Raw genomic sequence first — 57,671 nt, 5'->3', positions numbered from 1 at the left:
GTTTTTTGTTGGGGCTTGTGGCAAAAAGTCGGGTGAGGAATATGTAAAGGGTGACAATCTTTTTAACAAAGGCTGGGAATTTGTTAAAGATGTTGATTTGCCGGTTGGCGAAATAGTTTCCAACGAAAAATTATTATGGGAAGGGGTTTCTTTGCCGCATTCTGCAAGTATTGAACCCTTGGTAATTAAAGGTGACCAGTGGCAGGGTGATTGTGTTTACAAAAAGAATTTCCGGATTCCCAAAAGCTTGTCGGGGAAACACTTGGGATTGCTTCTTGAAGGTGCTATGCAAGTGGCCGAAGTCTATTTAAACGGACAGCTTTTACATACTAACTTAGGTGGATACCTGCCGTTTTATGTGGAAATAAGCCAGGCGGTCAGGTTTGGGGGAGATAATACCCTGGTTGTGAAACTAAACAATGAGGATAATCCTCTTGTTGCGCCAGGAAAAGCCCTTGATGTATTGGATTTTAATATTTATAGTGGTATATACCGAAACGTATGGCTTACTGTAAAAGATCCTGTGCATATTACCCATGAACTGGAGGTTGATCACGAGGCTGCAGGTGGAGTGTTTGTTTCTTACAGCAATGTTTCTGATAAACATTCAGAAGTAAATGTAAAGGTTGATATCAGGAACCAAAATGCAACTAACGAAAAAGTAGGGGTTGAAGTAATTTTGCTTGATAACAATGAAGTAATAGCAAGCACTACTTCTGAAACAGCTTTGGCTACAGGAAACTCAACTGTGGTGATCAATACACAATTACAAGTAACCAATCCAAAGCTTTGGTCGCCTTCTTCTCCTTATTTATACACCTTGAATGTAAAGGTTAATAAGGGTGGCGAAGTGGTAGATTCCAGGGATTTAAGAGTGGGAATCAGAACCATAGAAATGACAGCTAAAGATGGTTTTGTGATAAACGGAAAGCCATTAAAGTTGCGCGGCACCAACAGGCATCAGGAATATCCTTATGTAGGTTACGCAATTTCAGATAATGCTAATTTTCGTGATGCCTGGAAAATAAAGGAGGCTGGTTTTAACTTTGTCAGGCTGTCACACTATCCGCAGAGTCAATCGTTTTTAAATGCTTGCGATGAATTGGGGATTTTAGTGATGGATGCTATACCGGGTTGGCAGTTTTTTGGAAATGATGAATTTCAGCAGAATGCTATCAAGGATATTAGAAAGATGGTGCGTGTTGACCGCAATCACCCGTCCATTATATTGTGGGAGGCTTCGTTAAATGAGTCTGCAATGAGTAAGGAATTTATGGAGGAAGCCCACAGGGTGTTGCATATGGAGTATCCGGGAGAGGAAGTGTATACTTGTGGGTGGATTGATTATGCGTATGATGTGTTTATTCCTGCACGTCAGCATGGTAAGCCGCCACATTATTGGAATCAATATAAAAAGGATAAACCTTTGTTTATTGCAGAATATGGAGACTGGGAATATTATGCCCAAAATGCAGGGTTCAACCAAAAGGCCTATCAGGATCTTTCCGATGAAGAGAGAAATTCTCGCCAGTTGAGAGGGTATGGACAGAAAAGGCTTGGTCAGCAAGCTCTTAACTATCAGGAGTCTCACAATAGCAACTTGCAGGGAAATGCCATAGGAGATGCCAATTGGTTGATGTTTGATTATAACAGGGGATATGCGCCGGATATTGAGTCTTCAGGTATCATGGACATCTTTCGCTTACCAAAGTTCGCCTATTATTTTTATAAAAGTCAGGCAGGTATTGGAGAATCAGTTATTGATGCGTTTTCAAAACCTATGATAGCAATAGCAAACTACTATAACGACCCTTCTTATCTTGATGTAAAAGTATACAGTAACTGCCAGGAAGTTGAGCTTTGGGTAAACGGAAAAAGTATTGGTAAACAAAAGCCGGATAGGGATGCAAACAGTACTCATATTAGCAATCCACCCTTTACCTTTAATCTCCCTGCATTTACACCGGGTGAGTTAGTTGCTAAAGGATATGTTAATGGTAAAGTTGTGGCAGAGGCCATTCAAAGAACACCAGGCCATGGCACAGGACTGAAATTATGGATTGATGAGAGTGGTAAGAAATTAGAAAGTGGTTGTAATGATATTGTTTTTGCTTATGCAGCTATAGTGGATTCGGAAGGAACCATATTGCCAATGGCTAAAAACAGCGTGAGTTTTTCCGTTAGCGGGGATGCTTCGCTTATTGGTGCAAACCCCATTAATGCAGAGGCAGGTATAGCCACCGTTTTGTTAAAGGCAGGTGAAAATCCGGGCGATATAACATTATCTGCTTCGTCGGAAGGATTGGAAAACGGTTTATTAAAAATCAGGGTTCAATAAAAACTAAATAAAGAAAATGATAGAGTGGGTGCTGTAGTTTAAATACTATGAAAATGAAAGTGTTGCTTTGGAAAAAGCAAGAATGTAAATCGGATCAGTATTGTTAAATTTTATAGTTAATTATTTTAATATGAAGAATAGTATAAAAATACGTTGGGCTTCATTAATCATGTTTTTGAGTATCAGTATGGGGCTGTTTGCCCAACAGACTCAAATAACCGGAGTTGTGGCAGATGCCCAATCAGGTGAGCCTATACCGGGTGTAACGGTAGTGGTAAAAGGTACTCAAAGAGGATTGATTACATCGGTTGACGGATCGTTTACCATTGAAGCAGCAAAGGGCGAAATTATTGTTTTTTCGTTTATTGGGTATGAACCTCAGGAAGTGACCGTAAGTCCTGATGCAAGCTATAACATCCTGTTAAAATCAGATGTGGTTAATATGGATGAGGTAGTGGTTGTTGGCTATGGAGAACAAAAGAAAGGAGATTTAACCGGATCGGTGGCCAATGTTTCTGCTAAAGATTTTAACCAGGGAAATATCAGTTCCCCGGCTCAATTAATTAATGGTAAAGTGTCCGGGGTTCAGATTACCAGTGGCAGTGGTTCTCCAACGGCAGGTAGTACCATCCGTATCAGGGGAGGGGCATCCTTAAATGCCAGCAACGATCCCTTGATTGTGCTTGATGGGGTACCTCTCGAAGCTGGCGGTATCAGTGGTAACAGTAACAACTTTTTGAGTTTGATTAACCCTAATGATATTGAAAGCATGACAGTACTAAAGGATGCTTCGTCTACTGCAATATACGGTTCGCGGGCTTCTAACGGAGTTATCATCATAACTACTAAAAAGGGATCCAAAGATAAAATCAGGGTCAATGTTAATTCAACAAACTCTGTTCAGGTTAAAACAAAGCTAGCGGATATGTTATCCACATCGCAATTTAAGCAGGTGGTTAATGCTGAAGGGAGTGATGCACAGGTGGCTTTGTTGGGTACAGCAAACAGCGACTGGAATGATGAGGTATTTCAGCTGGCCTTTGGTACTGATAACAATGTGAGTATATCAGGAGCATATAAAGATGTCCCATTCCGTTTTTCGGCAGGTTATTTTAACCAGGATGGGATTCTAAAAACGGATAATTCACAAAGGGCTACAACTAACCTAAGTGTTTCACCATCTTTTTTTAAGGATCACTTAAAGGTAAATGCTGGGGTAAAAACTTCGTTTAATAAAAACCGTTTTGCAGATACTGGTGCCATCTGGGGTGCTGCAACATATAACCCTACTATCCCTGTTTACTCCGGGAGTAGTGATTTTGGAGGCTATACTGAAGCTATAGACGGAGAGGGGAAACCGGTGACATCGGCAGTACTCAATCCTTTGGGACTGTTGAAGCAGTACTCTTCAAAAAGTGATGTGAACAGGATTATAGGAAATTTAGATGTTGATTATAAGCTTCCTTTTTTACCGGAATTAAAGTTGCATGCTACAATTGGCTATGATTATGCAGAGGGTGAAGGCGAGATCTATGTTCCGGCTTCAGCAGCTCAATACTTTTTAACTGACGGCCGTGATTATACTTATGGTCCGCAAAAAAAAGAAAACAGGTTGCTGACCACCTATTTGAACTATAAAAAGAATCTGAATGAAAATAACAGTGTTGATGTTACACTGGGGTATGATTATCAATATTGGAAAAATACCACATCTGCATACAATGAGTATAATACACTTGAAGTATCTCAAAGTTCTATAGCAGCTGATGACCAGCGTCATACCCTACTGTCATATTATGGAAGGTTGAACTATAACCTCCTGTCGCGTTACATGGTAACTGCTACTGTTCGTCAGGATGGAACATCAAGGTTTAACTCTGATAACCGTTGGGGAACTTTTCCTTCTGTGGCATTGGCATGGCGTCTTTCCGAAGAGTCCTGGCTTGCAGGTATCGATATACTTTCGAACCTGAAACTAAGGGCAAGCTTTGGTATAACCGGTCAGCAGGAGGGTATTGGAAACTATAATTATTTGCCGGTTTATACTATTAGTCAGGAAGGTGCACAATATATTTTTGGTAACACAGCGGTTAATACCTATCGCCCTGAAGCTTATGTGTCTGATTTAAAATGGGAGTCTACCGAGGCATTTAACTATGGCGTGGATTTTGGTTTCTTTAATAACCGTTTGTCGGGATCGGTTGAGTATTATACCAGAAAAACAAAAGATTTGCTGGCTACAGTTCCTTCGCCTGCCGGAACCAACTTCGATAAGCAGATATTAACCAATGTGGGTAATGTGGATAGTGAGGGTGTTGAACTGAGCCTTAATGCTACACCAATTGACAATACAAACTGGACATGGGATTTCAGTTTCAATGCCACATGGCAAAAACAAACCATTAAAAACTTGTCTATAATACCAGGTACCGAAATTACCAATACACCTGCCGGTCCAACAATAGATAGTTATTATTTCCAGGTGCTGACAGAAGGGTATTCTCCTTATATGTTTTATGTGTATCATCAGCTATATGATGAATCCGGAAGACCAATAGAAGGGGCTTATGCAGATGTTAATAATGATGGGGCGATCAATTCGGCAGATTTATATCGTTATCACTCACCTGCACCGGAGTATATTTTGGGTTTTAGTACATCTGTTCGTTATAAAGACTGGAGTTTGAGTACCAGCTTGCGTTCGTATATCGATAATTATGTGTATAACGGTATGGCAATGAATGCCGGTACTTTTGGAACCATGTCGTACAACGCCTATCAGTTAAATAATCTGCATAAAAGTTATCTTGAAACGGGTTTCCAAAGCCGACAGTATTTGTCTGATTATTATGTAGAGAATGCTAGTTTTATAAAGATGGACAACCTTTCATTGAGTTACAATTTTGGCAGGGTAAAGGATATGTTTAACCTGAATCTTACGGCAATGGTTCAAAATGTGTTTACCATTACCAACTATTCAGGCGTAGATCCGGAAATATCTAACGGGGTAGACCGTTCTTTCTATCCGCGTCCGAGAATCTTTTCTTTAAGTGTAGGTGTTGATTTTTAATAACAAACATGGTTTTAGTGATATGTCATAATTTGGAAATGCATTTATGCCATGATACTTTAATCTTTATACTAAAAAAAATGAAACAGATAATTTATATATACTTTGCTGCAGTAGTGTTATTGCTATCAGCATGTACCGATGATTTGGATCAGTTTCCAAATGTAGAAGAAACAGCTCAGTCAGTCTTTTCAAAACCGGAGAACTATGTTTCGGCATTGGCCAAATGTTATGCTTCTTTTGTAACGGCAGGTCAGGAAAAAGGAGGTGGAGATGCGGATTTGGCCAGCAATAATGGTTACGATTATATGCGATGCTACTTTAATGTTCAGGAGGCAGGAACCGATGAGTTGGGTTCAACATGGATAGAAGGTGACAATATTGGCAATTTAACCTTTTTAACCTGGGATGCCAATGACCCATGGGTAGCAGATATGTATTACAGGTGTTACTATTCCATTTCGTTATGTAATGAGTTTTTAAAGAATGCTACAGATGCAAGCATTTCAGGTTTTACACAGCAAGAGCAGGAAGAAATCAGGTTATACCGCGAAGAAGCCCGTTTTTTAAGGGCGATGGCTTACTATCATGCCATGGATTTATTTCATGATATTCCTTTTGCCGATGAGTCGGTAATAGGTAGCTCAAATTTGCCCGTGAAAAAGGAAGCACCTGCGATTTTTAACTTTCTGACAACAGAATTGAAAAGCTGTAGCGAAAACATGCTGGATATTGATGCATGTGAGTATGGCCGTGCACCAAGGGCAGCAGCCTGGATGCTTTTGTCACGTCTTTATTTAAATGCCGAAGTTTACGAAGTAGGTGCTAAATACGATTCTTGTATGGTGTACACCCAAAAAGTAATGGATGAGGGATATGTACTGGAATCGGAATATGCTCAATTATTTAATGCGGATAACCACTTAAGAGTAGGAAGGGGCAATGAAATTATTTTCCCGTTGGTGGTAGATGCCACTCATGTATTGTCATGGGGTGCAACAACGTACATGGTATGTGGTTCTGTAGATACAGATTATGGCCCATTGGCAGAAACAGTAGGTTGTGCCAGTGCCTGGAGTATGTTTCGGATCAGGGGTGAAGTGCCGGCATTGTTTGATATGGATAATGATGATCGTGCCATGTTTTATACCGATGGACAGAATCAATATATGGATAATGGGGTGGATGATAGAACGGGTGGATACTTTGTGCAAAAGTGGAGTAATTTAAATGATGCAGGGGAAGCTGCAACCAATACCACCAGTGACGGGGTGAACACCGATTACCCAATGTTCCGTTTGGCTGATGCTTATTTGATGTATGCCGAGGCTGCAGCCCGCAGCAATTCAAATATGGGTACAGCTTTGGGGTATGTAAATGAACTAAGGGGAAGTAGAAATGCAGCAACCGTGAATGAAAGTGAGCTGCTGGCCACGACTGATGGCATCCGGTATAAGTTTTTCCTTGATGAGAGAGCCCGGGAATTGTACTGGGAATGTGTGCGCCGTACTGATTTGGTACGTTTCGACTGTTTTACAGGAAACAAATACATATGGCAGTGGAAAGGTGGAGTAAAAGATGGTAAGGAGGTTGATGATAAATACAATATTTATCCTATCCCAAGTGCAGAACTTTCAGCCAACCCAAATCTATCGAATGATAATTATTAAAATCAGAACGTTATGAAGAAAATATTTCTATATATAGTTATCTGTCTTGCAGCCATTGTAACAGGTTGCGATAAGGATGGGGAATTTATTACAGTATCAGGTTTGGAGTCGTCAGCACTGGTTACAAGTGAATCGGGTATTGTTTTATCGAAAGAAAATAAAGATGCTCCCATGCTGGCATTCTCCTGGAATGAAAGTGAACTTGTTATCAGTAACGAGTCCATGAGTATCCCGGAAGATATACCTAATGTGATGATAGAAATATCGGATAAGGAGACCTTTGAAGATATCCAGTATATTGAACCGGAAACTCATATTTACTCTTTTACAGGGGGGCAATTAAATACATTGGCAAAGAATTTTGGTTTTACGCCCGGCGAAAGTACCCCTATGTACTTTAGGGTGAATACAGCCTATGGGGTAAATACAGAGCCTTATTATAGCAATGTGTTGGCTGTAAACATTACCAGTTATACCATTGATATGTCCAAAGGCTTTATCTTAAATGCGGATAAGGAAGAAACCGGGTTTGTACTATACTCACCTGATAGTGATGGTGAATATTTTGGATTCACAGGGACATCTGCCTGGGGAAATTGGTATATGCAGGAAGGCGACGGAACAACATGGGGTAATGATGGTGTAGATGGTTCTGCATTTTTATTGTCATCTGATGAAGCAACGATGTGGAACTTCTGGTATCCTGGATTAGGCGGGTGTTACTATACTACCTTGAGTACCTCAGGTAAGGAGTGGACGGCTACTTATATTCCTGCATTAAATATTAGCGGAGATGTTACCGGCGAAATGGTTTTCGATAAAACAGAAGTAAAGTGGTTTATATCGGTAACTACAACTGTGGATAATGCAACTGTTCAGGTGAGCTGTGACAATGCAAGCCTGTATAACCTATCCACATCAACAGATGATGATGCTGCCATAAGTAAGGAGTTAGGTTTTATTGCTGATGCAAGCGGGGCTTTAAGTTTTGATATGTCTGTTGCCTCGGCTACGGATATAGCCTTTGGAACAGCGGGCGATTACACGCTTACTTTCTACTTGGCTGATCCTGCCAATTGGTATTACGAAATAACGGAAGGAAAAACAGTGGTTGAAGACCCAATTAGCGAATTCTTATATTTACCGGGTGTTGATGATCTAACTTCGGGGGCATGGACTTTTGATAATTATTTAAGGTTGTTAAGTGAAGACGATTCTACTTTTGCCGGTATTGTTTCGGTGAATTCAGAATGGGGTTATACCATGTCGCTTGAAGAAGGTAACTGGGATAACCATTACAAACTGGGTGATTCAGAGGGGACTCTTTTAGTAAACGGAGAAAACAACATAACAGCTCCGGATGCAGGTATGTATTTAATTCAGGCCGATTTGAAAAATCTTACTTATTCTCATTCTGAGGTAACTGGCTTGTCGTATGCAGGTTTTAATGGTGACTGGGCAATGGTGGCTATGGATGCGTCTTCGGTTGAGGGTGTGTATACCAGTTCCGTTACCATAAATGCAGCTTCAGAGTGGGGTGCCAAACTCTATCTGAATGGAGAGTGGGATTATTTCTTTGGAGGAGCAGAGGGTAAATTGTATTTTGGTGGTGATGGTATTACCGATGATGCTAGTATTGCCGCAGGAAACTACGATATGGTTGCGGATGTTAAAAATCAAACTTACACCTTGTTGGGCGATGAGGTTTATATCGTAGGTATAAATGATGTATGGAATTTTACTTCGGTAGTATTGTCAAAAGTATCAACCGGTGTGTATAGCGGGTCTGTATCCATTAGTGCCGATTCTCCATATGGAATGGTTATTCACCTTGACCAGTCGTGGAACAGGTATTATGGTGGTTCGTTTAGTTCCATAGGTTATTTGGGTGAAAACATTAACGACGTTAAGGATCTGGCTTATGGAGCATATGATATAACAGTTGATTTTATTAATAATACCGTAGTATTTGAAGCACAATAAAGTTCATTGGTAGGACAGGGACTGTGTATACATTTTGCCAGGGAAGCTTATGTATGCACAGTCCATTTAATGTTGAACTTAGTTTATTACAAAAAGATAAGTATGAAAATTCAAAAAATATTATTTCTGATTTTCTTTTCCATTGTTATTATTTCGTGTAACGACAGTGACGATAAGGAGCCTATAAAAAAAGAAGAACCGCCAATAGAAGATATGAGTGGTTTTGCAAAAGGGGCGGATGTGAGTTGGTTGACTGAGATGGAAGCCGAAAATGTGCCGTTTTATAACAGTGCGGGTGAGGAAATGGAATGCATGAGCTTGTTAAAGAGTATGGGCATGAACTCAATCAGGCTGCGTGTTTGGGTAAATCCTGTGGATGGATGGTGCAATAAAACGGATTTGTTGGTCAAAGCCAAGCGGGCAAATGATTTAGGCATGAGGGTGATGGTAGATTTTCATTATAGTGATTCATGGGCTGATCCTGCAAAACAAAACAAGCCGGCTGCCTGGGAAGATCTTTCCTTTGATGACTTGTGCCTTGCAGTTGCGGAGCATACAACAGAAGTACTAACAGCCCTTAAAAACTGGGATATCACCCCGGAATGGGTTCAGGTAGGTAATGAAACAGGAAACGGAATGCTTTGGGATGATGGCAAAGCAGATACAAATATGGCTCAGTATGCTACTTTAAACAATTATGGCTATGATGCGGTTAAGGCAGTTTTTCCTGATGCTAAGGTTATTGTCCATATTCAGGAGGGAGATAAAAACAATAAGTTCCGTTGGATATTTGATGGATTAAAAAACAACGGAGGCAAGTGGGATGCAATTGGTATGTCGTTGTATCCGGAACCGGATACCTGGCAAACGATGAACGATAACTTAATTTCCAATGTTAACGATATGATATCGAGATATGGAAGCGATATTGTTATTTGCGAAGTTGGGATGAACTGGGATGAAGAGGACGATGCTTATGATTTTCTCTCAGATTTAATAAGCAGAACAGAAACTATTGATAAATGCCTTGGTGTTTTCTATTGGGAACCCCAGAGCTATGGAGGATGGAAGCAGTATACCAAAGGTGCTTTTGATGAGACCGGATATCCTACAAAAGCCATGGATGCATTTGAGTAGTAAATGATTTTGGTGTTATGACATAAAAAAATACAGCGGTAATATTATCGCTGTATTTTTTTTATGTGGCAACAAGCCAATTGAATAGGTGTAGTATTCAATTGGACTATATGTCTTTTGAACACTGGATTACATATTCTTCAAAGGCTTCTAAACTACCCAGTTTTTTATCCTTTTCAATGGTTGAAGTTACCCAATGATCGATATATTTTGTTGGTTTTGAAATAAACATTTGCTGTTTGCCATCATCCTTTTTATCAGAATAATTTTCGGGATTGATGATAATTGCTGCACCCACCTTAATTTTTTCAGCAGCAACATCTTCAGGGTGATATCCCCATGAAATCACATAGTTATCTTCTTTTTTTACCTCTTGGCCTTTGTGGTAGTTGATGCCGGTCACAAATTGTACCTCTTCATCAGTTAAGGCAAAGGCTTCTACTCTCATTTCCCTAATGCCCGAGAATGCAGTTACTCTGACTAAAATGTCTACTTCTTTCCCTTTGTAAGGAACATTTTCCGAAAGCATTTCCATTTGCGATATGCTTCCGCATTTTTTCACTTTGGCTGTACGCATCGAAATCGGTGCCAGGGGAACAACCTTTTCACCATCCCAAAGGCGAATGCCGCCTAATCCCATAGTTGAACCTGCTTTATAATAATCAGCTCCTAAACCTTTTTTTTGTTCTTTTTCAGTAGGATACCATTTGGCAGTTTTTAACTCAAGTCCTTTCTTTTGTTTGTTGTAAACATCAATGGCACAGGCTTTATTGTTAAAATACAATCGTAATGCCATCCATTCGTTTTCTATGGCAGGTCCATGATGGCCAACTTTCTGGTACAAATCACCTGATGCATCTTTTATTTCGTCTACATATACCGAATCGCTGCGATAAAATAAGCTGGCTTCTGTTTTGTTTTGAGATGACACCGATAGCGTGCCAAGCGTAATAATTGAAAGAAATAAAATAATCGACTTCATGTTTATAAGTTTTAGTACAGCAAATATATACATTTTCATCAAAATGTTTGCGCACACATCGTTAACAATCCATTCCGGCGGGGCCATGCTAGGGCCATATGATAATTGTATATAAAGGGTATGGCCCCTGAAGGGAAAGCCTCTCTATCTGTGGGGTGAGGCTGTGTTAAATTGGGACGGGCTATGTTTCTTGACTTATTTTATCAAAACACAACCGCCCAAAACCTTCTGCATGTCCCTAAATATCGGGTATTACCCCTAAATATCGGGGTTATTGCTTAAATATCGGCTTCATGAGTTATAAGCTTGCCACGAAAATCAAAATATTAGCATAAAACTCTATAAGATTAACTCTCTGGCTTATAAAATTGCCATTATTTTTTATAAGGATGTCATTATAACTTATAATATTGGCATTATTTTCTATAAGAATGTCATTTTAATTTAAAATATTGGCTTTATATATTATAAGAATAGCATTTTAACCCAAAATATTGGACTTAAAGTTTATAAGATCAGCCATATTTTTTAAAAGATTGCTACTGCACTTTACAATGTTGGTATAAAATATGATTACTGACCGACCAGTTTTATATGAAGGGAACAGGGATAAGGATTTCCCCTTTACAGCCTGGTATTCTCAAGGGGCGATCCGCGAGCTCCATAGCTACTCTACGGAGGCACTGCCCCTTGTTTGTATAGTTACAGGCAGAGCAATTTAGTACTATAAATAATCCCGTTTGATTCATACTGAACAAGATAGGTGCCTGGTTTGAACTGGTTGCAGTTTATTTCTGCAACTTTGGGATTTGTATTTTCTTTTTCCCAAATCATAATACCCGATAAGGTATAAATCCGGATGGTTCCCTTTGTGCTGTTTATATTATTTAAGTATAGGAAACATGAATTTTCTGCCGGATTAGGAGATACGCTAATGCCACTTCCTTTATATCCATCCTGGATACCCTCAGAATAGGAAGCCGTTGTATCATAATTAAGAACGATAACATTAAAGGAATTGGCTGATATAGTTTGCATCATCTGGTTTGCTGCAGTAATTATGGTTTCAACAGGTGCAATAGCCGATGGATCAGAAATGGTATTACGTTGTTCTGGTTCTCCGGTTAAGGAAATCATAGTACCAGTATTCAGTATATCTATTCCTTGTATATCAAAGGAAACATCATAATCCTGGTTGCCAGAATTCACTACTTTTATTATGATTTCTTTGGATGAGCTGTTTTTGACTATTGATGATGAAATGGGACCTTCCTGGTTTGGAATGGTGAAAAGGAAACTATCATTTAAATAGATATTGGCTACATTGTTGTTGATCTCTATTTTAATGTCATTCCAAATTCCGGTTTCTATCGAACCATTTACGGATACTAAGGTTGATTTACTGCCATTAACAGCTTTTTCAACGGCATGCCTGGTGTTATTCCATCCTCCCAGATTAAGCCAGTAATAATTATTTGAGTCAGCAAATCCAAATGGAATCAGAAACCCTTCGGCTCCGCTTGTTTTTTTTGCCCGCAAGGTATATGTATATGATTTACTTTCTATGGGTAACGAATAAATACTCCATGCTGGTTCATTAGCAGAGCTTTGAACATAGCTGCCGTTCGAAATAGAAAATGAACCACTAAGTGCAGACCAATTAGAAGCACTGGATGAAAAATCCATCTCCACTAATGTTTCATCGCCATTTATCACCTTAACATCATCAAATTGAGCCTGGGTATTCCAGGTGGCAACACCAATCTTACCAAAATAGGTAGATTCTAAAGGATTGCTATTTTCTTCATAGGTCAAATTACTCTCAAAATACATATCGCCGGTATAATGACTAAAAAGCTGTTGTATATAATAGTTGGCTGTTTTTATGACGTTTGAATGGTTAAACCTGATCAGGTCGGGATGCCATTGCTGGTGATTTTCGTTACATAGGAGAGGGGCATAGCAAGTGAATTGAACAACATCTGCATTGCGCTCTATCCCTGTCAGGAAAGAGGCTTCTGCAATAGCATTTTTCATCAGGTCATCCCAGGAAGCATACTCGCCCACAAATACTTTAGGTCCATTTCTGTCAAAATTATCATATCGGTGGTTGTTGTTCAGTAACCACTCCGGTTGAACATAAAAATGCTCGTCTACGGCACTTAACTGTTCCTGTGTACTAAATTGCCATAGCCCATCGTAATTGGTTCCTGAATGAGAAGTTCCTGATGTGCCGATAATCTTGATTTCGGGATGATATTTTTTAAGTGAGTCAGCAATCATTTTAAACCTAACCCTGAATTCCGGTATATCGTCTTCTTCGTTTCCCAGGCATAAATATTCCATGTTAAAGGGCTCCGGATGCCCCATTTCGGCTCGTTTACTTCCCCATGTTGTTGAGATATCCCCATTGGCAAATTCAACTAAATCTAAAGCATCTTCAACCCAGGGACCCATTTCAGAGATAGGGACAATTTCCCGGTTGCGGAATTGGCAGGATACACCTACCGGAATTACAGGTAGGGGGATGGCATCAATATCTTCACAGAACAAAAAATATTCGTAAAACCCTAAACCATATGTTTGATGATATCCCCATAAGTTCCAATTGGGTGCCCGTTCAGCCACATCCCCTATGGTTTCTTTCCAGCGGTAGGCGTTGCTAATACCCCTGCCATGCGATATGCACCCTCCCGGAAATCTTAGAAACCGGGGTTTCAGATCAGCAATGGCCTCTGCCAAATCTTTACGTAAACCGTTTTCCCTGTTTTTATATGTGTTTTGGGGAAATAAGGATACCATATCGATATAAATAGTTCCTGTACCATCGGTTTCGATTGAAAAAGTGGCCTTATCGGAGGTGTTAGTACATGTGATCTCTCCCGAATATTTTACCCAGTTGCTGCTAATGTTTTTAATGGTGTCTGTTCCAATAACTAACCCTACAGAGCTCTTTATTTTCACAACTACAGGGTTGTTAAAATCAGTCTGACTTCTCAGGTATACCGAGTATTTATAGGACTCACCGAGTGCGACAGGTAAGCCATCGAAACCACTGTTTTTAATTCCGGCCCTTGTTCCCTTGTTGGTAATGTTCAGAGCCAGGTATTTTGTATTGGAGCTGTTTAGTGGGTTTGTATTTTCAATTACCATTGAGGCCTCTGCTCCCCCTTCCTGCACCAGGGTCCATGCATGTAGTGGCTCCAGATCTACATAGCCCTCTACAAGGTAGTATTCAAATGAGCGGTTTTGTATAAGTTCGGCATAAAGGCCTCCGTCGGCAGCATAATTAATGTCCTCAAAAAATACTCCAATTAAATCAGGACTTATAGTTTTCCCTTGTTCAGTAATGTTGGTTTGAAGAGTTACTTGAGATAGAATACTAAAGTGTAGCAGTAATAATGCGGGAAGTAGATAGATTTTCATTTTAAATTGGTGTTATACGATCAACATTAACAGCAAAGCCGGACAGGTAATAAAAACTGATAGGTAGTAGTTTGTTCAGGTTAGGGTAAAGCTAAAAAAAATGCACTTGAATGTAATGTTTCAAGTGCATTTTTTAGTGTCTTATCAATAATTAAAAAAATTATTCGGCCTTAAATTTATAAATACAAACAGAATAATAATCTTCTCCCGGATTTAAAAGAGTTGAAGGAAACTCTGGTTGGTTAGGACTATCTGGGAAGTGCTGTGTTTCTAAACAAAGTGCTTCGCGATAGTTTAATTTTTTTCCATATTTGCCTTCGTACTCGCCAGTTATAAAATTACCACCATAAAACTGAATACCTGGTTCATTAGTTAAAACTTCCATAGTTCTTCCTGAAACCGGCTCAGTTAAAACAGCAGCTAAAGTTAAGCCTTCTTTTGCCTGGTTCAATACCCAGTTGTGGTCGTAACCACCACCCATCTTTAACTGTTCGTTGTCTTCATCAACACGGGCACCAATAGCAGTTGGTTTTTTAAAATCGAATGGAGTACCTTCAACTGAAGCAATCTCTCCTGTTGGGATTAAACCAGCATCAACAGGTGTGTATGCATCAGCGTTAAGCATCAAAACATGGTTGTTGATGGTACCGGAAGCTTCTCCTCCAAGGTTGAAGTAAGTATGATTGGTAAGGTTTACGTGAGTTGGCTTATCAGTAGATGCAAAATACTCTATTTTCAGTTCGTTGGCATCTGTTAATTCATAAACCACTTTTACGTCTAATTTACCAGGGTAACCTTCTTCTCCATCAACAGAAGTATAAGTTAATTCAAGCTTGTTTTCTCCTACAGGCTTTGCATCCCATACGCGATCGTGAAAACCAATGGTACCTCCGTGTAAAGAGTTTTCTCCGTTGTTGATGATTAATTTAGAAGTATCCCCATCAATAACAAATTGACCTTTACAAATACGGTTTCCATAGCGCCCGATTAATGCTCCATAGTAGCTTTCCGGATTGTTCAGGTATCCATCAATTTTATTATAACCAATACTTACGTCAGCAAATTCACCGTTTTTTCCAGGAACCCAAAGCGATACAACGCGTCCGCCATAGTTGGTGATTTCTGAAACTAAGCCATTTGTGTTTTTTAAGGTGAATAACTCAACTTTTTTACCGTCTACTTCTTTGGCAAAAGCTTCCTTGTTTAATAATTTGATATTTGAGCTGGGAGCAGTACAACTGAATGCAACAAAGCAGATGAAAATGTAATAATATAGATTTTTCATTGTCATAAAAGTTTTTGTTTCAATTAGTTTTATGTATGTGTATTAAACTTATTATGAATGTAAAAATAATAGTATTTTGTACTATAAAGCTATGTTTCTTACTTTTTTTTACTCCTTTTTTGCATCATCAGTTGTATTTCAGCACGATATAAAATTTACTTTATTTTGTTTTTTTACCCCATAGGGATACGCCACTATCTGATAAACCAGAATATATTAAAGTAACTTTTCGAGGATTGGCTTCCCAGTCTACTTCGCGTTCAACGCATAACTGGGTTGAGCCGATAGTTAATATGTTCTTATCTGAGTCAAATGACCAGTTGCCTGCTAATGCTCCGGATGCTTCGTTGCTTGAATTCAATATTAAAGAAACAGATTCTTGCTGAACAGCATATTGATAATTTAATGTAATATGTTCCCATGTACCAACCAAATCTTCTGCTTCAATTAGGTCATCTGGTGCGTTTGTATAACGTTCCGGCATAACAACAGGCCAGCCATCTTGTGTCCAGCGTATTTTGCGTACGTGCCCCATCATTATTGCATTACTTACATTAATTCCGGCAACATCTTTGGGCAAGCGTGCCTGTGAGGCATAAAACCAGTCGCCTGTTTCCTCGTTCTGGAAAACTGCATTGTGGGCAAATCCCACCCAGCCTGTGTGGTCGTTAAACTTATATGGGTGTGTAATCACAGGAAAACAGTCAGCTCCTTCGGTTACATTGGCTCCATCAATACCATAATATGGTCCCTCAATATTTGTGGCACGACAAACACGCGTATTGTATGGCACATCTAACCCATCATATGCCAAAAATAAGTAGTAATATCCCGTTTCTTCATTATACATGATTTCCGGTCCTTCTGATCCCTGCCAACGGCTCCAGTATCCACTTTTAACCCGGGTTGCTATGCGTTGCCCTTTGTCAGCAACTCCGCTGTATGTAAAAGGTTTTCCTGTAGTTGGGTCCAGTTCCACACAGGCAATGCCCGAATGCCATGAACCATATATCAAATATTGTTTCCCTTCTGGTGTTTCCTGAAATGTTGGGTCAATAGCATTAAAATAGAAATATCCGTTCCAGTCTGAATCGTAAGATGTTCTTGACCAGTCTGTGCCTTTGTCTGAAACGGAATGTACCACCATGCCTTTATCTTCCCATTGGTTGGATGCCAGGTCGGAGGTTTCCATTAATCCGATAAAAGCATGTTCTGACCATGTATTGTCAAAATTGGCTAAAGTATTAAATAGTCCATTTCCAATAAAATTGTCAACAACAATGCTATAATACATCCTGTATTTGTTACCGACTTTACGTACAACCGGAGCCCAGTGCCCATAGGATGGATTGGCAATAGGGTCCAGACCAACATCGGCTCTCAGGTTATTTAAGGTATCTTTAACCCATGCAGGAGTTTCAGACATGGCAAGGCCTCTGAATTCCCAGTTAACCAGGTCTTTTGATCTTCTATAAAGAAAATGGCCATGCCCGTCGTGAGCGTTTCCATAGGATGCGTCGGTGGTGTACATATAATAGTATGTTCCATCGAACACCACGCTTGGGTCATGCACATTGGCCAGGTTCCAATCGCCGCGATCTGCCCATGATGCTATAGGTGAATAGTCGTCGCTGTAGGTTGGGATTGTATGCTCTGTATTGGTGTTGGTATCGTCATCAGAATCATCTTTTGTGGTGATACCTGTAGGTTTTAAATCATCGTCGTTACACCCCACGAACGATAGAGCCATTATGCTGATAGTTAATATCAGTAAGTACCTTAATTTCATATCTAATATAATTTTTGTCAAAAACTTCCTTACCAGCATATATAATAATATACGCCGATAAGGAAGCATTTATTTAATACAAATTATCCTAATCTAAATCTACAACCGGGTGGATTGAATATTTTTCTCTAAAAGCAGGCCCGTTATCTTCATTCTTATTTGCCGAGTTACCCACTAAATTAGGGTTGGCATTAAGAGTGTTTTGAAATATTGGGAAATATTCATGCCCTTTGTAGTAGTACTTGAACGATGAATCATCAGCAGTTTCTTCAGTAAGCTCTTCTGTAGAGGCTGTACCGTCACGCTTGTAATATGCATGTTCAATCAACTGGTTAAGACGGCCATCATCATAAAAGAATCCCCAACGCAATAGGTCGATTCCGCGTCCGTTTTCACAGCCGAATTCTTTAGGGCGTTCAACATTGGCAATTTGTTCAAACAGGTGATCTGCTGTTGGAAAATCCTCAAGTTGAAGGTCTTCAAGAGCAACACGATTGCGTACAATATTGATGTAATCTATAGCAGTTTGTGTTGGGCCATTAATTTCATTTTCACATTCTGCAGCTCGAAGCAGTACATCGCTATAACGCATTAGGCGTAAGTTTACACCACAACGTAGTCCAACAGTAATAGAACTGTAGATGTTGTTTCTTGCATTGGTCCATTTTGCAATTGAGATACCTCCGTTATCCCCGTTTGATGTTGGGGTTTCAGTTATCTCTGTTTGATAAACAGTATTACTACGAGGGTCTCCGTTAGGATACGCTGCTGTTTTTAAGTCAGTATAGGTATTGTACTCGTCTTCGTAAGTCACTAAAGTCCAGTATAGGCGTGGATCAAGACGACCGTCTGTACAGTTCTCTTTTTTGAAAAGGTTATATAACCATGGTGAACCTGCAAGGTCGGCCCAGCTACCAAATTCGTGAGATGCGTAATTGCTTTCTACTGCTTGTCCCTGGCTGGCTTCTGAACTAATATTTACAGGAGTCCACTCGTCATCGGTACCACCTGTTCCATAATCCATAAACTGTACTTCAAAAAGGCTCTCTTTGTTATTCTCGTAGGCTGCACCTTCTCTGAAGTTGTCACCGTAATCGGCTGTAAGTTCATACTGACCATATTTACCTGCTATGATGTCTTTCAATACAGTATATGCCTCGCTAAATTTATGGCGGAACATTAATGCACGGGCTAAATATCCTGCAGCAGATCCACATGTGGCACGTCCTTTTGCCCATTCTCCACCTTCATCACGCGACGGCAACATGTTCATTGCTGCAGTAAGGTCAAGCTCAACCTGATCAAAAATCTCGTCTTGAGTATTGTTTGAAGCATACAGGGTGTTAAGACTACCATAGGTTGCATAGTCAGTAACCAAAGGTACTGTCTGGTAATAAGTAGCCAACTGGTGGTATGCCAATGCTCTTAGGAATAAAGCCTGTCCGGCTATCTCATTATATGAATCTTCAGACATCTGTACACCATCCACTTTTGACAATACAAAGTTGGTACGGTTTACTACATGGTAGCAGTCGCGATAAATCCACTCGTCACCAATACCGATGGTACCCGGTGAGTTAAGGTTATCGTATGTAATATACCATTGTTGCGAAGAGTTCCATACTTCATCGCCGCGAACAGCATCCATTGTATAACCCACACGTGCAAAAGTACCTTCAAGTCGGATACGGTTGTAACACGCAATAATCGCCTCTTGAAGCTCTGATTCAGAATCCCCGAAATCGTATGTGGTTTGACTGTTTGGGTCAACGACATCAAGCTGGTCGTTGCAGGCTGTTAAGCCTCCAACCAGTACCAGTATTGTTAAAATTTTATATATACTTTTCATGTTGATATCCTATTTATTATTAAACTATTAGAATGAGAAGTGAGCTCCGAACATGATGGTTCGTGGTGTTGGGTACGAAGCATAGTTGTAACCCGGGGTCAAAGTACCTCCGGCAAAGTCTACGTTGTAGCCTTTGTATTTTGAGAAGGTATATAAATTTTGACCTGATACATACAAACGTACATTGTTAACATAGCCAGCAAACCATTTGTCAGGGAAGTTATATCCCAATTCAACGTTAGCAATTTTAAGATATGATGCATTTTGAATAAAACGCTGGCTGAACATATCATTAGTGATTGAGCCGGTTGACTTATACTGTACGCGAGGTACATTGGAGTTTGGGTTGTCCGGTCTCCAGGCATCTAATAGATCAACACTTTTGTTAAGTGCTCCGTATGAACTGTGCAATGTAAGATCTACAAAATCTACTGCTTTAAAGCCTGCAGCTCCGGTTGTTGCCACACTTATGTCAAAACCGTTCCACTCAGCACGAGCATTTAGTCCATAAGTAAAATCTGGCAAACCGCTTCCTAAAATAGTCTGGTCTTCGTTAGTAATCTCACCATCGTTGTTAATGTCGGCGTAGGCTACATCGCCCGGTTGTGCTCCAAACTGGGTTACATATTCACCTTCGGAGTTTACGCGGTTGTCAATTTGTTCTTGCGATTGGAAAATGCCTTCGTAAACGTAGCCATAAAACTGACCCACTTCGCTTCCTACTTCAGTACGGCAATATCCATCAACACGGGGAGTGTTTAATACACCTAACTTGGTAACCTCATTTTTAATAGTTGATAAGTTAGCCGAAATATCATATTTGATAGCACGGTTATGATTACGATAAGAAACCAAAAACTCAAGACCTTTGTTTATCATGGTAGCCGCATTCATTCTAACATCGGCGTTGGTAGCTCCAGCCACAAGAGGAACAGGAACACCATAATGAAGATCTTCAGAAGTTGCCTCATAATAGTCAAAGTTGAATTCTAACTGATTATTGAACATCGCCAGGTCAAGACCAATATCGATGGTTTTCTTCTTTTCCCATCTAATATATTCGTTCACATAGTTTGATACTGCAGAACCGGTAACTTTGTTGTTCCCAAAGCTATAGGTATAGTCACCTCTCTGCATAATTCCCATATAGTCGTAGTAACCTAATCCCTGAATAGAACCTAGCTCTCCGTAACTTGCACGAAGTTTAAGAAGGTTAATAATAGAAGCGTCTACCGGGAAAAAGTTTTCGCGTTCGATACGCCATCCTGCCGAAACAGAAGGGAAAATATCCCAACGGTCTTCTGAAGATAAGCGGCTCGCTCCGTCACGACGTACGGTTGCTGAAAGAAGGTATTTATCATCAAAATTGTAGTTTACACGACCAATAAAAGACTCTAAACTACCCTCATATTCTGCTGAAGATGCATCTCTGTCGGCAGCATTACCTACTTGAAGGTAGTATGGTTCCGGCATGTTCACGCCTGATCCGTCAAGCCTGTGTTCACGGTTGCGTTCAAAAGTGTGACCAACAAGCACATTTACACTATTTCGTCCAAACTTACCATCGTAAGTAAGCGTGTTTTCAATTAGCGAGTTGCTGTAGCTGCGATAAGCTTGCGACAGGGTTTCGTTGCTTTTTGTCAGGTAGTTTGCTGTACTCTGAATAAAAGCAGGAACAAAAGTAAAGTCCTTGGCAATGGTTTTGCTATATGCCAGGTTAAGATTGTAATTTAACTTATGGTTCTTGCTTTTGCGGCCCACCATATCAAAAAGGTCAACATTTGCAGATCCGGAACCAACAATACGGTCAACTGTAGTGTTTCTTTCCAGCAGGTTGTTGGTAAGTAAAACGTTGGTTACACGCAAATCACCATGAACGTCGGTATAATAAGTACCATAACCGTATGAGTCATATTGGTATTCAGAAGCAGCAGCCAATTTATCGTCAAGTACCCAGGTTGATTCATCGTAAGCCCTGATAGTAGGAGGTAAAAGCAGTACAGAAGCCATTACCGGGAATTGTTGTCCATATAAACCTTGTACATACTCATTTGCATTACTCAATGCCATGTTGTCCTGATCGCTGTGGCTATATACAATGCTTGTTTTAAATTTGATAAACTTAACATCCATTGTATTGTTAATACGTGCAGTGTAACGGTCAAAGTTTGGACCGGCACCTTCCATGGTTCCTTTTTGACTATAGTAGTCAAGAGCTACGTTGTAAGTGTTGTTTTCACCACCTCCTGAGAAGTTGATGTTGTGATTATGGCGAACTCCAGTTTTAAAAGCTTCATCGTACCAGTTGGTATTGACCCATTTTTCAGGATCGTTAGGGTCAATATAGTTGGGACTTGTAGGATCGTAACCAGAAGGTAAATCCAAATCACTATTATTATAAAGCATTGAAAGGTATTCAGAATATTGGTATGAATCCATTACATCATATACGCCTTCTTCCACCTGGTCAAAACCCATATAACCCCTGTAGTTGATCTTCATTGGCTGGTTTTTCTTACCTTGTTTTGTGGTGATGATAACTACACCATTGGCAGCACGGGCTCCGTATATGGCAGCTGCAGAAGCATCTTTTAGTACCTGAAGAGTCTCAATATCATTTGGTGAGAAGTCACGAATGGTAGTTCCCATTGGTACTCCATCCACTACATATAAAGGTGCAGTGTTACCGAAAGAACCGATACCGCGGATACGTACTGTAGGATCAGCCCCGGGTTGCCCATCGGTAGTAATCTGAACTCCCGATGCCCTACCTTGAAGCATGGTTGAAATGTTTGAGTTGGATACTTTCTGCATTTCTTCAGTATCAACAACGGCAACAGAACCCGTAAGGTCCACTTTTCGCTGAGTACCGTAGCCTATTACCACCACCTGGTCAATTTCTTGAGTATCTGATGTCAGTGTGATGCTGCCAAGGTCAATTTTTCCTTCTACGTTTATTTCAAGGTTTTTGAATCCGATAAATGTTACAACAAGTGTAGCATTTGAAGGAACTGTAAGAGAGAAATTACCATCAATATCGGTGATGATACCATTGGTTGAACCTTTTTGAATTACAGTTGCGCCCGTAAGCGGTTCTCCAAATTCGTCAACAATTTTACCATGTACTGTTATGTTGTCTGCCTGGATTGTTGACATCAGGTCGGTGTTACCGTTGCCTTCAGCAAATGTTACTGGTGAAAAAACCAGTAGCCCCAACAGGATTAAATATATATATTTCATAATTTAATATTGTTATTTTAGTGATTATTCAACGATTACAACGTAAGCTCCCTCTATTGCGAGTGCACAACTCAAATCAGCACTGTCTACCGTTACTCCTTCATATAGTTGGAAATGTGTTTCACCGGTAGCGTAAGTAACATCGTAACGAATATTAGCCGTATTGTCGCCATTGTTTGTAACAGTGATGACTATTTGAGAACCACTTATGTTTGATGCAAATGCTTCCCAATTCCAGTCGGAAGTTGCTGTTGCAGTGGCGTATCCATCGCCCCATCCCCAGCTATCCATACGAACAACTGCATCAGCGCCATCGGCAGCAGCTACGTCAACATTCATATTGCCTGCATTACCAACTACCAAACATGGTGTGTGCCAGTTTGCAGCATTATCGGAGTAGCAGTACATTGAAATTGTTGTGCTCGAACCGGATGCCACAGGATATTCTTCAGAGTACGTTGCCCAAGGTGTTGAGAAATCATTAGCACCAACCTGGCTTACTCCTTGTACAAGGGTTAGCGGACAAGTTGTGGTTACGGTACTTGTGGCACCTGTGTATGAGACCTCAGCCGTTTGCGAACCTGCAGCAGCAGTAATACTGCCAAACTGAAGCGACTCTGTTTCCAATACCCCGGTTGTTCCGTCGGAATATGTAGCTGTTACCTCAATACCTGTAGGGTTGAATAAAATAGGATCGGCACTGAAGAAATAGTAAGTGCTGATTAAAGGCAAGGTAGTAACTTCCAGACTAGAAACTGAATTTGTTACCTCTAGTGTATAAAGGGTTGTTACAGCTTCGCAGAATTCTCCTTGCTTAGTTTTGTTATAGGCTACAATAACAGTTTTTTCTCCAAGTGTGGTCATGTCAGGAATTACGCTAAATGCAATATCAGCAGTATCAACCTGCTCTGAAGAACCATCTGCAAAAGTTACCGTAGCAATTGCATCACCCCAAAAATCCTCGTCGCCAATTTCTACAAAGGAAGGGCTGTTTTCTATGGTGATTGAAACCGGATCAACGTCTTCTACCACTGTAACCTTTGAAGGTATAAGGTATGCATTTTGCATTTCAAAATAACTGGCATCACAAATTAAAAATGCCACAATATCAGCTGTTGCAGAAACTGGCTGTTGGTATGTTTGAACAAGCTCAGTACCATTTGTGCCTACTGCAGTTGCAGTTACATATACATTTCCCGTAGCTGAGTGGTCAATATCCAGGGTAACGGTAGCACCATCCATGGTAGTGCGGAAATCGTTCCAGATATCACCATCACCATCGGTGTCTGGATAGTTTTGAGAGATCATATTGCCATCATATACATAGCCCTCGTCTCCCATACCGCCTCCCCAGCCGAATGCATCAGAGCGTAGAACAAAGTATTCCTTATAGCCCTCACCATCACGGTCTGCAACTTCGTTGGTAATAGCAAGGTTCCAGTTGTTCCAGTTGTTTGCGCTGCCACCATTGTGGTTCACAAACTCTAAATGCAATAGTTTGTTTGTAGGTATGGTGAAGTAATCAGAGAATGCTGACCACCAGCCAGCACTGTTGTCTTCCGGGCCTACTATCGCAGTTGCAATATCAATATACGTAGTATCACCGGTATCTATATTTGCTTTTGCAGTTGCAATTGAGTCAATCTTGCTCTGCAGGTCAGCAGGTGAATCAATCGAATAAATATCCGTTTTTTCACACCCAACCAGGCCAAGTGCTGCCAAAAATGCTATGCACAAAGCCCACTTCATCAATTTGTTTGTTATTTTCATTTTCATAGTCTTTGTTAACAATTAATCATTATGTAATTTCATATGTTTATAATTTTTACTTTTAAAAGTGTTCGAAGCTTCGAATTTTAAGATCCCCTTTTCATTTATGTATAATTTTAGAATTTTAAGAAATATTTCAATTCAGCGATAAAAGTGTTTTGAAATGTTAAAACAAATTTATGTTGCTTTGTCAGATAAAGAGTTCACAATAATCTTTTTGGGGTGGACTTTTAATTATATCTGCAATACAAAGCGATTTTTGTCCTGTTAGTCATTATTAACTACAGGCCATCCATTGTCGTCCCATTGTATTTGCTTGATGATCAGTTTAGGTTTTCCCTGGTCATTGGCATCGTATCCGTGAAATACCAGATAGTCGGTATTGTTAAATGTGTAGGCAGAATTATGTCCTACACCATGCCACTTTTCATTTCCTTTTAAAAGGATTGATCCGCCACCGTTGGCCAGGTCTATCCCGTTCTTATCCAGAAATGGGCCTTGGATTTTGTTGGAGCGTCCCACAATCATTTTGTAAGTGCTGTCTTTTCCCCTGCAGCAAAAATCGATGGAAGCAAAAAGGTAATAATAATTGTCTTTCTTGAATATGAATGGTGCTTCAATAGCATTTTCTTTGGTGTTGCGGGAAGCAATAGTTAGTATATCATCTTTATCGCCAACTACTTTTTGGGCATCTTTAGTGAGCTGAACCATTTTTAAACCACCCCAAAATGAGCCATAACTTAAATAAGGAGTGCCGTCTTCTGATATAATTAAGTTGGGATCAATGGCATTCCAATAGGTTTCGCCGGGAAAAGATTGAATTACAATCCCATGGTCTACCCATTTGAATTCAGGATCCTCTGGGTTGAGTGTTTTGTTGGTGGCCAGTCCAATACATGAATTGTTTTTTCCAAATGAGGAGATGGAATAATACAAGTAATATTGGTTGTTATAATAAGCAATATCCGGAGCCCAGATATGGCCGTTAAATTCAGCAACTGTTTCTTTTGCCCATACAGGAGATTCTTCAAATACCGGGGCGTTTTGCTTCCAGTTTTTCATATCAGACGAAGTCCAGGCGCTGATTCCCGGGCCAGTACAAAACAGGTAGTAGGTATCGGTTTCCTGGATCATGACAGGGTCGTGAACGATAATGCTTTGTGCATGAAGTTTTATTGAGATAACAACAATACACAGAGCTAAATACATTATTTTCTTTTTCATCTTGTTGTATTTTAAATCCTTAATTGTAATATGATCTGAATACATTTATTAAAACTATTTAACAAATGTAGGATGTGTTTTCCATGGAGAGGTGGACGATAACTTTTATGAGGAGGATGGATTTGTAAACCTGTAAGGTGTTAATATTTATATACTAAAAGGCTGTTTTGAATGGTTTGTGCAGGAGTGGTTCAGGCCTTGGGTTAAGGTGAGTGTTAAACACTTTTATACATTTATTACAGGGAGGTGTAACGACTTGTTGGCATGCTATTATTTAAAAATCCACCTATATGAATAAAATGTCCACCTTGCTGCAAATTTATTATATGATATTTAGTTAATTTTGAAATACTGAATTAAAAGCATTGATAGTATTATGAATAGAGTGAGAAGTTGTTTTGTTTTGCTACTTAGCGTGGCCTTATTTTCCTGTCAGCAGCCTACGGATAGAGGTTGTGAGTATTTTGATTTGAGCTCGGTAAAATTGTTACCCTCCATGTTTTATGATGCCCAGCAAATGGATAAGGCATACATCTTAAAATTAGATGCGGATAGATTGCTGGCTCCCTATTTAAGAGAAGCAGGACTCAATCCTTTAAAAGAAAGTTATGGAAATTGGGAAAATACAGGATTGGATGGCCATGTGGGAGGTCATTATCTTACCGCTTGTGCCTTGATGTATGCCGCAACAGGTGATACCGTAATGTTATCTAAAGTGGATTATTTTGTCAACTGGATTAAAAAGTGCCAGGATGCAAATAGCAATGGTTATGTAGGTGGCATACCGGGTGGCCAAAAGATGTGGGAGGAAATTGCAAAAGGAGATATCCGTGAGGGTACTTTTTCTTTGAATGGTAAATGGGTGCCTTTATATAATATTCATAAAATATTTGCAGGGTTAAGGGATGCCTGGATATATGCAAATTCAGAAACAGCTAAAAATGTATTGATAAAATTGAGTAATTGGTTTTACAAATCAACAGCTCACCTTAGCGATAAGCAATTGCAACAAATATTGATAAGCGAACATGGAGGAATGAACGAAGTGTTTGTCGATGTGTTTGAGATCACTAAAGAGACAAAGTTTCTTGAATTTGCCAAAAGGTTTTCCGATATGTCACTATTGGCCCCGCTGACTAAAAAAGAGAACAAACTCCCCGGGATGCATGCAAACACACAAATTCCAAAAGTAATTGGTTATAAGAGGTACGCAGATGTTGCTAACGATACACTTTGGAATGGGGCCGTTCATTATTTCTGGAATACCGTAGTTAACGATATGAGTGTGGCAATTGGGGGAAACAGTGTTCGGGAACATTTTCATCCCACCGATGATTTTTCATCAATGATTGAATCAGAACAGGGGCCTGAAAGTTGTAATACCTATAATATGTTGAAACTAACCAGGTTATTGTTTCAAAGTGATGCAGATGTAAAATACATAGATTATTACGAAAGGGCATTGTACAACCATATTTTGTCCTCACAGCATCCTCATAAGGGTGGGTTCGTTTATTTTACACCCATGCGACCGCAACATTACAGGGTATACTCCACAGCTCAAAATTGTTTTTGGTGTTGTGTAGGGTCAGGACTTGAAAATCATGGTAAATATGGGGAGATGATCTACGCACATGCACAAAATGAATTGCTGGTGAATCTTTTTATTCCATCCAGGCTTAACTGGAAAGAAAAGGGAGTAGTATTGGAACAACATACAAAATTTCCGTATTCAGATATAAGTTCTATTCATATTGAATCGGTAACAGATGCTGATTTTGTTTTAAAGGTTAGGGTTCCTGATTGGACCAATCCTGATTCTGTAAAAATTTGGGTAAACCAAAAACAAAGGAATGTTGCAATACAAAACGGATATGTGGAAATATCGAATAAATGGAAAAATGGGGATGAGGTAAAAATGCAGTTTCCAATGGGGATTCATGTGGATAATTTGCCTGACCAGTCTAATTATGCATGTATATCTTATGGTCCTATAGTGTTGGCAGCTAAAACCGATACTGTTAATTTACAAGGTTTGTTTAGTGACGATAGCAGGATGGGACACGTGGCTCAGGGAAAACAATATGCTTTAGATAAAGCTCCAACTATAGTTTCTGATCAAAAAGATTTTTCAGCTTTGGTGAAACCTTTAGAGATTGAAAAACTTCAGTTTGTAATAAATAGTAATGGCTTGGATAGCCTGGTCCTGCAGCCATTTTACTCTTTGCATGATGCACGTTATATGATTTATTGGCCCGTTTATACTAAAGAAGAACTGGTGGCAAGAAAAAATGAACTGGAAAAAATAGAAAGGCAAAGGCTTGCTTTAAAAGAGAAAACTATTGATGAAGTTGCGCCAGGTGAACAGCAGCCTGAATCTGATCATTTTTTTAAGGGGAATAAAACACGTTCAGGAATTCATCAAAACAATTTTTGGAGAGATGCTACAGGTTGGTTCAGCTATCTGTTAAATGATAAAGACAATAAAGCTAAGGTGTTGCGTATTGAATATTTTGGACTGGATGCAGGAAGGGAATTTGATATTGAAATGAACGGTGTATTGCTTGCTACGGTTAGTTTAAAAGGAGATAAGGGAGACCGGTTTTATACGGTTGACTATGTTGTAAGTGACAAAATTAAGGCTCTCTCAAAAAACGGAAAGCATGTGTTGAAATTTATAGCAAAGAAAAACTCTACAGCTGGTGGAATTTATCATGTCAGGCTGCTGAAATAGAATAAAAATCCAGACCGGAATAACATCCGGGGGTTAGAACAAAAAAGCGGGAATGAGGTTTAATATTTAAAACCAATTTTCCTGCTTTTGTCGTTTATATAATGATCTATTGTAATTATTTTCATTATATTTTACTTTGCATTCATTATCATATAATATGAGAACTAAATATCAGGTAATATTATTTTTATGTTGTATTGTTTTAAACTATACATTTTCTTATTCTAACAATGTCTATTATGCCCCTGCATCTATTAATTATATTACTGTAGCAAACGGACTACCTCAAAATACGGTTCAAAGCATAGAAAAAGACCATTTTGGATTTATGTGGTTTGGTACTGATAATGGTCTGTGCAGGTTTGATGGGTATGATTTTGATTATTATAACAGTAAAAAAAATGAAGAAGGATTATGGGATGACAGGATTGTTGATGTAATCTCTGATGGCAGTCTTTTTTTATGGATCATTACTCCAAATGGTCTTCAGTTATTTAATACGCTAACCAGTAAGTTTGAAAAGGTTAAAGATAATGCCTTAAAAGAATTGTTTGCAGAAAACATTTCACATATAAAGCCAATGGGGCGTACAGTATGGGTTGCTACACAAAATAAAGGGGTATATAAATTAAATGTTGGTGAAAAGGCAGAACAATTCAGTATTGTAAAGCAGTACTTTATGGATGGTAGTTTACCGGAGGTAAGTTTTATTGAAAAAGATAAGGACAATGTGGTTTATTTGGGAACATCGGAAGGTGTTTATGTTAATAATCCTTCAACTGACAAATTTGATAAATTGAAAGGTTTGGGTGTTGATATCTCCGGAGTTGATGTGCAAACATTATTTGATGACGGAGAGGATCTTTGGATAGGAACACCAAACGGCTTATACCGATATTCAAAAAGGAATTCAGCTACGGTGCAGTATATTCATGATCCATCAGTTGAAACAACTATCCCTCATTGGAATATTACATGTATAGGGACCAATGGATTTGGAGATATTTTAGTGGGTACTTTAGGGGGACTTTGTAGTTATAATCCTCAAAAAGATTCCTTTACCTATATTAATTTATTCCCTTCGTCAAAAAATAGCAACAGGGATGTGTTTATAAGGTCTTTATATGCAGATTCGTTGGGAAACGTATGGGTAGGAACTGAAAAAACCGGGTTAGTACACTTATACAATTACCATAAGCAGTTTAATGCTCTGCCCAATGAGGCACGTTTTAAGCCTTTCAATGAAAATATTGTGAACTCTATATACCGTTCAAAGGATGTTTTGTGGGTTGGAACAGCCGGTGATGGGTTGCTTCAATACAATTTTTTAAAAGATAAGATAAAACATTTTAAAACAGGTGGAGGAATTCCGGGTTCAATTCAAAGTGACTTTATCACCTGTGTTTTTGAAGATAATGATGGTCAGATATGGGTTGGTACCTGGGGTATGGGTATACAGAAATTGAGCAGTGCTGATAAAAATAGCTTTACAACTTACAACATCAACCAGGGTTTATCTAATGATTTTGTTTCTTGTATTTATGCCTGCAGTAATAATCTGATGGTAGTCTGTACTCAGGGGGGATTATCTGTGTATGATAAACGTAACGATATGTTTATACCAGTACCTGTAAAACATGATGTTCATGGTAAGGTTTGGCAGGTGGGTTGTATACAGGAAGACAGGGATGGGTATTTGTGGATTGGTACCACCAATGGATTGTACAGGTTTAAAGCAAGCTTGATATATCCTCAAAATGATCAACAGTTAGTCCGGTACGATATTGTAACGTTTAAGGAGTCAAATGAGGCCGGTAGTTTGCCTGATAATTATATCACTTGTCTGGATATGGACAAACAGGGCCATGTGTGGATTGGGACTTATGGTAAAGGGGTAGCCAAGTGTGTGCCTGGTCAGGATGGTTCATTTAGGTTTGATGCATTTCAGGAGCGGGATGGTTTAGCAAATAATGTTGTTTATGAATTGCTGACAGACAAAAACAATAACATTTGGATTAGTACAGAAAATGGGCTTTCAAAGTTTAATCCCGAAGATGAAACATTTGTTAGTTATTATCATAGGGATGGATTAAAGAATGATCAGTATTATTGGTCGGCAGCATGCAAGGCAGAGGATGGTTACCTGTATTTTGGAGGGTTAAATGGGTTAAACTTTTTTCATCCCGACAGCATAAAAAGCTATCCGTATAAACCCAATACATATATCACTAAGTTAAAGGTGTATAACTCTGATGTTATGCCTGGAGAAGAGCTGCATGGAAAAGTTGCCATTAAAAATTCGGCCTTTTATTCTGACTCAATCCATTTGTCTTATAAAGACAATGTTTTTAGCTTTGAGTTTTCAGCTTTGCCTTATTATCTGTCATCAAAAATAAAGTATGCCTATAAATTAAATGGAGTTGATAAAGATTGGGTTTTTGTGGATGCAGACAGGCGTGTGGCATCCTATACCAATTTAGATGGAGGCGAATACCTTTTTCAGGTCAGGTCAACTGACCTGGATGGGGCATGGATGGATAATATTACCAGTGCTCTGGTAATTATTAAACCACCCATGTGGAAAACCTCATGGTTTAAGTTTGTTTTGGTAGTTCTCATATTTTTAATAGGATCAGGATATATACGATACCGTTCCATAAGAATTTCGCAGCAAAAAAAGCGATTGGAAAAACTGGTTAAGGAAAGAACGCAGGAAATCAAGGAGAAAAATGAGTTGCTCGAAATAAATGCCAAAGAGTTGCAGGTCAATAATACACAATTGGCACACCGGCAAGAAGAGATAGAAAAGCAAAAAGAGCAGCTGGAGCAGCAAAATACTGAAATTATATCTCAGCGCGACCAGTTGATAACACTGAATAAAGAGATTGAGTCTATCCACCAAAAAAGGATGGAGTTTTTTACCAATATTTCGCATGAGTTCAGAACGCCTCTGACTTTGATTATATCGCCAATTGAAAAAATGCTTAGCGAAACTTTTGCATTCTCAAAGGAAAATGTGCAAAAAACAGTGAGCTACGTAAAAAGAAATGCAGAACGTTTGTTATTGCTTACCAATGAAATTACCACCTTCAGAAAATTTGAAGCCGGAAAAATGAAAGTGGTGTTGACCAATGGGAATGTGGGTGATTTTATTTCAGAAATTGCTGAGTCATTCAGGGAATTAGCCGAGAACAAAAGTATCAGATATAGTGTGTCTGTTGATTATAACCTTGAAGATACCTGGTACGACCAGGCAAAACTGGAGAATATACTATTTAACCTGATTTCGAATGCGATAAAATATACTAATGAGGAGGGAAAAGTTAGTATTTCGGTTACTAAAATTAAGAATGAAGCAGAACAACCTCATTTGCTATTAAATATTCAGGATAATGGGATTGGTATTAAGAAAGAGTATCAGGATAAGGTGTTTGAGAGGTTTTACAGAGATATTTCAGGAGGTGGTAATAAAGGTTATGGAACTGGTATTGGATTGGCATTGGCCAAACAGATGGTAGAGGTGCTAAATGGAACCATTAGTTTGGATAGTGAAGAAAATAAGGGATCTTCGTTTAAGGTGATATTACCAATAGAAAAACAGGATTTCCCTGAACATGAAGTACAATCGGGTATGTCGTACGGTCAGGTGCAGTTAAAAGAAAGGATTGATCTGTTGGTTACTAATGAGGATAATAAACATGCCAGTACAGGCGATGGAGAGATTGATAGTATAGGTGAATCAAAAACAAAAATTCTTGTTGTTGATGATAATGTAGATTTGCGTGAGTTTCTTGCCGAATCGTTGAGCGACACCTATGCTGTTACTACAGCAAAAGATGGAGAAGAGGGGTATGGCAAGGCTCTTGAAAAAGATTATGATTTGGTGGTTAGTGATGTGATGATGCCCAAAGTAGATGGTTTGGAATTGTGCAAGAGGTTAAAAAATAATATACATACCAGTCATTTGCCAATCATACTCCTAACGGCAAAAGGACAGGAAGAAGACTTTGTTGAGGGCTTGGAATTAGGGGCTGATGATTATGTTTCTAAACCATTTAATCTGGGAATTTTGCAGGCCAGGATTAATAGTTTGATAGAAAACAGGAAAAAGCTCAGGAAATTTTACCATAAAGCAGAAACAGCAGTGGGTGAAATTCCGGCAGATATACCAACTACTTCATTGGACGAGGAGTTTATGGGAAAAATCAACCAGGTTATTGAAAGTAATTATACAGATCCGGCATTTGATATAGAGGCCTTTTCTTCCAAAATGTATGTGAGCCGGAGTCTTTTATATAAAAAATTAAAAGCGTTGACCGATGTATCTCCAATTGAATACATTAATATATACAGGTTAAAAAAATCAACCCAGCTGTTAAAAAGCAAACAATACCAAATTTCGGAAGTGGCTTTTATGGTAGGGTTTAATGATCCAAAGTACTTTAGCAGGGTGTTTAAAAAGTTTTTTAATTGTTCTCCTTCTGCTTATTTAGAGTAAATGCATGTGAAAAGATACCGGATATATGTAATATAGTACGGGTGGATGTAAAAAAGCATTATTTGTTCATTTGTAAATAAATGTTTGTATAATAGCCATCATAACAGGCAGATATGTGTGGTTGGCTATATATTATTTATCTATCCACCTCATAAAGATTTTTGTCCCCATAGAATTTGCTGTCGCGCATTACATTTGTTAATGTAAAAAAGCAAAAAGTCTATGAAAAAATATGTTGCCCGGTTTTTTTTAATGGGTATCCTTGTATTTTATATTACGGGATGCCATGATGCTGCACAACAAGTTTCTCAAAATCCATACAAGGACGATTATACAAAAATTGCTTCGCTAAAGAATCGAAATCAATGGAATGGTGCTAATGTACATGATCCAACATGTATAAAAGTAAATGATACCTATTATTTATATTCTACAGATGCTTATTATATTCCTCCAAATATCAACTTTAAGGATGACTCTTTGGTTTCAATGGGATATATACCGGTTCGAAGTTCTAAGGATTTAGTGCACTGGAATTTTGAAGGGTGGGTTTTTGACTCAATCCCGCACAAGGCTTTTCAACACGTAAAAGAATCAAACAACGGAAAGTCACCCGATAATATTTGGGCTCCTTTTATCAGGGAGGTGGCAGGGCAATACAGGTTATATTATTCAGTGTCATCATTTGGATCCAAAGGGTCATGTATAGGCCTGGCAATATCTTCTTCTCCAATGGGGCCATGGACTGATAAGGGTATTGTAGTTAAAACTACCGATGATGATAACATGAATGCCATTGATCCAACAGTTATCACAGATTCAAAAACAGGGCGGGATTGGATGATTTATGGTTCTTATTTCGGGGGATTGTATTGCCTTGAATTAAACCCGGCTACAGGAAAGTCCTTGAGGCAGGGAGATTTGGGTAAGTGCGTGGCCCGAAGAGCAGAAGGAGGCGACAGAATTATTGAGGCACCCGAAATTATTTATAATTCAGAACAGGATATGTATTATCTTTTTATATCTTACGATCCGTTATTTACTTTTTATAATATTAGGGTAGGACGATCTTCTTCACCGGAAGGTCCTTTCCTGGATTATTTTGGTAAAGATTTAAAAGATACTGCCAATAATTACCCAATTCTTACGCATAGCTATATGTTTAACAATCATATGGGTTGGTCGGGTAATGGTCATTGTGCTGTTTTGCAGGAAGGTAAAAGGTCTTTTGTAATGCATCAGGGACGGTTGGCGCCTGCAAATTTGATGTTACAGTTGATGGTTCGTGAAGTAAAATGGTTAAAAAATGGTTGGCCGGTAGTATCACCCGAAAGATATAATTCAATTGATGATGACCAACGTTTTGGTGCGGATGCTTTAAATGGTAATTGGGAGATTATTGAGCTTAAGGATATTGAAGAAGTGGTTGAGTTATGGCAAGGGCAGTTGCCTCCGGGAGGTTGGAAATATACTTCCAGGGCATTTAACCGATCATCATTGATGGAAATAAAAGAGGGGGAAGTAATTAAAGCTGCAGATTTGATTTTTAAAGGTTTTAATGTGGTGGATGATTCAGTTGAATTTATTGATGAAAATGGACAGACTGTAGAATGTAAGTTATATGCAGGCTGGGATTGGGAAAATAAATGTGAAACCATATTATTCTCAGGTATTATGCCAAACGGGCATGGAGTCTGGGGGAAAAAAGTTAAAATTCAAACAAAATAAATTGAAATCATGAAGATTAAAAAGATTCTTTTAGCTGCTTTTGTTTTTGTTGGATCGGTTGCAATAGCACAAAATAAAATTATCGCTCATACCGACCAAGCCAAAACGGTAATTGATAAAGATATATACGGCCATTTTGCCGAACACCTTGGGCGCTGTATTTATGGCGGGTTTTATGTTGGTGAGGAATCGGCTATTGAAAATGTAAAAGGCTTTAGACTGGATGTGATCAATGCCTTGAAAGAAATGCAGATTCCTTTGTTAAGATGGCCCGGAGGATGTTTTGCAGATACTTACAACTGGAAAGACGGGATAGGTCCTAAGAGCGATCGTCCTTCCATTGTAAATGTGCACTGGGGCGGAGTAACAGAGGATAATAGTTTCGGGACACATGAATTTATGGATTTTTGTGAATTGATTGGTGCAGAAGCTTATGTAAACTTAAATGTAGGTTCAGGATCAGTTCGCGAAGCCAAAGAGTGGGTTGAGTATATGACTTCCTCCAACAAGAGTCCAATGACTGAACTTCGTAAGAAGAATGGAAGAGAAGAGCCGTGGAAAGTAAAATACTGGGGTATTGGTAATGAGAACTGGGGTTGTGGTGGTCATATGACACCTGAATATTATGCTGATCTTTATCGTAATTACGCAACTTATTGTCATGGTGCAGATTTTAAAATTGCCGGAGGTGCCAATGTTGACGATTACAACTGGACAGAGGTTTTAATGAAGAAGTTATCACGCCACCAGTTTTTGGTTGATGGTTTATCCCTTCATTATTATACTATTCCTGGAGGATGGAGCCATAAGCAATCAGCAACTAAGTTTGGAGAGCCTATGTATTATGAAACATTACAGAAGGCTTTGCGCATGGAAGAATTGGTAAATCGTCACTCTACTATTATGGATAAGTATGATCCTGCAAAGAAAATAGCTTTGATAGTTGACGAGTGGGGGCAATGGTATGATGTAGAGCCGGGAACCAACCCGGGATTCCTATATCAGCAAAATACATTAAGGGATGCCATCAGTGCAGGAGTTCATTTAAATATTTTTAATAACCATGCCGACCGTGTTCGTATGGCCAACATAGCACAAATGGTAAATGTATTGCAGGCTGTTATTCTTACAAAAGATGAGCAAATGCTTTTAACACCTACTTATTATGTGTTTAAAATGTACAGCGTACACCATGATGCCACATTGGTTCCTGTAAACCTTGAGTCAGAAATGTATGAAGTTGATGGAAAGAAAATTCCAGCATTAAATGCTTCTGCTTCAGTTAAGGATGGAGAAATGAACTTAACGGTTTGTAACCTTAATCCAAATAAAGATATTGAATTTGAATATACCGTAACCGGTGATACGTATTCAAACGCAAGCGGACAGATTATTACCGGATCTAAAATAAATTCAATGAATGATTTTGGTAAGCCTGAGTCCGTTACGCTTAAAGGGTTTGAAGTAAACAAACCAAAGCATGGTAAAATGAAAGTTAAAATTCCAGCTAAATCAGTTGTTTTAATTTCTTTAAGTAAATAAATATAGCTGGCTGCAACAACCTGGACGATCTAAAAAATGTTTCGTTTTGACTCTTCCGGGTTAGGATATATACATCAAGAGTAAATACTTAAAATTGTCTGGTATTTTACTCTTGATGTTTGTTTTTGTATCTTTGGCGTTCACTACTTAATAATAAAATGTTACAAATGAAATATTTCTGTAAAATGGCCTGTGCAGGCTTACTATTGTTTGTTCTTGCTATGGGATTTTCTGGTTGTCAGACAAAAATTGAATATTCCAATCCTATTGTAGAACAAAGAGCTGATCCCTGGGTGATAAAGGGAGATAATGATATGTATTATTACGTTGCTACAGCACCGGAATATGACAGGATTGAAATAAGAAAATCAGCTACCATTAATGGTCTTACCAACGCTGAGGCAAAGGTGATCTGGACAAAGCATACCACAGGCGTTATGGGGCATCACATATGGGCACCAGAGCTTCACAGGACTAATGGCAAATGGTATATTTATTTTGCAGCAGGCGAAGCTGAGCATGTTTGGAATATCAGGATGTATGCCCTGTCAAACGATTCTGAAGACCCCACAACCGGAGAGTGGAAAGAAGAGGGGCGGATTTATACCGATAATGAATCATTTTCGTTAGATGCCACAACATTTGAGCATAAAGGTAAACTGTATTATATATGGGCGCAGCATGTTCGTGAAGGTGAGAATACTTCCTTACTAATTTCGGAAATGGAAACACCCATCAAGCTAAAGGGTGAGGAAGTAGTTATTTGTGATCCGGAATACGATTGGGAAAGAACTGGTTATAATGTGAATGAAGGGCCGGCTGTACTAAAAAAGAACGGAAAGATATTTGTAACATATTCGGCTAGTGCAACCGACCATAACTATTGTGTTGGTTTGTTGTGGGCTGATGAAGATGCAGATCTGATGAACCCCGATTCATGGAATAAATCTGAAAAGCCCGTGTTTTATACCAATGAGGCCATAAAAAGATATGGTCCGGGGCATAACTCCTTTACAGTTGCCGAGGATGGTAAAACAGATGTTATGATTTACCATGCCCGTGATTATAAAGAGCTTCAGGGTAGTCCACTAAGTGACCCGAACAGGCATACCAGGGCGCGTACCATTAAATGGACTGAAGAAGGGTTTCCTGATTTTAGACAAAATGAGGATGATTAATAATATAGCACTATAAAATATTGAAAGGAAAAAACACAATAAATGTTATATTTTGAACCTTAGAGGTTTGTATATAGGAAGGCTTTTGCCTTCCTATTTTTTTGCTATGGTTTTAAGAATTGCTTTTGATATTCGCTGGGTGTAATATTAAATTCAGTTTTAAAGCAGGAAGAAAAGTATTTCGGATCAGAAAAGCCTACGGCATAGGCTACCTCAGCTATGGATATTGTATTGTTCTTTAGCATTTCAGAGGCATGCTTCAGTTTTATGTTTCTGATAAATTCAATAGGAGATAAGCCTGTAGTAGTTTTTATCTTTCTATATAAAGATGATTTAGACAAGCTCAGCTCATCAGCAAATGTGTTGATGTCAAATTCTGCTTCGGATAAATATTTTTCTATGATCTTGATGGCATGGTTTAAAAACTGTTCATCCATGGAGTGGTTTTCCAATGTAGAAATGTTAAGTTCAACATTTGATTTAAACTCTTCCTGTTTTGTTCTTTTGTGAGCAATAAAGTTGTTGATGCGTGCATTGAGTACTCCCATTTCAAATGGCTTTGAAATATAGGCATCGGAGCCGGCATTGTAACAATCAATCCTGTCGTTAATACTGTTTTTAGCTGTTAATAATATAATTGATATATGACTGGTTTCAATATCCCCTTTTAATGTTTTGCATAATTCAATGCCATCCATTTCAGGCATCATAACATCGCTTACAATTACATCAATATCAGCTGATTTAACTTTTTCAAGTGCTTCAACTCCATTGGTTGCGGTTAATACATGATAGGTTCGTGATAATATTTGTTTCATCAATTCCAGCAGGTCCTGATTGTCGTCTACGAGTAAAATACTTACGTTCGATAATTTTTTTGTAGTGGGCAAATTGTTTTGTCCGGGATCTTCTACGTCTGTTATGTCAGCTTCTGGTTCTTCATTATGGCTAATGATGGGAATGTCAACTGCAGTTATTTCGTTTACCGAATAGCTTTCTTTGTTAATGGGGATATGAATGGAGAATGTAGTTCCTTCTTCAATTTTGCTGTTAACAGTTATCCAGCCGTGGTGGAGTTCGATAAGATCTTTGCTCAAGGATAGTCCTATGCCATGCGTACCACTTGCCATTTGTGTCCGGTTAGTGTAAAAACGGGTAAAAATATTATCAATATCTTCGGGGGCTATTCCCATTCCGGTATCACTAACATCTATGGTTAAGTACTTATGGATGTCTTCGGTATAAGTTTGCAGCGCAACGGATATGTTTCCCTTTTCCGGGGTGTATTTAAAGGCGTTTGATAACAGGTTGAAAAGTACTTTGTCAATTTTATCTGCATCAAAATAGGCTTTTATTTCTTTTTGTGTAGAATGAAATGAAAAGTTGATATGTTTTTTATGGAAAACCGGAAGAAAATGATTGTAGCAGATGTCCTTTATAAAAGAGGCAATATCGGAGTTTGTAATTGTCAATTGCATTTTTCCGTTTTCAACTCTTCTAAAATCCAAGATCTGTTGGAGTAAACGTTTTAGTCTTGTTACGTTGGATCTCATTAAGGATAATTGCGATATTTTTTTTGGTAAGGTTGTTTCAATATCATCGATCAAACAAGAAATGATAGTTAAAGGGGTTAATAAATCGTGTGAAATGTTAGTAAAGTATTTTAGTTTAGTCTGGGTCAGTTCTTCGGTTTTATTTTTCTCGAATTGTGCCATTTTTATTTTGTTTTTCAGCTTTACCCTGTTCATCATTATATATATAAGTATTGCCAGTGCGCAGGAAATGATGATGATATAAAATGCAAAGGCGGTATTGGTTTCGTAAAAAGCAGGCTGCCTGATGATGTGAAGAGTGGTGATTTCGTTACTCCACAGGTTGTGGGTATCGGTGGATTTTACATGGAATTTGTATTTGCCTTTCTTGAGCTGACTATATACGGCATATTGCCTGCCTTCTTTAACTTGTACCCAGTCATCATCGATACCATCCAGTTTATATGCATACCTTATTTGGTCGGGGTTGCTGTAATCTAATGCAGAGAACGAAATTTCAATGTTTTTATCCTGAGGGGATAAGGTTAATGTGCTGGTCGATTTTTTATACCGATATATTTCTTCCGGATTTAAAATCGATTCATTCTGAATTTTAATATCTGTAATTTTTACATTGGTTTCCTGAGGTGGAGAAAGCAGGTGTTCAGAAGGTGAAAAACGCGAATACCCTCTATTCCCCCCTATATAAATGTATTTGGAGTTTCGCGATCTGAATAAAGAGTTTTTCAGGTGTGAATTGATCTGCATCCCATCCATTGCAGAATAGGATATGGAAGCATTGTTTTTGGGATTATATTCAATTACCTTTTTATATGTTGTAATCCATAGGTTATTGAATTTATCAGTAATGACATCTAAAATGGCTTCTCCCTTTAATCCACAATCATAAGTTCTGTTTGTAAAGGTTTTGTTTGTAGTGTTATAGGCAATTAAGCTGCCGTCTTTTTTCCCGATCCAAACGGTGCCGCTTAAGTCGCTTGCTAAGGTTTGGATGTGAACCCCGGTATGCATATTGTTAATGTTTTCAATAGGTAGGTTGCCGGCATTGTTTTGAGTTAGTTTATTAGGTATATGAAGTTTATAAATTCCATTGGTATCTGTACTTACCCAAAGTGCATTGTTATAGTCTTGGGTTATAGAAGTGATAGATCCTAAGTTTTTATGGGCTGTTATGATGTTGTCGTGATCAAAAGGTTTCACAAATAAGGCTTTGTTATTGGCTAACCATACATTCGATTGCGAATCTTCGAATACAATTGTAGCATGTCCCATGTCCTCTTGTGAATTTAATGGCGATTCGTGGATATGTTTAATATTTCCTCCTTCTTTTTTTATTCTTATAACCCGTGAGTTAGCCCTGGTGGTTATCCAAATTTCTTTCAGTCCCGATATGTAAGTTATGAAGGCAGTGGTATGAAGATTATCTTTGTTTTTAATTTCGCTGATATCTTCATAGTATTTCAGAGAATTTGTTTCCGGATTAAAAATAAAAGGGCCTAACCTATTTTGGTTAAACCATATTTCCCCATCTCCGTCCTCACATATTGTGGTGAACGAAGGGGCAATGTTGCTCTTGTTCTGGAGCAGATGAATGGGAAAGTTCTCAATCCCGGGCTTGTTGAAATCTATTTTGAAGGCTCCTTCGCTAAAAGCACCAATCCATAAGTTTCCATCTTTATCCTTAATTATTTCACTAAATATATTGTTTGTGTTTTTAAATAGATTTCGGGTATCTGTAGGTTCTATTTCTCCATTGTTGTTGTATTTAAATGTTGTTATACCAGATAAAGACATGGCCCAGATATAATTGCTTTGCTCATCCTGAACAAAACTAAAAAAACGGTTGTCTGTGCTTTTGTTTTTCCATGGGGGTAAAATAATCTCTTTATAGGTGTCTTTTGAAAATGTATTTGGATTAAAAAGAAAGACTCCTTCATTCCATGTTCCTATCCAGTAATTGTTTCTTGCATCCTGAAAAATCCTGAATGGATTATCGTTATTGCCTATTTTGGGGTATTTTATAAAATGGTCTGATTCTTTATTGTACTTGTATAACCCATTGTTCCACATAGCAACCCATATGTTTTGGTAAGAATCTTCAAAAATATGGTTAATACTTGTGTTTGGAATTGAATTGTGGCCGTTTATGCCATTGCTGTAGTCTTTTTTTAGCGAAAAATCTTTATTGTACCTTCTTAATCCGTTGTCATATCCTACCCATAGGCTACTGTCGCTTGCATTTACAATACTAAATATAGTTACATTTTTAAGCAAAGAATCAGGATGGGGTTGTATGGAGTAGGTTTGTTTGTCGATTATATTTAACCCTTCATATGTTCCAACCCAAATATTTTCATTATTATCTTCAGCAATGGAGGAAATTTCATTACTGCTCAACAAAGAAGGATTATGCAGGTCTGAACGAAAAATTTTGGTTCGGTATCCATCGTATCTGCAAATGCCATCTTGCGTGCCAAACCACATGTAACCTTCTTTATCCTGATATACACGGAATACAGAATTAGAAGGTAGCTGATCCATTATGGGGAGTTGTATCACTCTTGTGTTCTGAGATCCAATTTTAATTGGGATAAATATTAGAATTACAAAAAGCGATAGTAAAACCTGAAGCCTGAATTTCATAGTGTATTTTTAATGTGTATCACGTTACTATGTTAATATTATATAAAAGTAAGCAGTATACCAGCTGCTTTTTAACTTTATTTAAATTTAATTTCCTCCTTATTCCTTCCTGACAACCTCATATATGGTTGTTTTTTCTAAGTGTTGAATATGTGCAATGCCAAAATTTTTAAGGGAGAATATTCATTCAATAGTGGAGAAAAATCAATCACTTACAGCCTGAATCCCCTTGTTTGCGGGGTATGAAGGAAATCTAATCCTATCCGAATGATTCTTCCACTAAATAAAAAAACTATAATATGATATTTGTAATGTTAACAGATGCTAAAATGTATCTGTGGATTTTATTGAAGAGATTACATATTAATAATCCTTAATTTTTAAAAATCAACTATGAAAAAAAAGTTATCAAGTTTTAATTGTCAAAGGAAGTATCTGGACACATATAAACAAAGATGTGTTTCTATATTGTCCTTCTTTGTAATGTTTGCGCTTTTTTCGGTAAGCACATTTGCCCAAAACAAAGTTAGTGTTTCAGGAAAAGTTACGGATTCAACAGGAGAATCAATACCGGGGGTATCTGTTTTGGTTAAAGGTACTACCTTGGGTACAATTACAGATATTGATGGAAATTACTCTTTAACTGATATTTCTGAAGATGCCACACTGGTTTTTTCTTTTGTGGGTTTGAAAACCCAGGAAGTTCTTATTGCAGGAAAAACAAAGATTGACCTTCAGATGGAGAACGATGCAATTGGTATGGATGAAGTGGTGGTAGTAGGTTATGGTACCCAAAAGAAATCGGATATCACCGGATCTGTAACTTCGGTTCCTGCCGACCGTTTGGAGAATATTCCTGTGACAAATGTGATGCAGGCTGTTCAGGGAGCTGTGTCAGGCATGAATATTAGTCAGGTTTCATCAATTCCCGGAGAAGCACCTTCTGTGTTGATCAGGGGAGGAGGTTCTTTAACAGCTTCAACAGCACCTTATGTTGTTGTAGATGGAGTGCCAATTACTAAGATGGGGGGAAGTATGAATGATATTAACCCTAATGATATTAAATCTATTGAGATTTTAAAGGATGCTTCTGCTGTGGCTATTTATGGTATGAATGGAGCCAATGGGGTAATATTAATTACTACAAAACGAGGTAAAACAGAGACTCCAACAGTTCGTTATTCTGCTTATATAGGAGTAGATGATTTTGCACATGTTCCGGAAATGTGTTCTACTGATGAGTTATTAGCGCGCTATGCAGAAGGTAACAGAATTAATGGATCAGCGTTGTATGCAGCACCTCTTAAATATGAATATGAGGTGGAAAATTATGAGAATGGACGTACAATAGACTGGATTGACGCCGTTTCTCAAACAGGTATTCAACAAAATCACAACGTAAGTATTTCTGGAGGAACAGAAAAATTGAATTATTATGTTTCTGCAGATTACATCGATCAAAAAGGGGTTATTAAAGGATATAACTACAAGCGTTATTCTATTCGTACAAACATCGATGCTCAGGTAACTGATTATTTAAAAATTGGTACGTCGTCTGCAATTATTCATCACAACAGAGATGGTGGTCGTGCAAACTTATTAAATGCTGAGGCTATGTCTCCTTATGGAAGAATGTATGAAGAAGATGGTTCTTATACTATTTATCCAATGTATAGTGAAACATTATGGGCAAACCCATTATTGCCTACAACAACAGATCCTGAACGTCGTCAGTATAATATTAACCTAAATGGATTTGCGGATCTTGATTTTGGTAAGATTACAAAAAAATTAGAGGGTTTATCATATGAATTAAATGCCGGATTTTCTTACAAACCAGTTAGAAATAGTTCTTATACGGGTGCTTCTGTTAATGACCAGTTAGGTACAGCAGTGATACATCACTACGAAACACAGGCATATACTATTGAAAATATCTTAAAGTATTCTCGCGATTTTGCTAAGCACCATATTGATTTAACCGGAGTGTATTCAGCTCAGGAGAGAATGTATACAGAAAACAGAGCCCAGGCTCAGGGATTTGTAAATGATGAACTGGAGTGGAATAGAATGCAGGCTGGTTCTAGCTCTTCTGTAACTTCATTTACCGATCGTTATGCGGCTAACTCTCAAATGGGACGTTTAAATTACTCTTACGATAGCCGTTATTTGTTTACGGCAACTGTTCGCAGGGATGGTTCTTCTGTTTTTGCCGATGGTAAAAAATATGGTACGTTCCCTTCTGTTGCTTTAGGTTGGAACATTCATAAAGAAAGTTTCTTTGCAGGTTTAGATGCTGTAAATAATTTAAAACTGAGATTATCTTATGGTACTTCAGGTAATGAGGCTCTTAATCCTTACAGAACATTTACAACAACTTCTGATGTACAAATTGCTTTGGCCGGATCAACAAATATCGCAATGGTTGCAAGTCAGTTAGGTAATTCAGATTTAAGTTGGGAAACTAAGGAAAGTTTAAACATCGGTGTTGACTTTGGATTGTTAAATAACAGGATTAATGGTACACTGGATGTTTATAAAACAAAAAATACCGACTTATTACTTAGAAGAAACTTACCTGCTGCTTCTGGGTTTGGAAATGTTTACTCTAATATTGGACAAACAGAAGGAAAAGGTATTGAACTTACTTTAAACTCTGTTAATATGGTTAAAAATGATTTCAAATGGAGCAGTACAGTTGTATTTACAGCTAATAAATCTGAAATCGTTGAGCTATATGGTGATGGAGAGGATGATAGAGGTAATGGCTGGTATTTAGGAGAGGCAATTGATGCTGTTCGTGATTACGATATGGTTGGTATATGGCAGGTAGATGATATTAATGCCGGGAACCAGAATGGATGGGATCCTGTTGCAGATGCTGGAGATGTAAAACTTGCTGACCTTGATGATAGTGGAGAAATTGATGATGAGGACCGTCATATTGTTGGCCAAAGATCTCCAAAATGGACCGGAGGTTTAACCAATACATTTACCTATAAAAATTTATCGTTGAATATCTTTATTCAAACAGTACAAGGAGGAATGAAGAGAAATGCTCATATTGGTATGGCTTCAGATGAACTTCAACGCAGAAACAGTTTTGCTGAAATTGGTTACTGGACTCCTGAAAATGAAAGTAATAAATGGAGATCATTAAGTAATAATTCAAATAAACATGGCTATGGTTTTAATTATAAAAACAACTATACACGAATCAAGGATGTTACGCTAAATTATAACTTTTCAAAGAGTTTATTACAAAAGGTAGGTGTTGATGCATTAAGCATATATGTGAGCGGACGTAATCTTTACACATTTACAGATTGGATTGGTTGGGACCCTGAAGAAAGAGAAATTACAAGAGGTTCAAACAACTGGGATATTAACTATCCAAGTGTAAAAACAATTGTATTTGGAGTTAACCTGACTTTATAATCAACTAAATGTATTGAAAATGAAAAAACTATTATATATACTGATAATAACTTTAACTACAATATCTTGTAGTGAAGATTTTTTGGATGAAACACCGTATTCATCCTATGCTGCAGAAACATTAAATGATGATGATGGTGTTGAAGCTTTGTTGAAAGGTCTGCATTATAGATTTGGCCAACTTTGGACTTATAGTGGTCGTCAGGGATGGTTAAGCTGTTGGCAGGTTGGAACAGATGTTTTCTCTCCTGGAGGAGTTGAAGGAGTAGAAATTCCATTTTTTAAATATGATGAATTAACTCCTGAAAATGGAGCAGTTAGTTATATGTGGTCACAGTGTTATCTTGTGATTAATAATGCCAATAATGCACTTGCTGCTATTGGTGAAGATGGAGATCCAGCTAAAATGGGTGAAGCTAAGTTCTTTAGGGCATATATGTATAATCACTTAGCCACTCTTTATGGTGATGTGCCTCTTTTAACTGAAGCAACCTCTACGGCGCGTACCGATTATGTGCGAACGCCAGTGTCTGAAGTGAATGCCCAAATAGTGGAAGATCTGGAATTTGCAGCAGCTAATCTTCCAGGTATTGATGATGCAGTTTCAGAAAGTAGAGCCAATAAACATATGGCTATGCAGTGTTTAGGTGAAGTTTATTTGCGTATTGGAGAACCTGCAAAGGCAGAAACGGTATTAACAAGTATTATTGAAAGTGGAGACTTTTCTCTTATTCAAGATCGCTATGGTGTTTTACTTGGTAAAGAAGGTGATTACTATAGTGATATGTTTAAATATGGAAACCAACGTCGTTCTCAGGGAAATACTGAAGCAATCTGGACTTTTGAATTAGAGTACAGAAAAAATGTATCCGGTGGATTTACCAATGCTCCTCAACATCGTAGGGTTTGGGTTCCTGGATATCATACGGTTCCTGGAATGGCATATGCTGTTTGGAGTGCTGAAGAGAATCAACATATCACAAATTACGGTGGTCGTGGTAACGGTCGTATGGTTACCAGTAATTGGGTGAAGTACCAATTATATGAAACAGGTGATATTCGTAATTCAGAAAATAATATCACTCGCAATTTCTATTATAACGCTCCGGATTATTCTGCAACAATAGGTATTGATGCTGAAGGATTTCGTGTAGCAGCAGATTCTGAGGAAGCTGTTTCTACAATGACAGTGCAAACAGGTGATCCTGTAGTACGTGCAAAAGGTGACTCAATTTCTTCAATGTTCCCTTACACAAGAAAGTGGGATTCATTTGATCCTGATGATACCTGGGGATGGACCTGTATCAAGGATTTCCCAATGATGCGTTTGGGAGAAACTTATTTGCTTCGTGCTGAAGCTCGTTTAGGTCAGGGAAAAACCTCTGGTGCTGCCGATGATATTAATGTATTAAGGGATCGTGCATTTAAATCAGCAAGAGAAGAGAGTGGAAACAGCTCGTTAGGAGTGGTGAATGCATCAGATATTGATCTTGACTTTATACTGGATGAAAGAGCTCGTGAGTTGTTTGCCGAAGAAAACCGCCGTATGACTCTTATGCGTACAGGTACATTGGTGGAACGTGCACAATTAAATACTGATGTTACTATACATGGAGCTATTACCGGATTGGATGATCATATTTTATTACTTCCAATTCCATTAAGTGAAATTCAATTAAATAAAGATGTTGAATGGGTACAAAACCCAGGCTACGAATAAAATTTTATTGAAAGCAAGTACTGACAAAGGTAATTTATATAATTTTTAAGGGAGGTTAAAGTGTTAATCTCCCTTAAGTATAGATAGTTAGGTTGGTGTTGTTTTGATGGCTTTTTGTATGTATTTACACTTGTGTTTTTTAAAAAACTACTATTAATTGAATAAAAATTGCAACTAATTGAATAAATAATATTCAATCTTTACACCTTGTAAAATTGTGGTTGAACAATTGGTATCAGTCAAAAACAGATTGAAGATTGTTAGGAAAAATATTTAAAATAATTATATAAATTTTAAAAGCATCATTATCATGCAAAGAGCGTTGTTATTACTGGTTTTAGTATTGTGTGGGACCATTTATGGTCAGGATAATGTACCTGATTGGGAAAATCCTCAGATTTTTGGAATTAATAAAGAAAAAACCAGGGCTACTTTTATGCCTTATCAAAGTAAAGAGGCAGCTTTAAAAAACAATTATAATGAATCGGAATGGTATCTGTCGTTAAACGGAACATGGAAGTTTAATTGGGTTTATAAGCCAGCGGACAGGCCAAAAGATTTTTATGCAGATGATTATGATGTTTCGGGTTGGGGAGAAATGCCGGTTCCCGGAAATTGGGAATTAAACGGTTATGGAACTCCAATATATACCAATATCAAATACCCTTACCCTAAAAATCCGCCATTTATCGATCATAGCCATAATCCGGTTGGTAGTTATAAACGCAGTTTTACCCTGCCTGAAAACTGGAGTAACCGAAGGGTTTATATTCATTTCGAAAGTGGTGCAGCTGCCATGTACGTATGGATTAATGGTCAAAAAGTAGGATATAGCCAAAATACCAAGAGCCCAACCGAATTTGATATTACAGCTTATGTAAAAGCCGGCGAAAACAAAGTTTCTGTTGAAGCTTATCGCTGGAGTGACGGGTCATATCTGGAAGACCAGGATTTCTGGAGATTGTCAGGTTTCGACAGAGGGATCTATTTGTATAGTACAAACCAAATCAGGATAGCTGATTTTTTTGCAAAAGCAGGGTTGGATAGCAAGTACCTGAACGGAATGCTGGATGTGGATATTGATGTGGCCAATAAAATTGCAGACAGCAAGGTGGCTAATGTAAATATCATGCTTCAGGATAAAAACGGGAAAAAAATCTTAGAAAAGAATGCAGCAGTAAAGCTTAATGGTAACAGTGAAGAAAAAATAAACATTACTGCAGAGGTTAAAAAGCCATTAAAGTGGAGTAATGAAACACCTGCTTTGTATACGCTGTTGTTAACTTTAAATGATGAACAAGGTAAACTGGTTGAGGCAACATCTTGTAAAATCGGATTCAGAACCGTGGAAATAAAAGATGCTCAGTTAATGGTCAATGGAAAACCGGTTTTGGTTCGTGGGGTTAATTTGCATGAGCACAATGCGGTAACAGGCCATGTTATTGATAAAGAAACCATGCTGAAAGATATTGAGCTGATGAAACAGCATAATATTAATGCAGTTCGCATGAGTCATTATCCTCAAAATCCCTTATGGTACCAATTGTGTGATGAGCATGGGTTGTTTCTTGTAGATGAGGCCAATATTGAAGCGCACGATATGGGTGCTGAATGGCAAGCCTGGTTTGATAAGGGCAAACATACAGCTTATAGGCCTGAATGGGCACCAGCGCATAAAGACCGTGTAGAACGTTTGTTTGAACGGGATAAAAACCACCCATCTGTTATTATCTGGAGTATGGGAAATGAGTGTGGTAACGGTCCTGTTTTTTATGATATTTATGATTGGTTAAAAGAGGTTGATCCTACACGGATGGTTCAGTTTGAACAATCAGGCGAAAACAGGAATACAGATATTGTTTGCCCTATGTACCCGGGCATTGAATCGATGCAAAAGTATGCTCAACGTACTGATGTGAAACGTCCGTTTATCATGTGCGAATACTCTCATGCCATGGGTAATAGTAATGGTAACTTTCAGGAGTATTTCGATATCATCAATTCAAGTAAACAAATGCAGGGAGGATTTATATGGGACTGGGTAGATCAGGGCTTAAAGGCTACTGATGATTCAGGAAGAGACTACTTTGCTTATGGCGGTGACATAGGAGGATATAAATATACTCACGACGAAAACTTCTGTGCCAATGGTGTGGTTTCTGCTGATCGTATTCCTCACCCCGGACTAAAAGAAGTGAAAAAAGTATATCAGGATATATTGTTTTCTTCTGATGATATAGCAACAGGGGCTTTAACCATTAAAAATATATTTCTTTATAATAATCTGAAAAACTACTCTTTTAAATGGGTATTAAAAAAGAATGGTGTTGTTGTTACAGAAGAACCTTTTAAAGTAGCGTTAGCCGGAGGTTTAACTAAAACAATCAAACTTGCATTGCCAAAAATATCAGTTCAGGATGGCGAAGAGTATACTGTTGATGTGTATGCATATACTATAAATAAGACCGAGTTTGTACCAGCCGGATTTGAAATTGCACGTGAGCAGTTTATTCTGGAAGGCAATAATTATTTCGTTGATAAAACTGTATCTGATGGAAGTGTAAGTGTGGTGGATAAAGACAACCGTATTTACGTTACCGCAGGCAACGTGGAAGTTAGAATAGATAAGTGGAGTGGAATATTATCGTCTTATAAAGTTGATGGACAAAACTTGTTAAATGGAGGTCCTGAACCGGATTTCTGGAGAGCTCCGATAGATAACGATTATGGTAATGGGATGCCATCAAAACTAAATATCTGGCGTAATGCTGGTAATAACAGAAATGTAAAATCTGTTGATGTTGCCAAAGAAGACGGAAAAGTGATTGTAACGAGTAAGCTGTGGTTGAATGATGTTACAAGCGACTATACCATTGTTTACACCATTTATGCAGATGGAAAAACAAAAGTTGAGGCAAAATGGGAGGCAGGAAGAGACGGGTTGCCTGAAATTCCTCGCTTTGGAATGCAGATGCGTTTAAATAATGATTTCAACCAGTTTGAATATTATGGTCGTGGGCCATGGGAAAACTATTCTGACAGAAATACTGCAAGCTTTTTAGGAATTTATTCAAGCTCAGTAGCCGATCAACAGGTGGATTATATCCGACCTCAGGAAAATGGAAATAAAACAGATGTTAGATGGCTTACATTAACCAATAAAGCAGGTGTTGGGGTTAAAATTGAAGGTATGCAACCTTTAAGTGTTAAAGTAGCTCATAATCCTTCAGAGGATATTGATGCAGGATTAACTAAAAAACAAATGCATCCAGGCAATATCACCCACCGTCATCAGGTGTATTTAAATGTTGACCTGAAACAACGTGGTTTGGGTGGTGATGATAGCTGGGGCCGTTATCCTCATAAGCAATATTTGTTGTTAGACAAGTCTTATGCTTATGGGTTTATAATCAGTCCTGTAAAGTAAAATTAGATAATAAGGTTTTGTTTAATAGCACAAAAGTTTATTTATTTGAAACGATAAACCAAGGAGAAGATGAATTTTAAAAACATAGCGATTGGGTTGCATATATTATTGTTTGTTGCCTGTGCACCAGCCGGTAAAAAGAGTAAAGACAATACATTATGCTTATCTGCGATAAACAAACAGGATGTTATTTCAACCATTAATAAAGTAAACGATTATTGGCAGAGTACAAATCCTGAACACGGAAGGGCTTTTTGGGACAATGCTGCTTATCATACAGGAAATATGGCAGCTTATGCTATTACTAAAAATGAAAAGTATAAAGCATATTCAGAAGCCTGGGCTATAAAAAATGAGTGGAAAGGTGCTAAGTCTGATGATAAAGCAACCTGGAAATACCACTATGGTGAAAACGATAACCATGTGCTGTTTGGCGATTGGCAAATTTGTTTTCAAACTTATGTTGATCTTTTTAACCTGGATGAAGTTAAAGATTCTGCAAAAATAGCCCGTGCCATCGAAGTGATGGAATATGAAATGAGTACGGATGCAAATGATTATTGGTGGTGGGCAGATGGTTTGTATATGGTGATGCCTGTAATGACAAAATTGTATAAAGTAACCGGAAATGATCTGTACCTTACTAAATTGTATGAGTACTTTAAGTATGCTCAAAGCATTATGTATGATCAGGAAACTGGTTTGTTTTACAGGGATGCCAAATATGTTTATCCAAAACACAAGTCTGTAAATGGTAAAAAAGACTTTTGGGCAAGGGGAGATGGATGGGTATTTGCCGGATTGGCAAAAATCATTCAGGATTTCCCGGATGACTATGCCCACAAAGCAGAATTTGTTGAGATATATAAGAAAATGGCTGTTACATTAAAAAATATTCAGCAAAAAGAAGGCTACTGGACCCGCAGTATGATGGATCCGGAACATGCTCCCGGACCGGAAACAAGCGGAACCGCATTTTTTACTTACGGGTACCTTTGGGGAATGAACAATGGATTATTAGCTAAAGAAGAATATACAACTGTTGTTGATAAAGCATGGACGTATTTAACAACAGTGGCATTGCAAGAGAATGGGAAAATAGGCTATGTTCAGCCTATTGGCGAAAGAGCAATCCCGGGGCAAACTGTTGATGAAAACTCTACTTCTAATTTTGGTGTAGGTGCCTTTTTATTGGCAGCTACAGAAATGGTGAAGTTTCTTGAAAAATAATTGTGTACTGCATTATTCTCTAAAGCATATTTTTAGAGAGTAATGCATTTTTTTGTTTCTTGATGTTTGTACTGATTAGCAAAGTCTGTATGGCTTGAAGACAAAATTTTATGTCGAACTCAGGTTATTAAAAACATTAACTTTAGAATTATAATGTGAGCAATGGTTTTAATTACGATAAATTTATATTAAAAAGCATGGAAATTTAATGACCCTGAATCAATTATACAGGTTCATTAAATTTTTTTTGCTTAAAATAGTTAACTATAAAAGAATATGAAATGAACAATAAGTTTCTTTTATCCATATTATTACTTACCATATTTATAACTACTGCTTGTGCTCAAAAATTGATTCCGGTATCCAAAGGCTGGTCAAATAATTCGGTAAATGCAGTTGTGTTCCGACAAAACTCGTTGGTTACCCGGTCCGATACCCAAATTGTTGCCTTTTATACAACTGAAGGTAAACTTGCACTGGGTAAACGTCATATTAATGGTGATTCTTTCCTTATTAACGAATCAAAATACGATGGAAATGTAAAAGATGCCCACAACTGTATCAGTATTATGCTTGATGGGGATGGTTATATACATGTGTCATGGGATCATCACGGGCATCCGCTTCGATATGCCAGGAGCATTGCCCCTTATTCATTGGAACTTGGACCTAAAACTGAAATGACTGGTCAGAATGAAAGCAATGTTACCTATCCGCAATTTTTTAAAATGCCTGATGGAAACCTTGTTTTTATGTTTCGCGATGGACAGTCGGGTAAGGGCAACTTAGTAATGAACAAATACGATATTAAAACTCAAAAATGGAGTCAGATACAGAGTAACCTGATTGATGGTGAGGGTAAAAGGAATGCATACTGGCAGGCTTGTTTAGATAATAAGGGCGTCATTCATGTTTCCTGGGTATGGCGCGAAACCTGGGATGTGTCAACTAACCATGATATGTGTTACGCACGTTCAAAAGACGGAGGTGTTAGCTGGGAAAATTCAAAAGGAGAGCAATATCATTTGCCAATCAATGCCGCTAGTGCTGAATATGCTGCAAAAATCCCTCAAAAGAGTGAGTTGATTAACCAAACCTCTATGACAACAAATGATGCAGGGGAGCCAGTGATAGCGAGTTATTGGAGAGAACAAGGTTCTGATATTCCACAATATCACATCATCAGTTTGGTTGATGGAAAGTGGATTGTAAAAGATTTAGGATTTAGAAAACAGGCGTTTTCCCTTTCTGGGGGAGGAACAAAACGAATCCCGATTTCCCGTCCCCAAATAGTAGCTAAATCCACAAAAAAAGGAAATATATATTATTTAATATTCCGTGATGAAGAGCGTGGGGCTAAAGTTTCTATAGCAGAATTGAAGGATTCCGGAAAATGTAAAATATCAGATTTAACTGATTTTACAGTGGGATCATGGGAACCTTCTTTTGATACTGAATTGTGGAAAGACAAAGGACTGCTGCAGATATTTGTACAAAGGGTGGAACAGGTAGATGCAGAAGGAACTGCTAATTTTGAACCTCAGATGGTTTATGTACTCGAAGTGAAATAACGCTCTTTCGTTGGTGAAAAGAAGAAAAGCAACACAAAAAGCAATTATTAGAAAACAGAAACTTGACCCAAACGCTACCGCACGTGTCCCCACGTGTGGTTGAGAGTCAAAACAAAAGATATTAGAACTATATTCTGAAACATAGAAACTAAAAATATGAAGAAAACTTATTTACTATCAACGGTGGCAATGGTATTTGCATTTTTAGCAATCTTATTACCAGGTTGTTCATGCGATCAGAATAATTACTCGGCTTATTTGTTTACATATTTTGTGGGCAATGGTCCTGGTGAAGAATCAATTCATTATGCGGTAAGTACCGATGGATATAACTACATCGCTTTAAATAATAATGAGGCCATTATTGATTCCAAAAGCATTAGTTCTTCTGGCGGTGTCCGGGATCCTCATATCTTGAGGGCAGAAGATGGAAAAACATTTTATATGGTGATTACCGATTTGTATGTTACAGACCAGGGGTGGAATAATGTTGCTATGATTTTGATGAAGTCAACCGATTTAATGAATTGGGAACATAGCATTATCAATATTCCCGAAACATTCCCTGATACCTTTGGTGATGTTGACAGGGTTTGGGCACCACAAACTATTTACGATGATGTGGCAAAAAAATATATGATATACTTCTCCATGAAGCAGGGCGCAAATCCTGATATCATATACTATGCTTATGCCAATGAGGATTTTACTGCTTTGGAAGAGGCTCCTAAGCAATTGTATTACAGTCCGACAAACAATGCCTGCATTGATGGGGATATTATAAAAAAGGATGGTAAGTTTTATTTTTTCATGAAATCAGAAACCGGCGAACCGGGTATTAAACTGGCCATTTCCGATAAACTAACAGAAGGGTATAAAATGCCTCATACAAATCGTATTGATTGCTCAGAGTTTAAGGTAGAAGGTTCAGGTACTTTTAAGCTGAATAATAGCGATGAGTATATTTTAATGTATGATGTTTATACAAAAGGAGAGTATCAGTTTACAAAAAGCTCCGACTTAAAGCATTTTGAAGTGGTGGATCATGAAATAAGCATGAATTTCCACCCTCGTCATGGATGCGTTATGCCTATTACTCAAAAAGAATTGAATCGTTTAATGGCAAAGTGGGGAAATATTGGAGATGATTTTGTTAAGGTGGAGTCTGCCTTTGTCAAAAAGCAAAACATTAGTTTTAATGGAGAATCTGGTAAAATTCATATCCCTGTAAAGGTGGGAACAGATATTTCAAAATTTGATCCGCAATTTAATGCCTTTGAAGCAATAACTGTTGAGCCTGCTGGTATTCAGGATTTTTCAAAGGGGGCTGTTGAATATACTTTTACCATTGAAGGAAAAGATCCTGTGAAATATGCAGTTGAAGTTTCGGAGGATCATAATCCGGTATTAGAAGGGTTTTATGCCGATCCGGATATTATCTACTCTCATAAAAACAAGAAATACTATATGTATCCAACCAGCGATGGATTTAATAACTGGTCGGGTACTTATTTTAAGACATTTTCGTCAGAGGATTTAGTAACCTGGACTGATGAAGGTGTAATTCTGGATCTGCTGAAAGACGTTAGCTGGGCCGACAGAAATGCATGGGCACCTTGCATCATTGAAAAAGAAGTGAATGGAGCTTATAAATACTATTATTATTATACAGCTGCTCAAACTGTTGGTGTTGCTGTTGCTGATGATCCTGCAGGTCCGTTTGTTGATAGTGGAAAGGCTTTAATTGATAAAAAACCTAAAGGTATAACCCGAGGACAGATTATTGACCCGGATGTTTTCCAGGATCCAAAAACAGGTAAGTTTTATTTGTATTGGGGAAATGGTTTTATGGTAGGTGCTGAGTTGAATGAGGATATGGTTTCTATAAAAGAGAATACGTTAACTGTATTTAATCCGGGAAACACCTTCCGCGAAGGAACTCATGTGATTTATCGTAATGGCATTTATTATTTTATGTGGAGTGAGGACGATACCCGTAGCCCTAATTACCGTGTAAGGTGTGCCACAGCTACATCACCATTGGGCAAGCTTAACATCCCTGAAAATAATATTGTAATTGAAAAGAAACCAGAAGACGGAATTTATGCAACAGGGCACAACTCCACTATCCAGGTGCCGGGAAAAGACGAATGGTATATGGTATATCACAGGTTTACGCTTCCAAAAGGAATTGAAATGGGACGTCCGGCAGGCTTTAACAGAGAGGTTTGTATTGATAAGTTAGAGTTTAACGAAGATGGAAGTATTATCCAGGTAACACCAACTTTGAAGGGGATAGAGCCTTTATCAGAGTGAGGTGAAAAGGTAGAAGGGTTAAGGGAACAGGGAAAAGGAGCATAGAGCACACTGCTGCCGCACGTGTCCCCACGTGTGGTTGTGAGAATCTCCACGCGTGAGGACACGCGCGGTAGCAATGGGTGAAAAGGTAGAAGGGTTAAGGGTGACAAGGTAAAAGGAACACAGCTGCCGCACGTGTCTCCACGTGTGGTTGAGAGAATCTCCACGCGTGAGGACACGCGCGGTAGCAATGGCTGATGGCCTGATATATAATAGCCCGGTGCGTAGCGCAGCGAAAGCTTGGAAAATCAAGAATTAAGAAACTAAATCAAAAAAAAGTGAAGAGTCAATCCAAGAGTATTCATCACATACAATTAATAAGTTGTCTGTTTTTATTGGCAGCAACTTTTATGAATTGCACCAATCAACAACAAACTCAAAAAACTGAAGTAACACCTTACGAAGTTACCAATCAGGGAGCCTGGTGTTGGTTTGCTGATCCAAGAGCTATTCATCATCAAAATGAAGATGGGAGCATTAACAAATCGTATATTGGATATATTGATATTCATGGCAATATTAAAGCTACACAACACGATTTTAATTCAGGCAAATCACAGGAAGTTTTGATTAGATCTTATTTTCAGCCTGATGACCATAATAACCCAACCTTTTTAATTTTACCGGATAACAGGGTAATGATATTCTATTCCAGGCATACTGATGAGCCCTGTTTTTATTATAGAATTTCGACTAAAGCAGGTGATATCACTTCTTTAGGACAAGAGATGAAAATTCCGACTAAGTATAATACCACCTACCCATCGCCATTTATTTTATCCGATGATCCATCGCATTTTTATATCTGTTGGCGGGGTATTAGCTGGCATCCTACCATAGCAAAATTTACCATTCCTTCATCCGATGATAAAACAAGCTGTGTATGGGGGCCATATCAAATGGTTCAGTCAACCGCTTCCCGTCCTTATGCCAAATATGCATCAAACGGAAAGGATAAAATTGTAATGGCCTATACAACCGGGCATCCCGATCCTACTATGCCAAACTATTTGTATTATAATTATATCGATGTTAATACTTTAGAGCTAAAAGATATCAAAGGCAAAGTATTATCAAAAATAGGAGAAGAATTGTATCATGTTGCCGCTACTCCTGATTATCAGCAATCATTTCCGGATGCAGTTGTTGATGCCGGCAGCATGCGAAATTGGTTGTGGCAGGTTGTTCTTGATGAAAACGAAAATCCGGCTATAGCCATGGTAACCATTAACGAAGATAAATCTTTGCATGATTATTACTATGCAAAATGGAGTGGCCAAAGCTGGCAAAAAACTTTTTTGTCAAATGCAGGTGGACATTTTCATCAATCGCCAAATATTGAAAAATGCTACAGTGGAGGAATGGCTATTGATGATCAAAAATTAAATGAAGTATATTGTTCGGTTCCGGTAAATGGTAAACACGGTAAGGTTTACGAAATAGTAAGATATGTATTGGACAATGCTGGGGAAGTAAGTTTAACCGATACAATTACTAAGGACTCGGAGTTAAATAACGTTCGACCTTATATAGTTTCAAAAAGAGGAAACTCCCCTTTAAAATTGAGTTGGATGTATGGTAATTATTACGATTGGATTGTAAGTAATGTACGTCCGCTTGCTTTTTGTACCAGTATACGTGCCGATTATGATGTGAAAAGAGAAATCAGTAGCAACGGTGCTGTTGTATTACATTATGATGATGTTCAGAAAGATGAAGTAGAAAGAAAGTTTTCCTTTGAAACCTTACATAAATTTACGATTCAGTTGGAAGCAACCCTGGATACATCAAACTTTTTTGGCGATATTCTTAGTAATGCAAGTTTTTCGTATGGGATTGATAAAAATTCAATGAAACCCTATGTGAAATTGCAGGATCAGAACCTTTATTTAAGTACTAATGTTCTTGGAAATTCCGATGTGTGGAAATTAAAACCAAGATCGACAGGTGGTATTTGGTGGGATGTGGCTCCATACAAGAATATAAGCTTAATGATCCGATATTCGGATAATGAATTGAAAACTTATATCAATGGGGCAATCGATCAGGTTATTCCTTTAAATAACATGGAGATTCATGATATCAGAATCAATGATTTGGTGCAGAATATATATGCATTAAATGTTTTTAGTAATTAGTGTTGGCAAGAAAACTGCTAAAATTTTTGTTAGCCCACCCACACCCCTCAGTCCCCTAAAGGGGAAGTTGCTTCCGCACAGTGCGTTGGAGTTTTCCCCTTTAGGGGAATCAAAGGGGTGAGCGTAGGAATCATGAGTTTTCTTGCAGGA

26 protein-coding genes (1 of these 26 running past the window's edge) are annotated in these 57,671 nt (G+C 38.2%); 17 read left to right on the top strand and 9 right to left on the bottom strand.

Annotation, left to right across the window (positions count from 1 at the left end):
* The 5 genes from OM074_RS06875 to OM074_RS06855 all read left to right on the top strand — a co-directional run.
* Positions 1–2,338 carry the 3' portion of a glycoside hydrolase family 2 protein gene (locus tag OM074_RS06875; RefSeq protein WP_301198715.1) on the top strand. The gene continues 44 nt to the left of window position 1, outside the view, so the window shows 2,338 of its 2,382 coding nt (coding positions 45–2,382); its start codon lies off the left edge, out of view; the stop codon is at positions 2,336–2,338.
* A 130-nt stretch (positions 2,339–2,468) separates the two neighbouring features.
* Positions 2,469–5,408 (top strand): SusC/RagA family TonB-linked outer membrane protein, encoded by a 2,940-nt coding sequence (locus OM074_RS06870; protein ID WP_301198714.1) that lies wholly within the window; start codon positions 2,469–2,471, stop codon positions 5,406–5,408.
* Between the two features lie 80 nt (positions 5,409–5,488).
* Positions 5,489–7,078 (top strand): RagB/SusD family nutrient uptake outer membrane protein, encoded by a 1,590-nt coding sequence (locus OM074_RS06865; protein ID WP_301198713.1) that lies wholly within the window; start codon positions 5,489–5,491, stop codon positions 7,076–7,078.
* 12 nt (positions 7,079–7,090) lie between these two features.
* The gene (locus OM074_RS06860; protein WP_301198712.1) at positions 7,091–9,061 is read left to right on the top strand and encodes a DUF5114 domain-containing protein; all 1,971 of its coding nucleotides are present in this window, start codon (positions 7,091–7,093) and stop codon (positions 9,059–9,061) included.
* Between the two features lie 102 nt (positions 9,062–9,163).
* Positions 9,164–10,198, top strand: a complete 1,035-nt coding sequence (locus tag OM074_RS06855; protein WP_301198711.1) for a glycoside hydrolase family 53 protein — start codon at positions 9,164–9,166, stop codon at positions 10,196–10,198.
* 106 nt (positions 10,199–10,304) lie between these two features.
* Here the strand turns inward: OM074_RS06855 and OM074_RS06850 are convergent, their stop codons facing one another.
* From OM074_RS06850 to OM074_RS06815, 8 genes are all read right to left on the bottom strand, one after another.
* Positions 10,305–11,180, bottom strand: coding sequence for a DUF4861 family protein (locus OM074_RS06850; RefSeq protein WP_301198710.1), 876 nt, complete (start codon positions 11,178–11,180; stop codon positions 10,305–10,307).
* 702 nt (positions 11,181–11,882) lie between these two features.
* A complete protein-coding gene (locus OM074_RS06845; protein ID WP_301198709.1) occupies positions 11,883–14,606 on the bottom strand; it encodes an alpha-L-arabinofuranosidase family protein in 2,724 nt (907 codons plus the stop codon).
* Between the two features lie 160 nt (positions 14,607–14,766).
* On the bottom strand, positions 14,767–15,891 hold the full coding sequence (locus OM074_RS06840) for an aldose epimerase family protein (protein ID WP_301198708.1): 1,125 nt from the start codon (positions 15,889–15,891) through the stop codon (positions 14,767–14,769).
* 160 nt (positions 15,892–16,051) lie between these two features.
* A complete protein-coding gene (locus OM074_RS06835; RefSeq protein ID WP_301198707.1) occupies positions 16,052–17,641 on the bottom strand; it encodes an arabinan endo-1,5-alpha-L-arabinosidase in 1,590 nt (529 codons plus the stop codon).
* Positions 17,642–17,768: 127 nt separating this feature from the next.
* Positions 17,769–19,529, bottom strand: a complete 1,761-nt coding sequence (locus OM074_RS06830) for a RagB/SusD family nutrient uptake outer membrane protein (RefSeq protein WP_301198706.1) — start codon at positions 19,527–19,529, stop codon at positions 17,769–17,771.
* Positions 19,530–19,556: 27 nt separating this feature from the next.
* The gene (locus OM074_RS06825; RefSeq protein ID WP_301198705.1) at positions 19,557–22,769 is read right to left on the bottom strand and encodes a SusC/RagA family TonB-linked outer membrane protein; all 3,213 of its coding nucleotides are present in this window, start codon (positions 22,767–22,769) and stop codon (positions 19,557–19,559) included.
* A 24-nt stretch (positions 22,770–22,793) separates the two neighbouring features.
* A complete protein-coding gene (locus OM074_RS06820; RefSeq protein WP_301198704.1) occupies positions 22,794–24,539 on the bottom strand; it encodes a hypothetical protein in 1,746 nt (581 codons plus the stop codon).
* Between the two features lie 267 nt (positions 24,540–24,806).
* Positions 24,807–25,763 carry a family 43 glycosylhydrolase gene (locus OM074_RS06815; protein WP_301198703.1) on the bottom strand — a complete coding sequence of 319 codons (957 nt, stop codon included), beginning with the start codon at positions 25,761–25,763 and terminating at the stop codon, positions 24,807–24,809.
* 376 nt (positions 25,764–26,139) lie between these two features.
* On the opposite strand from OM074_RS06815, the gene OM074_RS06810 reads away from it, so the two are divergent.
* The 5 genes from OM074_RS06810 (at position 26,140) to OM074_RS06790 (ending at position 37,443) form a co-directional block, all read left to right on the top strand.
* A complete protein-coding gene (locus tag OM074_RS06810; RefSeq protein ID WP_301198702.1) occupies positions 26,140–28,497 on the top strand; it encodes a glycoside hydrolase family 127 protein in 2,358 nt (785 codons plus the stop codon).
* 157 nt (positions 28,498–28,654) lie between these two features.
* On the top strand, positions 28,655–32,995 hold the full coding sequence (locus OM074_RS06805; protein ID WP_301198701.1) for a hybrid sensor histidine kinase/response regulator transcription factor: 4,341 nt from the start codon (positions 28,655–28,657) through the stop codon (positions 32,993–32,995).
* A gap of 222 nt (positions 32,996–33,217) precedes the next feature.
* The gene (locus OM074_RS06800) at positions 33,218–34,723 is read left to right on the top strand and encodes an arabinan endo-1,5-alpha-L-arabinosidase (RefSeq protein WP_301198700.1); all 1,506 of its coding nucleotides are present in this window, start codon (positions 33,218–33,220) and stop codon (positions 34,721–34,723) included.
* A gap of 9 nt (positions 34,724–34,732) precedes the next feature.
* A complete protein-coding gene (locus OM074_RS06795; protein WP_301198699.1) occupies positions 34,733–36,265 on the top strand; it encodes an alpha-N-arabinofuranosidase in 1,533 nt (510 codons plus the stop codon).
* 167 nt (positions 36,266–36,432) lie between these two features.
* A complete protein-coding gene (locus OM074_RS06790) occupies positions 36,433–37,443 on the top strand; it encodes a glycoside hydrolase family 43 protein (RefSeq protein ID WP_301198698.1) in 1,011 nt (336 codons plus the stop codon).
* Between the two features lie 104 nt (positions 37,444–37,547).
* On the opposite strand, the gene OM074_RS06785 is transcribed toward OM074_RS06790, so the two are convergent.
* Positions 37,548–41,537, bottom strand: a complete 3,990-nt coding sequence (locus tag OM074_RS06785) for a two-component regulator propeller domain-containing protein (RefSeq protein ID WP_301198697.1) — start codon at positions 41,535–41,537, stop codon at positions 37,548–37,550.
* Positions 41,538–42,032: 495 nt separating this feature from the next.
* Here OM074_RS06785 and OM074_RS06780 point away from each other — a divergent pair, with 495 nt between their 5' ends.
* The 7 genes from OM074_RS06780 (at position 42,033) to OM074_RS06750 (ending at position 57,521) form a co-directional block, all read left to right on the top strand.
* Positions 42,033–45,077, top strand: a complete 3,045-nt coding sequence (locus OM074_RS06780; RefSeq protein ID WP_301198696.1) for a SusC/RagA family TonB-linked outer membrane protein — start codon at positions 42,033–42,035, stop codon at positions 45,075–45,077.
* A 19-nt stretch (positions 45,078–45,096) separates the two neighbouring features.
* Positions 45,097–46,797: a RagB/SusD family nutrient uptake outer membrane protein gene (locus OM074_RS06775; protein ID WP_301198695.1), complete on the top strand. Its 1,701-nt coding sequence runs from the start codon at positions 45,097–45,099 to the stop codon at positions 46,795–46,797.
* Between the two features lie 310 nt (positions 46,798–47,107).
* Positions 47,108–50,224 carry a beta-galactosidase, LacZ type gene (gene lacZ / locus OM074_RS06770; RefSeq protein WP_301198694.1) on the top strand — a complete coding sequence of 1,039 codons (3,117 nt, stop codon included), beginning with the start codon at positions 47,108–47,110 and terminating at the stop codon, positions 50,222–50,224.
* Positions 50,225–50,293: 69 nt separating this feature from the next.
* Positions 50,294–51,454, top strand: coding sequence for a glycoside hydrolase family 88/105 protein (locus OM074_RS06765; RefSeq protein ID WP_301198693.1), 1,161 nt, complete (start codon positions 50,294–50,296; stop codon positions 51,452–51,454).
* A 281-nt stretch (positions 51,455–51,735) separates the two neighbouring features.
* Complete coding sequence (locus OM074_RS06760) at positions 51,736–53,025, top strand: BNR repeat-containing protein (RefSeq protein WP_301198692.1); 1,290 nt, start codon at positions 51,736–51,738, stop codon at positions 53,023–53,025.
* A gap of 156 nt (positions 53,026–53,181) precedes the next feature.
* Positions 53,182–55,341 carry a glycoside hydrolase family 43 protein gene (locus OM074_RS06755; RefSeq protein WP_301198691.1) on the top strand — a complete coding sequence of 720 codons (2,160 nt, stop codon included), beginning with the start codon at positions 53,182–53,184 and terminating at the stop codon, positions 55,339–55,341.
* A 320-nt stretch (positions 55,342–55,661) separates the two neighbouring features.
* Entirely contained in the window at positions 55,662–57,521 is a 1,860-nt protein-coding gene (locus OM074_RS06750; protein WP_301198690.1) for a BNR repeat-containing protein, read from the top strand.
* Positions 57,522–57,671: the final 150 nt, after the last annotated feature.

Source organism: Plebeiibacterium marinum, assembly GCF_026013615.1.
Classification (GTDB): domain Bacteria; phylum Bacteroidota; class Bacteroidia; order Bacteroidales; family Marinilabiliaceae; genus Saccharicrinis; species Saccharicrinis marinus_A.
Note: the sequence above shows the minus strand (reverse complement) of the source record. Positions and strands in the feature narration are given on the sequence as shown.

Excerpts from the sequence above, each read along its gene's own strand:
- OM074_RS06870 (WP_301198714.1), top strand. The coding sequence starts at position 2,469 with ATGAAGAATAGTATAAAAATACGTTGGGCTTCATTAATCATGTTTTTG.
- OM074_RS06865 (WP_301198713.1), top strand. The coding sequence starts at position 5,489 with ATGAAACAGATAATTTATATATACTTTGCTGCAGTAGTGTTATTGCTA.
- OM074_RS06860 (WP_301198712.1), top strand. The coding sequence starts at position 7,091 with ATGAAGAAAATATTTCTATATATAGTTATCTGTCTTGCAGCCATTGTA.
- OM074_RS06855 (WP_301198711.1), top strand. The coding sequence starts at position 9,164 with ATGAAAATTCAAAAAATATTATTTCTGATTTTCTTTTCCATTGTTATT.
- OM074_RS06850 (WP_301198710.1), bottom strand. The coding sequence starts at position 11,180 with ATGAAGTCGATTATTTTATTTCTTTCAATTATTACGCTTGGCACGCTA.
- OM074_RS06845 (WP_301198709.1), bottom strand. The coding sequence starts at position 14,606 with ATGAAAATCTATCTACTTCCCGCATTATTACTGCTACACTTTAGTATT.
- OM074_RS06840 (WP_301198708.1), bottom strand. The coding sequence starts at position 15,891 with ATGAAAAATCTATATTATTACATTTTCATCTGCTTTGTTGCATTCAGT.
- OM074_RS06835 (WP_301198707.1), bottom strand. The coding sequence starts at position 17,641 with ATGGCTCTATCGTTCGTGGGGTGTAACGACGATGATTTAAAACCTACA.
- OM074_RS06830 (WP_301198706.1), bottom strand. The coding sequence starts at position 19,529 with ATGAAAAGTATATATAAAATTTTAACAATACTGGTACTGGTTGGAGGC.
- OM074_RS06825 (WP_301198705.1), bottom strand. The coding sequence starts at position 22,769 with ATGAAATATATATATTTAATCCTGTTGGGGCTACTGGTTTTTTCACCA.
- OM074_RS06820 (WP_301198704.1), bottom strand. The coding sequence starts at position 24,539 with ATGAAAATAACAAACAAATTGATGAAGTGGGCTTTGTGCATAGCATTT.
- OM074_RS06815 (WP_301198703.1), bottom strand. The coding sequence starts at position 25,763 with ATGAAAAAGAAAATAATGTATTTAGCTCTGTGTATTGTTGTTATCTCA.
- OM074_RS06810 (WP_301198702.1), top strand. The coding sequence starts at position 26,140 with ATGAATAGAGTGAGAAGTTGTTTTGTTTTGCTACTTAGCGTGGCCTTA.
- OM074_RS06805 (WP_301198701.1), top strand. The coding sequence starts at position 28,655 with ATGAGAACTAAATATCAGGTAATATTATTTTTATGTTGTATTGTTTTA.
- OM074_RS06800 (WP_301198700.1), top strand. The coding sequence starts at position 33,218 with ATGAAAAAATATGTTGCCCGGTTTTTTTTAATGGGTATCCTTGTATTT.
- OM074_RS06795 (WP_301198699.1), top strand. The coding sequence starts at position 34,733 with ATGAAGATTAAAAAGATTCTTTTAGCTGCTTTTGTTTTTGTTGGATCG.
- OM074_RS06790 (WP_301198698.1), top strand. The coding sequence starts at position 36,433 with ATGAAATATTTCTGTAAAATGGCCTGTGCAGGCTTACTATTGTTTGTT.
- OM074_RS06785 (WP_301198697.1), bottom strand. The coding sequence starts at position 41,537 with ATGGATCAGCTACCTTCTAATTCTGTATTCCGTGTATATCAGGATAAA.
- OM074_RS06780 (WP_301198696.1), top strand. The coding sequence starts at position 42,033 with ATGAAAAAAAAGTTATCAAGTTTTAATTGTCAAAGGAAGTATCTGGAC.
- OM074_RS06775 (WP_301198695.1), top strand. The coding sequence starts at position 45,097 with ATGAAAAAACTATTATATATACTGATAATAACTTTAACTACAATATCT.
- lacZ (WP_301198694.1), top strand. The coding sequence starts at position 47,108 with ATGCAAAGAGCGTTGTTATTACTGGTTTTAGTATTGTGTGGGACCATT.
- OM074_RS06765 (WP_301198693.1), top strand. The coding sequence starts at position 50,294 with ATGAATTTTAAAAACATAGCGATTGGGTTGCATATATTATTGTTTGTT.
- OM074_RS06760 (WP_301198692.1), top strand. The coding sequence starts at position 51,736 with ATGAACAATAAGTTTCTTTTATCCATATTATTACTTACCATATTTATA.
- OM074_RS06755 (WP_301198691.1), top strand. The coding sequence starts at position 53,182 with ATGAAGAAAACTTATTTACTATCAACGGTGGCAATGGTATTTGCATTT.